General features: G+C 46.0%; 53 protein-coding genes (2 of these 53 only partly in view). 40 read left to right on the top strand and 13 right to left on the bottom strand.

Annotated features, from left to right (window positions below):
- On the top strand, nt 1–83 hold the 3' end of the coding sequence (locus tag AC6EJC_RS03250; RefSeq protein ID WP_444952716.1) for a PHP domain-containing protein. The gene continues 787 nt to the left of window position 1, outside the view; 83 of the gene's 870 nt are visible here — the last part of the coding sequence; its start codon lies beyond the left edge, outside the window; its stop codon occupies nt 81–83.
- Between the two features lie 93 nt (nt 84–176).
- On the opposite strand, the gene AC6EJC_RS03245 is transcribed toward AC6EJC_RS03250, so the two are convergent.
- On the bottom strand, nt 177–1,922 hold the full coding sequence (locus AC6EJC_RS03245) for an Rqc2 family fibronectin-binding protein (protein ID WP_444952715.1): 1,746 nt from the start codon (nt 1,920–1,922) through the stop codon (nt 177–179).
- A 229-nt stretch (nt 1,923–2,151) separates the two neighbouring features.
- Between AC6EJC_RS03245 and AC6EJC_RS03240 the strand changes: the two genes are divergently transcribed.
- The 19 genes from AC6EJC_RS03240 (at nt 2,152) to spoVM (ending at nt 24,765) form a co-directional block, all read left to right on the top strand.
- Nucleotides 2,152–4,950 carry a calcium-translocating P-type ATPase, SERCA-type gene (locus tag AC6EJC_RS03240; protein ID WP_444952714.1) on the top strand — a complete coding sequence of 933 codons (2,799 nt, stop codon included), beginning with the start codon at nt 2,152–2,154 and terminating at the stop codon, nt 4,948–4,950.
- A 109-nt stretch (nt 4,951–5,059) separates the two neighbouring features.
- The gene (dapF, locus tag AC6EJC_RS03235) at nt 5,060–5,893 is read left to right on the top strand and encodes a diaminopimelate epimerase (protein WP_444952713.1); all 834 of its coding nucleotides are present in this window, start codon (nt 5,060–5,062) and stop codon (nt 5,891–5,893) included.
- Nucleotides 5,894–6,099: 206 nt separating this feature from the next.
- Nucleotides 6,100–7,122, top strand: coding sequence for a hypothetical protein (locus tag AC6EJC_RS03230; RefSeq protein ID WP_444952712.1), 1,023 nt, complete (start codon nt 6,100–6,102; stop codon nt 7,120–7,122).
- Between the two features lie 158 nt (nt 7,123–7,280).
- Complete coding sequence (locus tag AC6EJC_RS03225) at nt 7,281–9,167, top strand: bifunctional homocysteine S-methyltransferase/methylenetetrahydrofolate reductase (protein ID WP_444952711.1); 1,887 nt, start codon at nt 7,281–7,283, stop codon at nt 9,165–9,167.
- Nucleotides 9,168–9,202: 35 nt separating this feature from the next.
- A complete protein-coding gene (locus tag AC6EJC_RS03220; RefSeq protein ID WP_444952710.1) occupies nt 9,203–10,090 on the top strand; it encodes a YicC/YloC family endoribonuclease in 888 nt (295 codons plus the stop codon).
- 56 nt (nt 10,091–10,146) lie between these two features.
- Complete coding sequence (remA, locus tag AC6EJC_RS03215; protein ID WP_005548256.1) at nt 10,147–10,407, top strand: extracellular matrix/biofilm regulator RemA; 261 nt, start codon at nt 10,147–10,149, stop codon at nt 10,405–10,407.
- A 14-nt stretch (nt 10,408–10,421) separates the two neighbouring features.
- The gene (gmk, locus tag AC6EJC_RS03210; RefSeq protein WP_444952709.1) at nt 10,422–10,994 is read left to right on the top strand and encodes a guanylate kinase; all 573 of its coding nucleotides are present in this window, start codon (nt 10,422–10,424) and stop codon (nt 10,992–10,994) included.
- Between the two features lie 122 nt (nt 10,995–11,116).
- Nucleotides 11,117–11,320 (top strand): DNA-directed RNA polymerase subunit omega, encoded by a 204-nt coding sequence (gene rpoZ / locus AC6EJC_RS03205; RefSeq protein ID WP_013310893.1) that lies wholly within the window; start codon nt 11,117–11,119, stop codon nt 11,318–11,320.
- Between the two features lie 90 nt (nt 11,321–11,410).
- Nucleotides 11,411–12,715 carry a bifunctional phosphopantothenoylcysteine decarboxylase/phosphopantothenate--cysteine ligase CoaBC gene (gene coaBC / locus AC6EJC_RS03200; RefSeq protein ID WP_444952708.1) on the top strand — a complete coding sequence of 435 codons (1,305 nt, stop codon included), beginning with the start codon at nt 11,411–11,413 and terminating at the stop codon, nt 12,713–12,715.
- The gene (gene priA, locus AC6EJC_RS03195) at nt 12,715–15,336 is read left to right on the top strand and encodes a primosomal protein N' (protein ID WP_444952707.1); all 2,622 of its coding nucleotides are present in this window, start codon (nt 12,715–12,717) and stop codon (nt 15,334–15,336) included. Before coaBC ends, priA begins: the two co-directional genes overlap by 1 nt.
- A 132-nt stretch (nt 15,337–15,468) precedes the next feature.
- A complete protein-coding gene (gene def / locus AC6EJC_RS03190) occupies nt 15,469–15,966 on the top strand; it encodes a peptide deformylase (RefSeq protein WP_444952706.1) in 498 nt (165 codons plus the stop codon).
- A 6-nt stretch (nt 15,967–15,972) separates the two neighbouring features.
- Nucleotides 15,973–16,932, top strand: coding sequence for a methionyl-tRNA formyltransferase (fmt, locus tag AC6EJC_RS03185; protein ID WP_444952705.1), 960 nt, complete (start codon nt 15,973–15,975; stop codon nt 16,930–16,932).
- On the top strand, nt 16,929–18,344 hold the full coding sequence (gene rsmB / locus AC6EJC_RS03180; RefSeq protein ID WP_444952704.1) for a 16S rRNA (cytosine(967)-C(5))-methyltransferase RsmB: 1,416 nt from the start codon (nt 16,929–16,931) through the stop codon (nt 18,342–18,344). Before fmt ends, rsmB begins: the two co-directional genes overlap by 4 nt.
- 186 nt (nt 18,345–18,530) lie before the next feature.
- Nucleotides 18,531–19,571, top strand: a complete 1,041-nt coding sequence (gene rlmN, locus AC6EJC_RS03175; protein ID WP_444952703.1) for a dual-specificity RNA methyltransferase RlmN — start codon at nt 18,531–18,533, stop codon at nt 19,569–19,571.
- Nucleotides 19,572–19,577: 6 nt separating this feature from the next.
- Complete coding sequence (locus AC6EJC_RS03170) at nt 19,578–20,354, top strand: Stp1/IreP family PP2C-type Ser/Thr phosphatase (RefSeq protein WP_444952702.1); 777 nt, start codon at nt 19,578–19,580, stop codon at nt 20,352–20,354.
- The gene (pknB, locus tag AC6EJC_RS03165; RefSeq protein WP_444952701.1) at nt 20,351–22,630 is read left to right on the top strand and encodes a Stk1 family PASTA domain-containing Ser/Thr kinase; all 2,280 of its coding nucleotides are present in this window, start codon (nt 20,351–20,353) and stop codon (nt 22,628–22,630) included. Before AC6EJC_RS03170 ends, pknB begins: the two co-directional genes overlap by 4 nt.
- Nucleotides 22,631–22,703: 73 nt before the next feature.
- Nucleotides 22,704–23,621 (top strand): ribosome small subunit-dependent GTPase A, encoded by a 918-nt coding sequence (rsgA, locus tag AC6EJC_RS03160; RefSeq protein ID WP_444952700.1) that lies wholly within the window; start codon nt 22,704–22,706, stop codon nt 23,619–23,621.
- Between the two features lie 4 nt (nt 23,622–23,625).
- Nucleotides 23,626–24,294: a ribulose-phosphate 3-epimerase gene (gene rpe / locus AC6EJC_RS03155; protein ID WP_444952699.1), complete on the top strand. Its 669-nt coding sequence runs from the start codon at nt 23,626–23,628 to the stop codon at nt 24,292–24,294.
- A gap of 390 nt (nt 24,295–24,684) precedes the next feature.
- On the top strand, nt 24,685–24,765 hold the full coding sequence (gene spoVM / locus AC6EJC_RS03150) for a stage V sporulation protein SpoVM (RefSeq protein WP_010345573.1): 81 nt from the start codon (nt 24,685–24,687) through the stop codon (nt 24,763–24,765).
- Between the two features lie 225 nt (nt 24,766–24,990).
- Here the strand turns inward: spoVM and rpmB are convergent, their stop codons facing one another.
- Complete coding sequence (gene rpmB, locus AC6EJC_RS03145; protein ID WP_013310881.1) at nt 24,991–25,179, bottom strand: 50S ribosomal protein L28; 189 nt, start codon at nt 25,177–25,179, stop codon at nt 24,991–24,993.
- A gap of 508 nt (nt 25,180–25,687) precedes the next feature.
- Between rpmB and AC6EJC_RS03140 the strand changes: the two genes are divergently transcribed.
- The 4 genes from AC6EJC_RS03140 to AC6EJC_RS03125 all read left to right on the top strand — a co-directional run bounded on the left by AC6EJC_RS03140 (nt 25,688) and on the right by AC6EJC_RS03125 (nt 30,838).
- The gene (locus tag AC6EJC_RS03140; protein ID WP_444952698.1) at nt 25,688–27,472 is read left to right on the top strand and encodes a DAK2 domain-containing protein; all 1,785 of its coding nucleotides are present in this window, start codon (nt 25,688–25,690) and stop codon (nt 27,470–27,472) included.
- Nucleotides 27,473–27,521: 49 nt separating this feature from the next.
- Nucleotides 27,522–28,391, top strand: a complete 870-nt coding sequence (locus AC6EJC_RS03135; protein WP_444952697.1) for a DegV family protein — start codon at nt 27,522–27,524, stop codon at nt 28,389–28,391.
- Nucleotide 28,392: 1 nt separating this feature from the next.
- A complete protein-coding gene (gene recG / locus AC6EJC_RS03130; RefSeq protein ID WP_444952696.1) occupies nt 28,393–30,441 on the top strand; it encodes an ATP-dependent DNA helicase RecG in 2,049 nt (682 codons plus the stop codon).
- 109 nt (nt 30,442–30,550) lie between these two features.
- Nucleotides 30,551–30,838 carry a stage VI sporulation protein F gene (locus AC6EJC_RS03125; protein WP_444952695.1) on the top strand — a complete coding sequence of 96 codons (288 nt, stop codon included), beginning with the start codon at nt 30,551–30,553 and terminating at the stop codon, nt 30,836–30,838.
- A gap of 278 nt (nt 30,839–31,116) precedes the next feature.
- Here AC6EJC_RS03125 and AC6EJC_RS03120 read toward each other — a convergent pair whose 3' ends face one another.
- Nucleotides 31,117–31,929, bottom strand: a complete 813-nt coding sequence (locus AC6EJC_RS03120) for a PucR family transcriptional regulator (RefSeq protein WP_444952694.1) — start codon at nt 31,927–31,929, stop codon at nt 31,117–31,119.
- Between the two features lie 17 nt (nt 31,930–31,946).
- On the opposite strand from AC6EJC_RS03120, the gene AC6EJC_RS03115 reads away from it, so the two are divergent.
- The 5 genes from AC6EJC_RS03115 to AC6EJC_RS03095 all read left to right on the top strand — a co-directional run bounded on the left by AC6EJC_RS03115 (nt 31,947) and on the right by AC6EJC_RS03095 (nt 38,388).
- Complete coding sequence (locus AC6EJC_RS03115) at nt 31,947–33,242, top strand: uracil/xanthine transporter (protein ID WP_444952693.1); 1,296 nt, start codon at nt 31,947–31,949, stop codon at nt 33,240–33,242.
- A 31-nt stretch (nt 33,243–33,273) separates the two neighbouring features.
- Entirely contained in the window at nt 33,274–34,449 is a 1,176-nt protein-coding gene (locus AC6EJC_RS03110) for an amidase (RefSeq protein ID WP_444952875.1), read from the top strand.
- 30 nt (nt 34,450–34,479) lie between these two features.
- Nucleotides 34,480–35,337, top strand: coding sequence for a fumarylacetoacetate hydrolase family protein (locus AC6EJC_RS03105; protein WP_444952692.1), 858 nt, complete (start codon nt 34,480–34,482; stop codon nt 35,335–35,337).
- Nucleotides 35,338–35,661: 324 nt separating this feature from the next.
- Nucleotides 35,662–37,059: an NCS1 family transporter gene (locus tag AC6EJC_RS03100; RefSeq protein ID WP_444952691.1), complete on the top strand. Its 1,398-nt coding sequence runs from the start codon at nt 35,662–35,664 to the stop codon at nt 37,057–37,059.
- Between the two features lie 39 nt (nt 37,060–37,098).
- On the top strand, nt 37,099–38,388 hold the full coding sequence (locus AC6EJC_RS03095) for an allantoinase (RefSeq protein WP_444952690.1): 1,290 nt from the start codon (nt 37,099–37,101) through the stop codon (nt 38,386–38,388).
- 1,081 nt (nt 38,389–39,469) lie between these two features.
- Here AC6EJC_RS03095 and AC6EJC_RS03090 read toward each other — a convergent pair.
- From AC6EJC_RS03090 to AC6EJC_RS03075, 4 genes are all read right to left on the bottom strand, one after another.
- Nucleotides 39,470–40,330, bottom strand: a complete 861-nt coding sequence (locus AC6EJC_RS03090; RefSeq protein WP_444952689.1) for a Tat pathway signal protein — start codon at nt 40,328–40,330, stop codon at nt 39,470–39,472.
- 52 nt (nt 40,331–40,382) lie between these two features.
- Nucleotides 40,383–41,831 (bottom strand): S8 family serine peptidase, encoded by a 1,449-nt coding sequence (locus AC6EJC_RS03085; protein ID WP_444952688.1) that lies wholly within the window; start codon nt 41,829–41,831, stop codon nt 40,383–40,385.
- Between the two features lie 27 nt (nt 41,832–41,858).
- On the bottom strand, nt 41,859–42,281 hold the full coding sequence (locus AC6EJC_RS03080; RefSeq protein ID WP_444952687.1) for a hypothetical protein: 423 nt from the start codon (nt 42,279–42,281) through the stop codon (nt 41,859–41,861).
- A 424-nt stretch (nt 42,282–42,705) separates the two neighbouring features.
- Complete coding sequence (locus AC6EJC_RS03075; RefSeq protein WP_444952874.1) at nt 42,706–42,846, bottom strand: IS3 family transposase; 141 nt, start codon at nt 42,844–42,846, stop codon at nt 42,706–42,708.
- A gap of 337 nt (nt 42,847–43,183) precedes the next feature.
- On the opposite strand from AC6EJC_RS03075, the gene AC6EJC_RS03070 reads away from it, so the two are divergent.
- On the top strand, nt 43,184–43,435 hold the full coding sequence (locus AC6EJC_RS03070) for a recombinase family protein (RefSeq protein ID WP_444952686.1): 252 nt from the start codon (nt 43,184–43,186) through the stop codon (nt 43,433–43,435).
- Nucleotides 43,436–43,612: 177 nt separating this feature from the next.
- Entirely contained in the window at nt 43,613–43,699 is an 87-nt protein-coding gene (locus AC6EJC_RS03065) for a helix-turn-helix domain-containing protein (protein ID WP_444952873.1), read from the top strand.
- A 103-nt stretch (nt 43,700–43,802) separates the two neighbouring features.
- Here AC6EJC_RS03065 and AC6EJC_RS03060 read toward each other — a convergent pair whose 3' ends face one another.
- Entirely contained in the window at nt 43,803–45,071 is a 1,269-nt protein-coding gene (locus AC6EJC_RS03060; RefSeq protein WP_444952685.1) for a DNA polymerase IV, read from the bottom strand.
- A 216-nt stretch (nt 45,072–45,287) separates the two neighbouring features.
- Between AC6EJC_RS03060 and AC6EJC_RS03055 the strand changes: the two genes are divergently transcribed.
- Complete coding sequence (locus AC6EJC_RS03055; RefSeq protein ID WP_444952684.1) at nt 45,288–47,819, top strand: transglycosylase domain-containing protein; 2,532 nt, start codon at nt 45,288–45,290, stop codon at nt 47,817–47,819.
- Nucleotides 47,820–47,899: 80 nt separating this feature from the next.
- Here AC6EJC_RS03055 and AC6EJC_RS03050 read toward each other — a convergent pair whose 3' ends face one another.
- Nucleotides 47,900–48,127, bottom strand: a complete 228-nt coding sequence (locus AC6EJC_RS03050) for a hypothetical protein (RefSeq protein ID WP_444952683.1) — start codon at nt 48,125–48,127, stop codon at nt 47,900–47,902.
- Between the two features lie 124 nt (nt 48,128–48,251).
- The gene (locus tag AC6EJC_RS03045) at nt 48,252–48,665 is read right to left on the bottom strand and encodes a YhjD family protein (RefSeq protein ID WP_444952682.1); all 414 of its coding nucleotides are present in this window, start codon (nt 48,663–48,665) and stop codon (nt 48,252–48,254) included.
- Nucleotides 48,666–48,969: 304 nt separating this feature from the next.
- On the opposite strand from AC6EJC_RS03045, the gene AC6EJC_RS03040 reads away from it, so the two are divergent.
- Both AC6EJC_RS03040 and AC6EJC_RS03035 read left to right on the top strand, forming a co-directional pair.
- Nucleotides 48,970–49,860: a DMT family transporter gene (locus tag AC6EJC_RS03040; RefSeq protein WP_444952681.1), complete on the top strand. Its 891-nt coding sequence runs from the start codon at nt 48,970–48,972 to the stop codon at nt 49,858–49,860.
- A 462-nt stretch (nt 49,861–50,322) separates the two neighbouring features.
- The gene (locus AC6EJC_RS03035; protein ID WP_444952680.1) at nt 50,323–51,027 is read left to right on the top strand and encodes a YitT family protein; all 705 of its coding nucleotides are present in this window, start codon (nt 50,323–50,325) and stop codon (nt 51,025–51,027) included.
- Nucleotides 51,028–51,217: 190 nt separating this feature from the next.
- Here AC6EJC_RS03035 and AC6EJC_RS03030 read toward each other — a convergent pair whose 3' ends face one another.
- The gene (locus AC6EJC_RS03030; RefSeq protein ID WP_444952679.1) at nt 51,218–51,409 is read right to left on the bottom strand and encodes a DUF2188 domain-containing protein; all 192 of its coding nucleotides are present in this window, start codon (nt 51,407–51,409) and stop codon (nt 51,218–51,220) included.
- Between the two features lie 151 nt (nt 51,410–51,560).
- Between AC6EJC_RS03030 and AC6EJC_RS03025 the strand changes: the two genes are divergently transcribed.
- Entirely contained in the window at nt 51,561–52,364 is an 804-nt protein-coding gene (locus AC6EJC_RS03025; protein WP_444952678.1) for a lipid II flippase Amj family protein, read from the top strand.
- 105 nt (nt 52,365–52,469) lie between these two features.
- Here the strand turns inward: AC6EJC_RS03025 and msrA are convergent, their stop codons facing one another.
- Together msrA and AC6EJC_RS03015 are read right to left on the bottom strand one after the other, a co-directional pair.
- On the bottom strand, nt 52,470–53,441 hold the full coding sequence (gene msrA / locus AC6EJC_RS03020; protein ID WP_444952677.1) for a peptide-methionine (S)-S-oxide reductase MsrA: 972 nt from the start codon (nt 53,439–53,441) through the stop codon (nt 52,470–52,472).
- A gap of 179 nt (nt 53,442–53,620) precedes the next feature.
- The gene (locus AC6EJC_RS03015) at nt 53,621–54,238 is read right to left on the bottom strand and encodes a TVP38/TMEM64 family protein (RefSeq protein ID WP_444952676.1); all 618 of its coding nucleotides are present in this window, start codon (nt 54,236–54,238) and stop codon (nt 53,621–53,623) included.
- Nucleotides 54,239–54,589: 351 nt separating this feature from the next.
- Here AC6EJC_RS03015 and AC6EJC_RS03010 point away from each other — a divergent pair, with 351 nt between their 5' ends.
- From AC6EJC_RS03010 to AC6EJC_RS02990, 5 genes are all read left to right on the top strand, one after another.
- Complete coding sequence (locus tag AC6EJC_RS03010) at nt 54,590–55,279, top strand: TerC family protein (protein ID WP_444952675.1); 690 nt, start codon at nt 54,590–54,592, stop codon at nt 55,277–55,279.
- A gap of 163 nt (nt 55,280–55,442) precedes the next feature.
- Nucleotides 55,443–56,387: a Gfo/Idh/MocA family protein gene (locus tag AC6EJC_RS03005; protein ID WP_444952674.1), complete on the top strand. Its 945-nt coding sequence runs from the start codon at nt 55,443–55,445 to the stop codon at nt 56,385–56,387.
- A 76-nt stretch (nt 56,388–56,463) separates the two neighbouring features.
- Nucleotides 56,464–56,784, top strand: coding sequence for a protein YxiS (yxiS, locus tag AC6EJC_RS03000; protein ID WP_444952673.1), 321 nt, complete (start codon nt 56,464–56,466; stop codon nt 56,782–56,784).
- Nucleotides 56,785–56,881: 97 nt separating this feature from the next.
- Nucleotides 56,882–57,160: a DUF6171 family protein gene (locus tag AC6EJC_RS02995; RefSeq protein WP_444952872.1), complete on the top strand. Its 279-nt coding sequence runs from the start codon at nt 56,882–56,884 to the stop codon at nt 57,158–57,160.
- A 325-nt stretch (nt 57,161–57,485) separates the two neighbouring features.
- Nucleotides 57,486–57,671: the start of an alpha-N-arabinofuranosidase gene (locus AC6EJC_RS02990; RefSeq protein ID WP_444952672.1), read on the top strand. Its footprint extends 1,299 nt past the window's final position; the window shows 186 of its 1,485 coding nt (coding positions 1–186); its start codon is at nt 57,486–57,488; the stop codon falls past the right edge of the window.

The following is a 57,671-nucleotide window of genomic DNA, read 5'->3' as shown; positions in this document are numbered from 1 at the left end:
TTTTCCACGGTGATCTGGGTAGCCGTAGTGTGGAGGGTCAGGTAGTCGAGGAATTGAGGAAGGCTGCTGCTGCACAAAAGTAAAATGAAAAGCCCCTTGTCTTATGCATGGAACACAGGAAGTGTACCGTACAAAGGACAAGGGGCTTTTTTGTAGATTCAATAGGCTAGTGAAACTTAGCCGTTTTTGATGCGATTCGGCAGCTTTTTGACCAGTTCCTCATCGGGTGTGATGAAGAGCGTACGCTGATGATCGTAGATGACAAAGCCGGGTTTGGCTCCGCTGGGCTTGCGTACATGCCGAATCAGGGTGGCGTCTACAGGCACGCTGCTGGACTGCTTGGCTTGGCTAAAATAGGCAGCGAGTTGAGCTGCTTCCTCCAACGTCGCATCCCCGAATTGCTCAGCACGAATAACGACGTGTGACCCTGGAATATCCTTTGTATGCAGCCACGTGTCATTCGGTCCGGCCAGTCGGTTTGTCACATATTCATTTTGCAAGTTGTTTTTGCCGACCAGTAACTCGATGCCTTCGGATGATGTATAAACGTGCAGGGTCGGACGGTCGTTTTTCTTCTTTTTCTTTCCTTTTTTGATCCGATCTCTGAGATAGCCCTGCTGAACCAGTTCTTCACGTATTTCCTCAATGTCGTTCATAGAGGCATGGGCTAGCTGCTGAAGGAGATTGTCCATATAACGGATTTCTTCGTGCGTCTTCTCCAGTTGTTCGTCAATGACAGCCAGGCTGTTTTTATATTTATTGTACTTTTTAAAATACCGTTGTGCATTATCCGACGGGTTGAGTAGTGGGTCCAGTGGGATGGTTATTGGACGCTGTTCCTCATCATAAAAGTTGATGAGCGTCACTTCTTTGTCACCTTTTTTCACCTCATGCAGCGAAGCGAACAGCAACTCTCCATAAATACGAAATTGATCGGCATCTTCCGCCTCGGCCAAATCCTGATGAAGATAGTCGAGTTTTTTTAGGTTTTTACTCCGCTCGTTTTGCAGAAACCGCAGTAGGTCACTGACCTTTTGCTTAACCGTATCCCTTTCTGCTTTTTCACCGAAGAAGTCCTCCATACACTCACTGATGGTAGCGTACTCCTTACGTTCTTCTTGGATCAACGTCAGTGGAATGGCTGAGAATATCACTTTATCTTGTGCGTTTAGTCCAGATACCGGCTGAAAACGATGATTCCGCACGTCATCCATGATGTGACTGAATGTACTCCATAGTGAACGATCGCTATCATCAGATACTTCATTAGTTACTCGAGTTAGTATCTCCTCAGCAATGAGGGGACTGAGTCCAGTAAAAGTGTTCACGATCCAGCGTTTGGGAGCTTCTTCGGTCTCGATCGCTGTTTGATACGAGGATACGAAGGCTGCCTCTTCCGTTTCGAGTGGATTCAGCTTGTTTTGTTCAGGAGGCTCCGTGTATTGAAAGCCGGGCATAATGACCCGATAGCTGCTGATAGACGGTGTGACATGATGAATGCCATCCAGCATCACGCCTGTTTCCGGGTCAAGCAAAATAATGTTGCTGTGTCTACCCATCAGTTCAATGATAATTCGTTTGAGTGAAATATCTCCCAGCTCATCACGTTGACGTACATCCATGTGAATAATACGCTCCATGCCCACCTGCGTGATTTTCTCAATAACGCCTCCTTCGCAATGCTTGCGAAGAAGCATACAAAACATAGGGGCTTCTGTCGGATTAAGAAAGCTTTGCTCTGTAAAATGTACACGCGGGAAGGTCGGATTAGCCGACAGCAGCAGCTTGACGCTTCCGCCTTGTGCCCGCAGATTCAGCACGATATCGCGATCGTTTGGCTGATGTATTTTATTAATGCGCCCGCCCCGGATGCCTTGCAGTTCGTGTACGATAGCGCGGGTTACGATTCCGTCCAATGCCATAATTATGTTCTCCTTTGAAGCAAATGTATTTTCGCCTTCCTTCTATGATACATAACTTTGGGACAAAACTTAAGCGGCTTTGTGATATTTCAGGCCCTGTCCGAATAGATTGAATCTAGAAAGTCTGTCCAGCTTATAAGCAATCGCGGCACAAAAATATAATAACGGGCAGCCATCCTACGCACAACCGACGGAAACGGACTATCTGACCGGGAGGGAATTGGGGAGAATGGAACAAGCACACTGGCACCAATTAAGCAATGAACAGCTTTCAACAAGTCTGGAAGTCGACCCGAAGCAGGGTCTTTCGGAGGAACAGATTGCGGAACGAAGAGAAAGGTCAGGATGGAATGAGCTGAGCGAGGGGAAGCGTGTTTCGGCAATCTTACTTCTGCTCAACCAGTTCAAGGATTTTATGATGCTCGTATTGATGGGAGCGACCCTGATATCCGGCCTGCTTGGCGAATATTTGGACGCGATTACCATTATTGCTATTGTTGTACTGAATGGAATTCTCGGTTTTGTACAGGAATTCAGAGCTGAACGTTCATTGCGAGCTTTGAGACAGCTTTCTGCTCCAACCGCCAAGGTGTTGCGAGGCGGCAAACGAATACAAATTCAGGCCAGAGAGCTGGTGCCGGGCGATATCGTTCTGCTGGAAAGTGGTGATCGCATTCCCGCAGATGTAAGGTGGTTGAGTACGAACGGCTGTGATGTGGAGGAATCTGCCCTGACAGGTGAATCGGTTCCGGTGAGTAAGCATTGCCGCCCTATTCATGCCGCCGAAGTACCACTCGGGGATCAAAAAAACATCGGTTTCATGGGCACGATGATGACCAGAGGAACCGCACAAGGAATGGTCATTCGTACAGGCATGAGTACCGAAATGGGGAAGATCGCAGATCTGATTGAAAATACGGAGTCGCAGGAGACACCGTTGCAGCACAGATTGGAGCAATTGGGCAAAATTTTGATTATCGTAGCGTTGGCGCTAACGGTGCTCGTTGTCGTAGCGGGCATATTACATGGACAGCCAGCCATGAGCATGTTCTTGGCCGGAGTAAGCTTGGCTGTGGCAGCCATACCGGAAGGGTTGCCAGCTATTGTGACTATTGCACTCGCATTGGGTGTGCAGCGCATGATCAAACGAAAGGCGATTGTGCGTAAGCTGCCTTCCGTTGAAACGCTCGGCTGTGCATCTGTTATTTGCTCCGACAAAACGGGCACGCTAACCCAAAACAAAATGACAGTCACTAAGGTATGGCTGGACGGTCGTTTCTGGGGAGTTACGGGAGAAGGCTATGACCCACACGGGCATATTATGGACAGAGACCTTCCTGCCGATCTTAAAAACGAACAATCTCTGCGTAGACTGCTGCAAGCCAGTGTACTTTGTAACAATGCGGAAATTGTTCAAGCCGACACAGATGAGCTGCGTTCGAAGAAGAAAAGCAAAGAGCCGACGCCGTCCGCCGTTTGGGAGCTGAAGGGTGATCCGACGGAAGGAGCGCTGGTCACGTTAGCTGCCAAGGGCGGAGTCACACGACAAGGGCTGTATGAGCTGTACACACGGGAGCGCGAATTTCCTTTTGACTCGGACCGGAAGCGAATGTCGGTACTCGTACGCCACCAGGGAGGGCACATCGTCTTTGCCAAAGGTGCGCCGGATGTGCTACTGGGTCAGTGCTCCTACATTTTGTGGGAAGGCAATGTCGTTCCGTTAACGGGCACGCTGCGCCAAAAGGTACTGGCAGCCAACGAAGGAATGGCCTCGGAGGCGCTGCGTGTACTTGGCGTAGCTTACCGAGATATCCGCTCGCATGAGCGTGTCTCCACGGTTGAGGAGGCTGAAGCACAGCTGATCTTTATCGGCCTGACAGGCATGATTGATCCGCCACGCCGCGAGGTTCGCGAAGCCATTGGCAAGTGCCGTCGTGCTGGCATTCGCACCGTGATGATTACAGGGGATCACGGCACAACTGCGGAGGCCATTGCACAGCAGCTGGGCATTCTCCAGCGCGGCTCCCATGTGCTGACGGGACAGCAATTGTCTGTGATGGATGATGCTGCGCTGGACAAAGCCGTTGATAACGTCTCTGTGTATGCGCGGGTGTCGCCGGAGCACAAGCTACGGATCGTCAAGTCGCTGCAAAGACGCGGACATGTCGTAGCCATGACCGGAGATGGTGTAAATGACGCGCCAGCGATCAAGGCGTCCGACATTGGAATTGCAATGGGTATTACGGGAACAGACGTGACCAAAGAAGCGGCTGCGCTTGTACTGAGTGACGATAATTTCTCAACGATTGTAGCGGCAATTGAGGAAGGAAGGAATATTTACGAGAATATCCGTAAATTTATCCGCTATCTACTCGCCTCCAATGTTGGTGAAATTTTGACGATGTTTTTTGCCATGATGGCCGGGCTGCCGTTGCCTTTGTTACCAATTCAGATTTTATGGGTAAATCTGGTGACTGACGGCCTACCAGCGATGGCTCTGGGTGTGGACCAGCCAGAAAAGGATCTCATGGAGCACAAGCCTCGTGGCGCAAAGGAAAATATTTTTGCCCGTCGACTGGGCTGGAAAATCATTAGTCGCGGCTTGTTGATCGGCTCATGTACGCTTGCGGCCTTCTGGCTGACATTACGTATTGCACCGGATGACGCAGGACAACTGATCAAAGCACAGTCAGTTGCCTTTGCTACGCTAGTGCTGGCGCAGTTAATTCATGTATTTGATTGCCGCAGTTCCCGTTCTGTTTTCCATCGTAATCCGTTTCAAAACGGTTATCTCGTGCTTGCCGTGCTGTCCTCCGTAGTGCTGATGCTATTGGTTATGTACGTGCCTGTGCTGCAACCTATTTTCAAAACGGTGCCACTCAGTTTGCGGGAGTGGGCGCTATCCATTGTCGCAGCCGGGATTCCGACGTTCTTGATGGGAGCGGGAAGCGTATGGGGCGGTCGACGCAACCGTCGTCGCGGCGGAAATACACACTTTTCAACGGGACGTACGAAGTTTTCAGCTTAAAATTCGGGTCATGCATATCACATCGCTTTCCCGCTCTTGCCCTGTATGATATTATGGGATCAAAGCTTCATGAGGAGCATGAGATCAGCAGCAACGGCGGAGGGAAGCTATGGAATTCACAAAAATGAACGGTCTGGGTAATGATTTTATCGTTTGGTTTGGGCATCAGGAATTGCCGTCTGACGCTTCGGAATTAGCTGTTCGGCTATGTGATCGACATTTTGGTGTTGGCGCCGATGGACTGGTATATATATTGCCGTCAGAAAAAGCGGATTTCTGCATGCGCATTATCAATTCGGACGGCTCGGAGGCTGAGCAATGCGGTAATGCTATCCGTTGTGCTGCCAAATACGTATACGACCGTAAGCATATCAACCGTGAACAGATTACGATCGAGACGCTGGGTGCAGGTGTGCAGCAGGTTGAACTGACTGTAGAGAACGGACTTGTACGTATGGTGAAGGTAGATATGGGAGAGCCGATTCTGGAGGGTTTGAAAATTCCAACTACACTGGATCTGACTAGTGTAATTAACGAGTCCATTGAAGCTGGTGGAAGTGGTTTTCGCTTTACGGCTGTATCTATGGGGAATCCGCACTGTGTCATTTATGTTGAGGATGCACCAAGTTTTGATCTGGAAGCTTGGGGGCCGAAGCTGGAATGCCATCCGTTGTTCCCTAAAAAAACAAATGTTGAGTTCGCCACGGTACGAAGCCGGCAGCATATAGATATGAGAGTATGGGAGAGGGGAGCTGGACCTACGCTGGCTTGTGGAACTGGAGCCTGTGCTACGCTTGTTGCTTCTGTACTAAACGGATACAGCGACCGCCGCGCGGTTGTAAGCCTGAAGGGCGGCGATCTGGATATCGAATGGAGCGAGGACGATAATCACATATATATGACGGGCCCGGCTGAGATCGTGTACGAAGGTCGTCTATCCTGAATCATGTGAACTATAAAGATAGTGTGCAACTGGCCTATAATCGTATAGAAGTGAGTGGAAAGAAGACCTTGGTGGGTCTTCTTTTTTTGGCCTTTTATGCCGCTGTATACAAGGAATACGGGGAACAAAGCAACATTATGTCTTTTTTTGACGTCTGAACGATGTATAATATAGAAAATGAGAAAACGATAAGGAGGTCGTTCATAGTGCGGAAATTTCGTTGGATTTCAGCAGTTGCAGCCCTCATATTTGTAGCCACCGCGCTTCCGGTTCAGGCGGCGACCATTCCTGCTACCACGGAAACGACGGACAAGCAGGTTGGCTCGCTAACTCCGACTGTCGTAAGCCGTTTAGAAAAAGCAGTACAAGAACTCATCGGTTCAAAGAAAGCATTTCAATTTGACGATGTGACGGATATGGGGAAAACCTGGATTGTCGAGGGCGGACTGGAAGACGGAACAGCTACGTTTCAGACAGAATATAATAAAGAAAAAAACAGAGTCGATTCTACAACCATACGATATAAAATAAGCAGCTTGGGAAAGGCGATGAACGCGCCACTCAAGACAAAAGTGCTAAACAGCGCCAAAGCGTTTGACAGCAAGCGTCCCTTGCAATTTGAGGCATTCTGGCGGGTCAAATCCCCTTATCAGACCAACAAGCCTTCAAATTACTGGGTATTTTGGGGCGCAGGAGAAAAAGCTTCCTCATTGTATGTTGATGTAGATCGAGGTAACGGTATTACCATCAATGCGGACTATCCGCTGAAGCAGGTGGACCCTGTATTACTGAATCGTGCAATGAACACGTTTAAGCGTGTTAGTGGACAGCGTATCATGGTGCAGCATGCTTCACGGTACAAGGACGAGGCGAAGGGGCTTTATTATTGGTCGTTCGAGGATGCAAACGAGGCGAGTGAGGTCAAAATTGGCGCGGTAACCGGCAAGGTGCTGGCTGTATCCACCTATGGGGTGGATTGGAATGATGGCGCAGATTTCAAAAAAACGTTTGCAAGCCCGAAATATACCGCCTCAGAAGCTTTGCAGCTGGTCAAACCCAAGGTGCAGCAGTTGTTTAACATCAATTTGTCCGGCTATGGAGTGAAAATTCAAGGGAATCAATATACATTCTCCAAACAGCAAAAGGGAACGGATTCTATTGTGGCTAAGGTGAATAAAAAAGGGACTTTTTACGAGTTCTCTCTCCATTCTTCCGATGGGAAAATGTAATGAAAATTTAGTAGGAAATAGAAATGATAAATTAAGTTGCTTCACTCCTGATATCATAATGTTGGGGAGTGAGGCGGCTTTTTTTGTTTTTGGCTTATGTTTGTAGTCTCTTTATGTTACATTAGTATGAAAATAAAGAGCGGGGTGGAGCAGAGGACATGAAACCGGATTTACGTACTGTGCTGAATCGTGAAATTATTGTCGGAGACGGCGCAATGGGGACTTTTTTATACCAGCTAGGCTTTCCAGTAAATACGTCTTACGAAGAACTGAATATCACTTCACCTGACGTTATATCAGACGTGCATGGTCAATATTTAAATGCAGGAGCACGATTGCTGGAGACTAATACATTCTCTGCAAATGATTATAAGTTGGCCCGGTTTGGACTGGAATCTAAGGTAGAAGAGATCAATCGTGCCGGTGTGAGAATTGCCAGAGCTGCGGCCGGACCTGAACATTATGTAGTAGGTGCGGTAGGTTCCATATGCGGAGGCAAACGGCTTAACATATCAAAGCTGGAACTGGCCCGAAACTACGAGCAGCAGATTGATGCCCTTCTTTCCGAAGGAGTCGACGGCATTTTGTGCGAAACGTTTTATTCACTGGATGAAATACGCATTGCGCTTCACAGTGTACGTAAATACAGTGACATTCCGGTAATTTGTCAGTTTGCGGTCGATCAGGTTGGTCGTACCCAGGATGGTTTTTTAGTGGCGGAAGCTTTTTCGATGCTGCGTAATGAGGGAGCAGACATCCTTGGATTTAACTGTCACTCCGGTCCGCAGGGAATTATGAGTGTAATGGAGCAGCTGGACGGGCCCTTGTCTGTACCGCTGTCCGTATATCCGAATGCGGGACTGGCAGATTATGTGGACGGTCACTATGTATACGGTGCATCACCTGAATATTTTGGAGAATGTGCCACGTCCTTTGTAGATCTGGGTACGAGGCTTCTCGGTGGTTGCTGCGGAACTACACCAGACCATATTGCTGCTATTTCCAAAGCTTTGAACGATTTGCAACCGCCCCCGCTGGCTCCAAAAGAAGCTTTGTCCAAAGAGTCCATTCATGTGGCGGAGCAGATTGCAGATGAAGGGGGACGAGGAAATGGCAGACATGCCAGCGAGCCCAATATTGTGGATCTGGTTAAGGAACGGCATACGGTCATCGTAGAACTCGATCCACCGCGCGATCTGGACATTACACGGTTTATGCAAGGTGCGCATGCGTTGAAGAAAGCTGGGGCCGACGCGCTTACACTGGCTGATAATTCGCTTGCGGTCACTCGCATGAGCAACATGGCGCTTGGACATCTGGTCAGTATTGAAACAGGCTTGCGCCCATTAATTCATATAGCATGCCGTGACCGTAATCTGATTGGTACTCAATCCCACATGATGGGTTTTGACGCGCTGGGTATTGACCATGTACTGGCAGTCACTGGAGATCCGGCGCGGTTCGGTGATTTGCCTGGCGCCAGTTCGGTGTATGATATGACCTCTTTTGAAATCATCCGCATGATCAAGCAATTAAATGATGGTGTCGCATTTTCTGGTAAGCCACTGAAGCAGAAAGCTAATTTTGTGGTAGGTGCCGCATTTAATCCCAACGTCAAGCATTTGGGTAAAGCCGTACAGCGGTTGGAAAAGAAAATTGCCTCCGGAGCCGATTATATTATGACCCAGCCCGTTTACGACCACGAGTTGATTGCAGCCATCGCGGAAGAGACACGGCATTTGGAGGTGCCGATTTTTATCGGTATTATGCCGCTAGCTAGTGGGCGCAATGCAGAATACTTGCACAATGAAGTGCCAGGCATTCAGTTATCCGATGAGGTGCGTGCGCGTATGTCTGGTCTGGAGGGCCCGGAAGGACGAGCAATGGGCGTTTCTATTGCCAAGGAGTTACTTGATACGGCAATGGAACATTTTAATGGTATCTATTTTATGACTCCATTTATGTTCTATGAAATGACGGCTGAGCTGACTTCTTATGTATGGCAAAAATCAGGCCGCGTACAGGCCCCCTTGTTTCGACTATAATAATCAATTACAATAGTATAATGGATGTGATGCCGATGTCATTGAGTATGACCGGATACGGTCAAGCCATCCTTCATTATGAGGGCTATAAAGTGCGCTTGGAATTGAAATCGGTGAATCACCGCTATTGCGAAGTGATGATGAGAATTCCGCGCGAATGGGCTCGTTATGAGGATGGCTTGAGAAGAACGGTTCAACAGCAGATTAAACGCGGTCGTATCGATGTCTTCATCCACAGGGAACGTGATGAAGAACAGATACCCGCCGCACGGTTGAATGACACTGTGGTGCAGGCTTACCTGCATGCAGCGGAGCAGCTGGCGGATCGTTATGGCGTGAAAGGAACGTTAGGTATAAGCGATATTCTTGCTTTGCCTGACGTTCTGGGTGAGCCTGGAGAAGCTTGCGATGGAGATGAAGAGGACTGGGAAGAGCAGCTACAGCGAGCTTTGAACGAAGCTTTGCAAGGTTTGCTGGAGATGAGAAGACGAGAAGGCGGGCATTTGGCGCAAGATGTGGAATCCCGTATTTTACGTCTGGAATCCCTGCATCATGAAATGACGGTGCTGGCTCCTCATGTTGTGAGCGACTACCGTAACAGGCTGAGACACAGGCTTAAAGAGCTTCAGGACGGTTCATTTACGCTTGATGAACATAAGTTCGGAATGGAGATTGCGTTATTCGCGGATCGCAGCAATATTGATGAGGAGCTTACCCGGCTTCAAAGTCACTTTGGGCAGTGCAAGGGGTTGCTGCGCTCGGACGAGCCGGCCGGCCGCAAATTAGATTTTTTAATCCAGGAAATGAACAGGGAAGTCAACACGATTGGCTCCAAGGCTAATCATCTCACATTGGTTAATTTGGTCGTCGAGATGAAAGCAGAGCTAGAGAAAATTCGTGAGCAGGCTGCAAATATTGAGTAGCTACCTGGTAGCGGCACGGCTGCAATAGTCACATGTATAGGGGGAAAGACCTGAATATGGCAATCAAATTGATCAATATTGGCTTCGGCAATATCGTGTCGGCCAACCGAATTATCTCTATCGTCAGTCCGGAGTCTGCTCCGATCAAGCGGATTATACAGGAAGCCAGGGACCGTCATATGTTAATTGATGCTACCTATGGTCGCCGGACACGGGCTGTTATTATTACGGACAGTGATCATGTAATCCTGTCTGCGGTGCAGCCGGAGACGGTCGCTCATCGCCTATCCACTAAAGATGATGACAATGACGAATAAAAATGGAGTGTACTATGGCTAAGGGATTACTATTTGTAATATCCGGACCTTCGGGTGTCGGTAAAGGGACGGTAGGCAATGCATTGCGTGAAAAGCTACCTGAGATAACGTACTCCGTTTCTGCTACAACTCGAACACCTCGTTCGGGCGAACAGGATGGAGTGACCTATTTTTTCAAAACGCGTGAAGAGTTTTTGGGTATGATTGAACGGGATGAAATGCTGGAGTATGCAGAGTATGTAGGGAACTATTATGGCACTCCACGTGATTTTGTAGATCAGACGCTTGCGCAGGGTAAAGATATTTTCCTGGAAATTGAAGTTCAGGGAGCGCTAAAGGTAAAAGAAAAGTTTCCAGAAGGCATATTTATTTTCCTGCTTCCACCTTCGTTGGATGAATTAAAGGATAGAATTCGGGGACGGGGCACGGAAACTCAAGCAACCATTGACCACCGTATGTCGGTAGCTGTGGATGAAATGAATCTGTTGCGTCACTATAATTATGCGGTTGTCAATGATGAGATTGATTTGGCTTGTAAACGAATAGAATCCATTATTATCGCCGAACATTGTAAGGTTCATCCTTAAGCGAGGGCTTTACATATGCCAAGCGTACCTAAAGAGAAATAATACTGTATAAGCTGAGCTTGAAGGTGTACACTGGAGTTCAGCTTATACAGTCCCAAAACTACATGAAGAGGTGTCTATTCGTGCTGTATCCTTCCATTGATGAAATGATGAAAAAGGCAGATAGTAAGTATTCGTTGGTTGTAGCGGCTTCACGCCGTGCCAGACAGTTGCGCGAGGGTGAAAAGACGACTCTCAAGAATCCTAAATCCCACAAGCAAGTTGGAGTGGCGTTGGAAGAGATTTACGCGGATCATCTGCGTCTTGAAAGCGGCGAAGACGAGTAAGAATTATAGACAATTATTATAACCGGGCGCAATGCCAATTTCTTTGACAACCGCAAGGTTGTTATTTTTTTCGGTCAGGGGGAGTTAACGATGTTGAAGGGGAAAGTCATTATTCTTGGCATTACCGGCGGAATTGCCGCTTATAAAGGGGCTGCACTGTGTAGTAAGCTAACGCAAAAGGGAGCCGAGGTTCATGTGATTATGACGGCCTCCGCCAAGGAGTTTATTACTGAACTTACGCTGCAGTCGCTCTCTCGTAATCCGGTATACAGTGATACGTTTGATGAAAGAGAACCGTCCGTCGTATCCCATATTCATCTGGCGGATGCGGCTGATTTGGTGCTGGTTGCTCCTGCAACCGCGAATATCATCGGGAAAATGGCGCATGGTCTTGCTGATGATATGCTGTCTACAACGTTGCTGGCTACGACAGCTCCCATTATGGTGGCGCCTGCGATGAACGTGCATATGTACACTCATCCGGCAGTCATGCAAAACATGGAGACGCTCGTATCACGCGGTGTGATGATGATTGAGCCTGGTGAAGGATTACTGGCTTGTGGTTATGTTGGCAAAGGGCGCTTGGAAGAGCCGGAAACGATCGTGCAGACCATAGAGCGCTTTTTTGAACAGCAAGGTCAGGATGATAAAAGCAAAAGCAAGTCTGAGCTACGGTGGTTTGGTGGAGAATCTACGGAAAGTCAAGCGCCCGAATCACTTGTGAACGAGAATGAAAAGCTGCTTTCAGGCAGAAAAATTATTGTGACGGCTGGAGGCACGATCGAGAGAATTGATCCGGTGCGTTATATTACGAACGATTCCTCCGGAAAGATGGGCTTTGCCATTGCAAAAGTTGCTCAGGAGATGGGTGCAGAGGTGCGTTTGATCGCTGCAAATACCAGCGTAGAGCCGCCTTCAGGGATTTCGCTTGAAAGAGTTCAGTCCGCTCAAGACATGTACGACGCTGTGTTAAAACAATGGGAAACGAGCGATATGGTCGTTATGGCTGCTGCGGTTGCAGATTATCGACCACGTGAGGTGGCACAGACCAAGATCAAGAAAAAAGATAGTGTATTTACGCTGGAGTTAGTGAAGAACGTCGATATTCTGGAATCACTTGGACGCAGCAAGAAACATCAATTTTTAATTGGCTTTGCAGCGGAAACCGGAAATTTGGAGACGTATGCAATAGATAAATTAGAACGTAAAAATTGTGATTTGATCGTCGCAAACGATGTCACTGTGGATGGCGCCGGCTTTGGTGTCGATACGAATGCTGTTCAAATTTATGACCGAAGCGGGATGGTAGTGCGTATTCCTGTACAGTCAAAGGAAGAGGTTGCGCGTAAGTTGCTTACTATAGCCGCAGGACGCATGGGTGGGGTGCTGCATTAATGGAGACGGGCAATTTAGTTGCCAAGGTCATTGTCGATGTACCTGCTAAGGATACGGACCGTACCTTCGATTATCTGATACCGGACTCAATGAGGCCTTGGATTGAGCCAGGTAGCCGGGTAGCTGTACCATTTGGTAAACGGACGGTGCAGGCTTTTGTCATCTCGGTAGTCCCAGCTGAGGAGCCGCCGAAATACAGGATGAGAGCGATTCAGGAGTTGCTGGATTTGGTACCGCCCATATCTCCCGATCTGGTCGAACTGGGAAAATGGATGAGCGAACGTTATGCTTGTAATCAAATTATGGCACTGCAAGTGATGATTCCTACCGCGCTCAAGGGCAAGGCAGAACGTTATATCTCAATTGCCGAAAAACATGAGTTTACGCACCCTTCCCCTGTTCAAGCTATGTTGGGCCAAGGTTCAAAAACGCATTCACAGCGTACTATACAACCGAATCAGGACGACGAGCTCGAATGGGCACTTCTGACCGACGACGGTATGAGTGATCCGGCGGAGCGTCAGATTGTCAGCTTCATTCAGGAGAAGGAGCAAGTCCCATTGCAGCAGCTCAGTCGACGTTTCCCCGAGGAGGCAGAGGTTATTAAATCGCTGTTACGCCGGGGAGTGCTTCAGGAAAGTCAGGTTATTAAAGACAAACTTGGCAAAAAGACCATGAAAGCCGTTGATCTGGCTATCAGCATAGATGAGGCATCAACGGCATTGGAGCAATTTTCTGCCAAAGCGCAGCGTCAGCGGGAGGTACTTGCTTTTTTGCTGGAACGTAGCGAGTTTCTGCCTCTGCCGCTGAAGGAAGTCATGACCTCACTGAGTGTATCGGCTGCAACGGTTAAGGCGCTGGAAGATAAGGGCTATGTGTTGCTGGAGGATGTCGAAGTGTTCCGCGACCCCTACCGGGGTAGACACTTTAAGCCTACAGAGCCACTCCCTCTCACAGCAGAGCAGCAGTCGGTGTATGAACGGATTATTCTCCAGCTGGACACGCGTGAGCAAGGAGCTTATTTGTTGCATGGAGTCACGGGGAGCGGTAAGACGGAAATCTATCTACAGACAATTCAGCGTTGTATCGAGCAGAATCGTCAGGCCATTGTGCTGGTACCTGAAATATCGTTAACCCCACAAATGGTAGAGCGTTTCAAAGGCCGCTTTGGCGATCAGGTAGCAGTGATGCACAGTAGGTTATCGGGGGGAGAACGGTACGATGAGTGGCGCAAAATACGTGAAGGCCGTGTGAAAGTGGCGATTGGCGCTCGCTCGGCAGTATTTGCGCCTTTTCGTGAGTTAGGGCTCATTATTATGGATGAGGAGCACGAAACGTCCTATAAGCAGGAAGAGACACCTAAATATCATGCGCGTGATGTAGCCATTCGCAGAGCCCATCAGCATGGGGCTGTCGTTATTCTCGGCTCGGCTACACCGTCGCTGGAAAGTTACTATGCCGCTCGCTCACAAAGCAACGATGAGTTTGCACCGTTGCTGCTTGAAATGCCAACCCGCGCATTGGGGAATACTTTACCCGAAGTTCATATCATGGATATGCGTGAGGAACTGCGTGCTGGCAATCGCTCCATGTTCAGCCGCGCGCTGCATAATGGAATCGCAGAGCGGTTAGAGCGTAAGGAGCAGACGGTATTACTGTTGAACCGGCGTGGGCACTCCACGTTCGTCATGTGCCGTAGCTGCGGCTATGTGGCGGGGTGTCCGCATTGCGATATTTCGCTTACGTATCATCAGCGGTCGAACAATTTACGTTGCCATTACTGTGGCTACTCCGAGCCCGTACCTCAGACTTGCCCGGAATGCGGTAGTGAGCATATTCGCTACTTCGGTACAGGTACCCAGCGAGTGGAAGAAGAGCTGGCGAAGCTATTCCCCGGTATACGTGTTGTCCGAATGGATGTGGATACAACGACAGAAAAAAACGCCCACGAAAAGCTGCTCAAGCAATTTCGTGATAAAAAAGCGGACGTGCTGCTCGGTACTCAAATGGTAGCCAAAGGGCTGGACTTTCCCGATGTGACACTGGTTGGTGTCATTACTGCGGATTCGGCTCTCAATTTACCGGATTTTCGGGCTGCGGAAAAGACATTTCAGCTGTTAACACAAGTAGCTGGACGTGCTGGAAGACATCAATTGCCAGGGGAAGTATTCGTACAATCCTATACTCCAGAGCATTATTCGGTGATTCACGCAAGTCGTCACGATTATGCTTCTTTTGTGAGGGAAGAGTTGAAACACCGCCGCGATCTGCACTATCCACCCTATTGCCGTCTTATTTTGGTGACCTTTTCTCATGAACAGCTTCCGGTGCTAGTCCGACTGGCTGAGAACTATTCAGCAACACTACAGGGACGAGCGAGACAACGAGGGTGGTTCGGGAATATGGATCGGCTTACATCGGATGTGCTCGACATTTTGGGGCCTGTAGCTTCACCCATTTCGAGAATCAAGAATAGATACCGATTTCAATGTATGATAAAATGGCGTGGAAATATCGACGCGATTGGTTTGGCTCAGCAAGTAGCTGATGAAATGGCGGAATCCGCACAAGCACAAAAGTTGCTGATTAGTCTGGATGTCGATCCGCAAATGCTTATGTAGAGTGTTGCCACAAAAGTTGTTAGCACAATTAATGCGGACAAGCCGTCCGTACATAGGATAATGTAGCAGTCGCGTTTGTGATGAATACAGTTAAACCTAAATGAAGGATAAAGAGGAAGGTGTTCTGTTGTCATGTCAATTAGAATTATAGTGTTGGAGCCGGATGACGTACTGCACAAAGTAGCAAAGGAAGTAACTAAAATTACGCCTAACGTGCAAAAGCTGCTCGACGATATGGCAGATACGATGTATGAAGCGGAGGGAGTAGGTCTTGCTGCTCCACAAGTAGGTATTTTGAAGCGTCTCATCGTCGTAGATGCTGGAGATGAGCATGGTTTGATTAAAATGATCAATCCAGAAATCGTAGCTGAAGAAGGGGAGGAATTGGGTCCTGAAGGCTGCCTGAGTATTCCTGGGTTGAACGGGGATGTGCGTCGTGCCGAGAAGGTTACAGTCAAGGGACTGGACCGCGAGGGCAAGGCCATTACGGTTACAGCGACAGGATTACTTTCTCGTGCTTTTCAGCATGAAATTGACCATTTAAATGGAATTTTGTTCACGGATATTGCAGAAAAAGTATATGAGGTTGCGCTGGAACAGCCAGGACCGACCCGTCAGATAGGGGAGTGAGGCTCGATGAGTCAAGACATTCGCATTATCTTTATGGGTACACCTGAGTTTGCAGTGCCATCGCTGAACATGTTGCTGGACAACGGTTATAACGTGGTCGGTGTGATTACACAGCCGGATAAGCCACAGGGACGCAAAAAAATATTGACGCCTACACCAGTCAAGGAAGCGGCAGAGAAACGCGGATTGCCTGTGCTGCAACCAACTCGTCTGCGCCAGCCGGAAGCGGTGGCTCAGGTAGCGGAGCTGCGTCCTGATCTGATCGTAACCGCAGCTTATGGGCAAATTTTGCCTAAGTCCGTATTAGACCTGCCTCGTTTCGGCTGTCTGAATGTGCATGGTTCGCTACTTCCCCGTTATCGGGGAGGTGCACCGATCCAGCGTGCGATTATTAACGGTGAAACTGTGACGGGCGTGACGTTGATGTATATGGCGGAAGGACTGGATACCGGCGATATGATATCGCGGGTTGAGGTTGCTATTGAGCCGGAGGATACGTCTGGTACAATTTTTGAGAAGCTAAGCGTAGCTGGAGCAAGTCTTTTGCAGGACGAGCTGCCCAAGTTGCTGGCAGGGCAATCAGACCGTACGCCGCAAAACGAGGACGAGGCAACCTACGCCCCGAACCTGAACCGCGATGATGAGCGTATTTCGTGGAGTGACAATGCGCAGCAAATATACAACCGGATTCGCGGGCTTGTTCCTTTTTCCGGCGCGTTTACGCTCTGGGAGGAAAATATTTTCAAAATATGGGCCGCTGAGCAGCCTTCCATAAATAATGAAGCGAGTGGATCAAATGCTCCAGCACCCGGAACGGTTCTTCAATTGACCGCTCGTGGCATTGAGGTGCAGACAGGTGAAGGCACCCTCTGGCTGACTCAGGTTCAACCGGCAGGCAAGAAGGTTATGGAAGCCGGAACCTTTGCACGCGGCGGACAGATGAAGCCAGGCACGGTGCTCCGGTGAGCGGGGGTCACTCCCGTCAGGGAGGCCAAGGCAAGGGAGCGGGTGCCAGATCCGGCAAGACTCGCAATCAGACGGCGCGTGAAGTTGCACTTGATGTGTTGACCGGTGTGGAGCAGGAAGGCGCATATAGCAATCTTGAGCTAAATCGTCGGCTTCAGCAGGCAGGTTTATCTGCAAGTGACGCTGGCTTGACGACGGAACTTGTATACGGTACAGTCGCACGTCGAAATACATTGGATTATTTTTTGAATAAATTTGTTCAAAAAGGAACGGCCAAGCTTCAGGCCTGGGTACGTTCGTTGCTGCGGATGAGTGTGTATCAGATGGTGTATCTGGATCGAGTACCGGATCATGCAGTCGTTAGTGAAGCAGTGACCATTGCCAAGCGGCGCGGGCATCAGGGGATTTCCGGGATGGTCAACGGCGTGCTGCGCAGCATGCTGCGTGAGCCGGACAAGCTGCGTATTCCTGACGGTTTGTCAGTAGAGGAACGGATTTCGTTAGAACATTCCCATCCACAGTGGCTGGTTAAGCGATGGATTAAGCAATACGGTACAGATACAGCTGAGGCTATCTGTCAGGCTAATAATGAGCCCCCTGCGGTCAGCGTACGGGTGAATACGACAATGACCAGCCGTGATCAGCTGCTGGACGAGATGCGTGCAAAAGGGGTTGATGCTGTTCCTTCAGCAGTTAGCCCCTACGGGATTGTTGTTCGTAGCGGCGGAAATATGGCACTTACCTCGTGGTATACGGACGGCTTGCTATCCGTACAGGATGAGAGCTCCATGCTCGTTGCCGAAGCAGTCGCTCCTGAGCCCGGAATGCTGGTACTGGATTGCTGTGCCGCTCCAGGTGGCAAAACGGCCCATATGGCTGAGCTGATGAAGGATCGAGGCCGAATTGTTGCGAATGATCTGCATGCCCATAAGCATCAATTAATCCGTGAACAGGCTAATCGACTTGGCCTGGAGGCCGTAGAAACGGTTACCGGTGATGCGTTAGAACTGAAGGAACGATATGCTCCGGCCTCTTTTGACCGTATTTTGCTGGATGCTCCATGCTCCGGCTTTGGAGTAATTCGCCGTAAACCGGACCTGCGTTGGAGCAAAACTGCGCAGGATGTTCGCGACATTACGCAGCTTCAGCATGAGTTGCTGGATAGTGTGGCGGGACTGTTGAAGCCAGGTGGTATTCTGGTATACAGCACATGCACGATTGAGCCGGACGAAAATGAAGGACAATTGACTCGGTTTTTAAGCGAACATCCAGAGTATGAGTTGGCAGAGGGCCATTCCTTCCCAGACGTGAGTCACCAAAAGGATGGTATACAGCGAGGCTCGGTACAGCTGTTACCGCAGCATTTCCACAGCGACGGATTTTATATCGCACGTCTGCGCCGGGTGAAGTAGCTCGGAAGAGAATTCGAGGTAGCTGCCCACCAGCATTTCCACATTCCGCCGGACATCTCCGGCGGTTTTTTGCATGAAGACGAAAAATTTTTACCCTCTCAGGGATTTGTGCTAAAATAGGAAGAATGAAAAATACTATCTGCGATCAAACAGAACTTAACGAAGAAGGAACGGGTGCAAACATTCATGAAACCTTTTATATATGATTTAACTCTGGAGGAGCTTCAGGACTGGGCCAAGAACAATGGCGAGCCTGCTTTTCGTGGAGGACAAATTTTTGACTGGCTGTATGTGAAGCGGGTCAATGATTTCAGCGAGATGACGAATTTGTCCAAGGCGCTGAGAGAGAAGCTTGAGGAGCAATTTAGTTTTGTGACGCTTCATGAAATTACAAAGTTGGAATCGAAGGACGGTACAGTAAAATTCCTGTTCGGTTTGCATGATGATCATGCCATTGAAACGGTCATTATGAGACACAATTACGGAAACAGTATTTGTGTAACGACTCAAGTGGGGTGCCGGATTGGTTGTACTTTCTGCGCTTCGACGCTTGGAGGCCTCAAACGGAATCTGACGGCTGGTGAAATTACTGCACAGGTGGTGCAGGCTCAGAAAATTTTGGATAAAACCAATGAACGAGTGAGCAGCATCGTCATTATGGGCTCGGGCGAGCCTTTTGAAAACTATGAAGCGACCATGACGTTTTTACGTACAATGATTCATGAAAAGGGCCTGAATATTGGTCAACGTCATATCACAGTGTCGACCAGCGGCATTGTACCGAATATTTATAAATTTGCCGACGAGGATACCCAGATTAATCTGGCAATATCCATCCATGCGCCTAATGATGCGCTTCGTTCGAAGCTGATGCCTGTAAATCGGCGTTATCCTTTTAATGATGTTATGGATTCTCTTCGTTACTATCTTGCCAAAACGGGTCGAAGAATTTCGTTCGAATATGCCCTGATTGGTGGGGTAAATGACCAGGCAGAACACGCTGAAGAGCTGGCGGATGTGTTGAAGGACATGCTGTGCCACGTCAATTTGATTCCAGTCAACCATGTACCTGAGCGCAAGTATGTACGCACATCGCGCAGCGATATTTTTAATTTCCAACGTATTCTTGCCGAAAAAGGCGTCAATGTGACGATCCGGCGTGAACAGGGTCACGATATCGCCGCAGCCTGCGGTCAGTTGCGTGCAAAGCATATGGAGTTGGGGTGAAACCATTTGATCAAAACAGTTCATGTCAGCCATGTCGGACGTGTACGTTCGGTAAATGAGGATTCTGCCTGGATCAGGCACTTGGAGCAAGGCTATATTCTTGGAATTGTTGCCGATGGTATGGGGGGGCATTTGGCCGGTGATACGGCCAGCCGCCTTGCGGTAGAGACACTTGCCGCTGATTTGGCGACGCTGGAGAGCGGATTATCCGCTCATTCTTTGACGGCGGCGCTCAGCGACGCTATTTTGCATGCCAATGAAGTCATCTTCCAAACGGCTGCTCGAGATGAAAAGTATCATAATATGGGAACGACAGTAGTTGCGGTATTGCTAAACGACGCATCCGGAATTATCGGACATATCGGTGACAGTCGCGCCTATGTCATATCTAAAGGAGCGGTACGTCAGCTTACAGAAGACCATACTTTGGTTAATGAGCTGTTTAAAAACGGTCAAATCAGTAAGGAAGAGCGGGAGAACCATCCCCGTCGCAATGTGCTGACACGGGCGCTGGGCACTGATTCCGAGGTAAAAGTGGATATTGACTCCATTACACTGGAAAAAGGCGATGTACTATTACTGTGCAGCGACGGATTAAGCAATTTGGTAACGGAAGAACAAATCAGTAAAGTGGTAGGTGCTGCAGAGAATCCTTTGGAGGAACGTGCGGATCGTCTGCTACATTTGGCGCTGCTTGCCGGAGGAGACGATAACATTACTGTCGCTTTGTTTGAATTGCCCGACGACACGGTTTCATTGAGTGAAAAGGGGTGTGACGCATGATCGGGCACCTGCTAGGGGGAAGATACGAAATTATTGAGCGTATCGGTGGCGGCGGTATGGCGCTGGTGTATAAGGCTCAAGACATTTTGCTGAATCGCAATGTTGCAGTTAAAGTGTTGCGTCAGCAATTTGTTCATGATGAGGAATTTATTCGCCGGTTTCGGCGTGAGGCGCAGTCTGCGGCCTCGCTTTCTCATTCGAACGTGGTCAGTATTTATGATGTCGGCCAAGAGGATGAAATCCATTATATTGTAATGGAGTGCGTCGAAGGTAAAAATTTGAATGAGATTATTAAAGAACGTGCGCCATTGCAAGTGGATGAAGCAGTACGGATCGCTTCCCAGATTTGTGATGCGCTGGAGCATGCCCACCAAAATCAGATTATTCACCGGGACATTAAGCCTCATAATATATTAATTGGACGTAATGGACGGGTTAAGGTAACCGATTTTGGGATTGCTAGAGCTGTTACGTCAACGACAATTACCCAGACGGGATCTGTTGTGGGTTCTGTCCATTATTTTTCACCTGAGCATGCAAAGGGTGTCGTCACCGGCGAAAAATCGGACTTATATTCTTTAGGTATTGTCTTATATCAAATGCTGACGGCGCAGCTCCCTTTTCTGGGAGAAAGCCCAATTAGTGTAGCACTCAAGCATTTGCAAGAGGAATTTGAGGAACCGCGTAAAATTAATCCGTTGATTCCGCAAAGTGTGGAAAATGTGATTCTAAAATCCATGCGCAAAAATCCGGAGGAGCGTTATCAATCGGCAGACGAAATGCTAAAAGATTTAGAAACCTGTTTGCTGCCGGGGCGGCGCAATGAATCCAAGCTGGAGTTTACACATTTGGATGATGAGGATCAAACGCGGGTTATTCCAGCTATTAAACCTCAACAATTGGGTATGTCTTCCAGTGGGGATGATGTGCCTGTCCAACCGCGTGAGTCTGAACAGCTTCCAAGCAAGCAATCGTCCAAGAAAAGTAGAAAAAAGCCGATCTTGTGGGTGACGCTAGTGTTGGTGCTACTTTTGTGCATGGGCGGAGTGGTGTACTATGTGCAAAGTGTACTTGTCGTGCCTGAGGTAAAAGTACCCAGTGTACTGACACAAACAGAAGACCAAGCGAAGGTTAATCTGAGTAAAGCAGGATTGCTCATTGAGGAGCCGATTCAGCATGAATACAAAGAGGGAATCGCGCCTGGAGTTGTATTTTATCAAAGCTATCCTGAAGATTCTCTAGTCAAGGAAGGAACCAAGATTAGTCTGAAAGTCGGGATTGCCAAGCCGCTCACCCCGATGCCGGATGTCAAAGGCCAAAGCTACGAGAATGCTGTTAAGCTGCTGACCGCCCAGCAAATTAAGGAGACGCAGATTCAGCAAAATGAGCAGTTCAGTGATCAGGCCGCAGGGACCGTCCTTAGTCAGACACCCGCTGCAAATGAGCCATTTGATAAGGATTCAGTCCAGGTTGTGCTCACAGTCAGCAAGGGCGCTGACACTGTAAAAATGCCGAGTCTGGTAGGGAAGACGCAGAACCAAGCGGAAAATGACGTCAAAAAGGCGGGGTTGAAGGTTGGCTCGATTAAAGAGGAATTCAGCTATGAGCAGGAAAAAGGAAGAGTAACCAAACAATGGCCGTCAGAGGCAGGCAGTGAATTGCCACTCAATACGGAAATTACGATTTATGTAAGCACCGGTTACCCGCCAGAAGCGATTACGTTACCATTTAATGTGCCTGTTGCGCCGAAGGAAGAGGGTAAAAACAGCAAAATTCGTATCACTTATACGGATGCACGTGGAGAAAATCAGGAATGGGGAAGCCGTACGATTAATACGACACAGGTGTTCACTATCAACCTGTTGATGGCTCCGAACAAAGACAGTGTCGTCTCAGTATTTAGAGATGGTGCCTTTGTTGATACGTATCCCGTCTCTTATATTGATGCGAAAAATGGAACGGTGACGATGCCTCAAATTGCTCCGCCTGCCGGAACATCACCAACGGATACATCTAATGGTACTTCTTCGCAAAATGGAAATGAAAACGACGAGGAAGGTAATAGCGGGGAATCTTCTAATGATAGTGGTAATAGTGGAGGCGACTCGAACAATCAGGAGGGGACGGGAGGTAATGGTGATCCTTCCGCCTATGCTCCTGGAACGGATTCTACGGGGGTTACGCGCAGCGAGTTGGCTGTTAGCTATAAAAACAACCCAGGCCACAGTTCCCAGAATAAGAAGGGTAAAGTGATTGAGGCTGTGCAGCATCAGTAAACTTGCTCGAATAAGATACTCAACCTATTACACGCAATGAAACTTGAACATTATGAAGGAGGACATCTTACACATGCCTGAAGGTCTGATCGTCAAGGCGCTTAGCGGATATTATTATGTCTCCAGCCTGGATCAGGATGGGCGTCCGGTATCCGGCGAAGCTACGGTACAATGCAGAGCACGCGGCATTTTCAAGAAAAAAGAGATTACGCCCCTTGTCGGTGATCGGGTCGTTTACGAACTGACTGAAAATGGGGAAGGTATGGTCAAGGAGATTAGAAAGCGTACGACGGAGCTAATCCGCCCTCCTGTGGCTAATACCACGCTTGCTGTGCTGCTATTTTCCCTGCGTGAGCCGGATTTAAACCTGCCTTTACTGGACAAATTTTTAGTCCATATTGAGCACGCCGGGCTAGATACGATTATCTGTCTGACCAAGCGCGATTTGTATGAAGGCAGCCCTTCAGAGGATGATACCGTGCTGGCCGTTCAGGAAATTTACCGGAAGATCGGTTATGAGGTGCTGGTAACCAGTGCCCGTACCGGGGAAGGTACGGCTGAGCTCAAGAAGCTGTTGGCTGGTCAAATCAGCGTATTTTCCGGGCAGTCAGGTGTAGGAAAGTCTTCCATGCTTAATGCTCTGGAGCCTGGGTTAACGCTGGAGACGAGCGCCATAAGCAATAAGCTGGGACGAGGAAGACATACCACTCGTCATGTGGAGCTGATTCCTCTTGACAACGGCGGGTTTGTAGCAGATACACCGGGGTTTAGCCAGCTGGATTTTTTGGAGCTGGGTGTAGATGAGTTATCTCCCTGTTTTCGTGAATTCCAGCAGTATGCGGAAGGATGCAAATTTCGAGGTTGCACCCATATTCACGAACCTGGCTGTAAAGTAAGAGAGGCCCTGGAAGAAGGACATATTTCACAGGGACGGTATGATAGCTATTTGCAGTTCTATCAGGAATTAAAAGAAAAAAAGCGGAGGTACTGAGCATATGTTAAAAATAGCACCGTCGATTTTATCCGCTGATTTTGCTCGCTTGGGCAGTGAAGTTGCGGAAGCCGAGGCAGGAGGGGCAGACTGGATTCATGTGGATGTAATGGATGGACATTTTGTATCCAATATTACACTGGGCCCACCTATCGTTCAGGCTATTCGTCCGCATACGACTCTTCCCCTGGACGTTCATCTGATGATTGAGCATCCTGAACGTTATATCGGCGATTTCGTAAAGGCAGGAGCCAATATCATCACTGTACATGCTGAGGCCTGTGTTCATTTGCATGGTGTCATACACTTGATCAAGCAGCAAGGCGCTCTGGCTGGAGTGGCTCTCAATCCGGGTACTTCACCATACGCGATCAAGGAAGTGCTGCCAAATGTGGATATGATTCTAGTGATGACGGTCAATCCTGGTTTTGGGGGTCAGTCCTTCATTCCAGAGACGTTGAATAAAATCAGACAAATCCGTGCTTGGTTGAACGAACTGGGTCGTCCAGACGTACATATCGAGGTAGACGGAGGTATTGCGGAGGAGACGGCACCTGCCGTATTTGAAGCGGGTGCTGACGTTTTGGTGGCAGGCAGTGCGGTATTCGGCAGAGCAGACCGCGCAGCGGCTATTGCTGCTATTCGGGACAGTGCAGCTCGTTTGTCCAAGTGAAGCTAACCGAAGCATTGTGGATGACCGTAGCGAGCATGGCGACGGGCTGGACCCTTAGCTGTTTCTCGCTAGTGAAGGCTCCTTGGAATGCCTTTCTTTCACTTTTGGCTGTTCTAATTGTACTGTTTTATTTTCGTAAAAATGAACGGCGTGGTTTGCGAATAGGTTTTGTGGTGTGCAGCGTGCTTTATTATATCCTGTTTATTTTCATACTCTCAGCATATCTCTATGTCCGCGGACTTGTCTGATGGTATAGCCTGGGATGGTTGTGCATAAATATGGTTACATGAGCGGGATTCTCATGTAGCCTTTTTTTGTGGGGCAACAACCCTTGACAGGTTGCATAAACTACAGAGAACGGATGCAGGAGGATGATGGGGAGGGTGAGGCATGAAGTTTTATACAATCAAGCTGCCAAAATTTCTGGGTGGATTCGTCAAAGCCATTTTGAATACATTCCAGAAAAACTGAATTCAACGTAACGTAAACACAGGATGTAGGATGAAAGCCAAGAGGTACACAGGGCACGCTTCCCGGGCACAGCAGATAGGTAGCTCGGCAGTAAACGACAGGAGCGCGCGGGAAGGTGCCTGACATTTTGTTCTTCTGAGCCAGATGGATATTACATTTCGAATAACCAAAAAAGCACCCGTTTAAAACGAGGTGCCTTTTGTTTATAACGATATTTTTTTACGACTACACGCGAGTCACTTTACCGGCTTTCAATGCACGAGTGCTGACATAAACGCGTTTCGGTTTACCGTTAACGAGAATGCGAACTTTTTGTACGTTGACGCCCCAAGTACGGCGATTACGGTTGTTAGCGTGAGATACGTGGTTACCGCTGCCAGGCTTTTTGCCTGTTACAGAACATTTACGAGACATGATTCCACCTCCTATTCTGAAAATAACCAAATTCCATAAGGAACGGATCGCTCTTCAGGCCGACTGGGTCAGCCGGACTTTGTAAGTCACTAACCTGAACAAAACAATACTTAAATATAATATCATAGTCAAAAAAGCTCCGTCAACTGATTCAAAAACTTTATTTATTTCTCTTTCGCATTATAGTACAATATGGGATAGTTATTGCTGCGATTATTTTGTATTTAATGGAATGTGAATTCTTATTCCAGTCAGGCCGGCGTTCAGAGGCGGGACCATAGTTATCATTCCGGCCAATGATTTATTGTTGGGCAGTTGACTGGTTTTTCATATTATATGACCTGTGGAAGGACGACCAGATCGTGAGTACGAAAGCTTACGAATGTGTGATATTCGTATTCGTCGTCTGGCTTTAGTATAATTCAATTGAACCTGTACGCATAGTTGAATAAGGTGTTGTGAAGGTTGATTGTAAAACAAGTGTATTAAGCTAGGAAGGGGAATTCTCTTGAGTAATCGTTCTTTGAATGGAACAGACTTTTCCGCAATGGTTTTAGCCGGGGCGGAACAATTACAGCAGCATGCGGAACATGTCAATTCACTAAATGTATTCCCGGTGCCAGACGGTGATACGGGAACTAACATGAATTTGACGATGAGCGCGGGCGTAACGGAATTAAAGAGGGGGGATTCTTCCTCCATCGGTGTCATGTCCGGCATATTATCCAAAGGTTTGCTGATGGGAGCCCGCGGCAATTCAGGGGTTATCCTGTCTCAGTTGTTCCGTGGCTTCAGCCGTTACGCTGCCCCATACGAGGAATTGAATACCCTTCAGTTCGCATCGGCATTGCAGAGCGGGGTGGATGCGGCCTACAAGGCGGTGGTTAAGCCGGTGGAGGGTACAATTCTTACCGTGGCGAAGGAAGCGGCCAGGCATGCTGTGTTTTTCTCGCGTCGGACGAACGACATCACGGAACTGATGGAAGAAGTGCTTGCCAAAGCGAAGGAAACGCTTGCCATGACGCAGGACATGCTCCCTGTACTGAAGCAAGTAGGCGTTGTAGATTCGGGTGGACAAGGGCTTGTGTATATTTATGAAGGGTTTATGCAGCATCTTGGAAGCGGCTTGGTGACATCTCCAACTGCAAAAGGTGATAATGTACGCCCGGTTTTTGCTCCTCACGTATCGGAGAGACCTACTGCGGCGGCGGTTGCTCCTTCCCCGGATGCGCCGATTTCTGCGCAAGCGAAGCTCGAAACGGATAATATTGAATTTTTGTATGATATGGAGTTTTTTATTAATCGACAATTGGGCGAAGCGCAAGGTACGGATTTTGATGAGGAAGCCTTCCGGAAAGCGTTATCAGTAGATGGTGATTCTATTATCGTTATTTCAGACGATGATGTCATCAAGGTTCACGTGCATTCTAAGGCTCCGGGTGAAGTATTGAATCTGGCGCTGCGTTACGGAGAAATTACGCAGATTCGTATTTTGAATATGCGCGAGCAGCATCGTGATTTGTTGTCTGCGGGTATGGATGGTGCTCCTGAGCCTGAGTGGTTTGCTGAAATACCAACAGAGCCCGTACGTGAGGAGGAGCCATCTGAGCCTCCGGCTCATGAACTGGCATCCTTTGGTTTTATAGCTGTGGCTTCTGGCGAAGGGATTGCTGATATTTTCAGAAGCTTGGGCGTCGATGTTGTCCTTTCTGGCGGTCAGACAATGAATCCGAGCACAGAGGACTTCGTTAATGCCGCACGCTCGATTGCGGCTCAACACATTTTTATTCTGCCGAATAATTCCAATATTATTTTAGCGGCAGAACAAGCGCGCGAATTGCTAGAGATGGAACGGTTAGTGTCGGTTATTCCGAGCAAAACAATTCCTCAGGGTATTGCGGCAGCATTTGCCTTCCAAGAGGAAGAGGCTTTTGAGGTGAATCAGGACAATATGCGTGACGCGGTCACCCGGGTGAAGTCTGGGCAAGTGACCTATGCGGTACGGGATACGACGCTTGATGACCTGCATATTACGGCGGGCCACTACATTGGTATTCAGGATTCCAAAATTGTGGCGACCGAGGAACAGTTGATGGCAACGTCCCGTCTTTTGCTGGCGAAAATGCTGGTGAATGGCGATGAAATTGTTACAATTCTCACAGGTTCCGACGCGAAGCAAGAAGACACAGATCGGCTTGTTGCGTGGCTTGAAGAAAATTATTCGGATGCTGAAGTGGAAGTTCATGATGGTGGTCAGCCGATTTATCCTTATCTGTTCTCAGTGGAAACCTGATGTGCTTGAGCACGCCCATGGAAATCCACTACAAAAGGAGGTCTGACTGATGAGCAGTACCATCATTTTGACGGATAGCACGGCTGATATTCCACAGGAATTAGTAGACCGTCTCGGTATAGTCGTTGTACCACTGACGGTGATGTTCGGCAGCACAACTTACCTGGACGGCATTGAGATGTCAGCGGCGCAGTTTTACAGCGAACTGGTAGGGGCTGATAAGCTGCCTACGACGTCACAGCCTTCACCTGCCCGTTTTTTAGAGACATACACGACGCTTTTGGAGCAATACCCCGAGAGCCAGATCGTTTCTATCCATTTATCCTCGGGTGTGAGCGGAACGTATCAGTCCGCTCTGCTGGGCAAATCCATGCTGGAGAAGCATGAACATAGAGTGACCGTGGTGGATTCCAAATCAGCTTCATACGGCTACGGCATGCTAGTGGTTTATGCGGCAGAGCTGGCGGCAGCCGGGCAACCCCCGGCTGATATTGTTCGGGCTGTGGAACGTCGTGGGGAGCGCCGTTGTTTGTATTTCCTGGTGGATACCCTGGAATACTTGCAAAAAGGCGGACGTATTGGCAAGGCAACGGCAATGGTTGGTACGTTGCTTAACATTAAGCCGATTCTTTCGATTGACAAAGAAGGCATTATTTATTCGGTTGATAAGGCGAGAGGGCATAAAAAAGCGACAGCACGAATTATTGAACTACTGGAGCGGGATTTAAAAGGCAAAAAAATTAATATTGCTGTGGGTCATACGGCAGATCGCTCAGCGGCAGAAGCGTTCGTGGCTCAACTGGCAGAGCATTTTGAGCTGGGAGATCGAATATATACTGAACTTGGCGCTGTGATTGGGACCCATGTAGGGCCAGGAACGATTGGCATTTTTGTATGGCCGGCCGGAGATGAGAGGTAATATGCTGCAATTGGATCAAATACCTTTAAAACAAATACATGGCGTGAGTGCTCTCAAAGAGGGAGAGCTTCACGCTTTTGGCATTTCTGACGTGCAGGACATGCTGGAATATTATCCGTTTCGGTATGAAGATTACCGACTGCGCTCGCTAAGCGAAGTGAAGGACGGAGATAAGATTACGGTACAGGCCAAAATTATGGGCATTCCGGTGCTTCAGCGTTACGGGCGCAAATCAAGGTTGACTTGCAAATTGATGGCCGAGGATTGGATGTTTACCGCAACGTGGTTTAATCGGCATTTCATGAAGGAGCAGCTAACCTCAGGTCGTGAAATTGTGGTGACTGGTAAATGGGACCTCAAACGGATGCAGATGACGGTTGCGGATTCTGAGTTTCCTGATAAAGGAGTAGCCCGCTCGGGGACACTTCAACCGGTGTACTCTATAGGCGGCAAGATTACGCAAAGCTGGATGCGAAAAACAATGAACCAGACGCTCCAGCAGTTTGGTGAAATGATTCCCGAAATATTGCCTGAGTTGCTTGTACGCAAATATAGTATGATGCCGCGCAAGCAGGCTATTGCCGGTATACACCAGCCTCAGGACAACCGTGAAGGGCAAGAGGCTCGTCGACGGATGGTGTATGAAGAGCTATTTTTATTTCAACTGAAAATGCAGGCATTCCGAGCGTTAAATCGTGGTCGAGCGGACGGGGTGGTACATACGGTGGATAACGCCACGATTCGTGAATTTGTAAGGGCTTTGCCTTTTGAATTAACGGATGCACAGAAGAAGGTAGAGCTTGAAATACTGCACGATCTACGCTCACCTTATTGTATGAACCGTCTGCTTCAGGGGGATGTTGGGTCAGGTAAAACAGTTGTTGCTGCCATCGGTTTATTTGCCACAGTACGTTCCGGTTTTCAGGGAGCGCTGATGGTGCCAACCGAAATATTGGCCGAGCAGCATATGCGGTCGCTTCACAAGCTGTTTGAGCCCTTTGGAATCAGCGTTGGTCTACTGACTGGGAGTACAACCGGGAAGAAGCGTAAGGAGCTGCTAGCTGCTCTCCAAATGGGTCTGCTGGACATTGTAGTAGGCACCCATGCTCTCATTCAGGAGGATGTATATTTTCGCCAGCTTGGGCTTGTTGTAACGGATGAGCAGCATAGATTCGGAGTGAACCAGCGTAGTGTACTGCGCCGCAAAGGCTATAATCCCGATGTGCTGACGATGACGGCCACACCGATCCCTCGTACGCTGGCCATCACTGCGTTTGGCGATATGGATGTTTCTACGTTGTCAGAGCGGCCGAAGGGGCGTATTCCAATTTCCACCTATTGGGTGAAGCACGATCTGATGGATCGGGTACTTGGTTTTATTTCCCGCGAGGTAGACCAGGGACGGCAGGCTTATCTGATTTGCCCGTTGATTGAAGAGTCGGAGAAGCTGGACGTACAGAATGCCATCGATTTGCATATTCAAATGCAGCAGGCTTTTCCACATTACCGCGTTGGGCTACTACATGGACGAATGACTCCCGCAGAAAAGGAAGAAGTTATGCGTTCTTTCTATGCGAATGAGGTTCAGTTGCTCGTTTCAACCACGGTTGTGGAGGTGGGGGTAGACGTCCCCAATGCGACGCTAATGATCATTATGGATGCAGATCGTTTTGGGCTATCCCAGTTACATCAATTACGTGGACGTGTCGGACGGGGAGCACATGCCTCGTATTGTGTACTGATCGCTGATCCTAAGTCGGAGGTTGGTCAGGAGCGGATGAAGGTTATGACCGATACGGACGATGGTTTTGAGGTTGCTAGACGCGATCTGGATTTGAGAGGGCCGGGTGACTTTTTTGGCACCAAGCAGAGTGGGCTGCCCGAGTTTCGTTTAGCAGATATGGTAGCGGATTTTGAGGTGCTGGAAAAGGCGCGTGAGGATGCAACTGATCTGATCAAGGATTCGTCCTTTTGGACATCTCCGCAGTATGAAGCACTGCGCGGTTATTTGCAAAAAGAACAGATTTTCCAGGGGGATCTCATCGATTGATCCACCATGAATCATGGTTGTTCTAAACGTTTTAAACAGATAGGCACAATGGACAGGCTGGCCGTCATATATTTGGGAGTGACCGAATGATATGGGAGGTGTAGCAACATTGAGCTATCAGCAATATGGAATTAGTCCGCAACTGGTGGAGCGGATTAAGTTGAAAATGAAAAATCGGGTGCTCAAGGAGCGGGTTAAGCAGCAGATCGAAGGTGTGACCAAAGCGGATCTGCAAAACAAAGCTAAGGTGCGTCATCTTGTGAAGTCCACTTCGGCTATTTTAAACGAGCGGTTGACGGCTGCACAGGAGGAGCAATTGACTGCCTTTGTACTAGCACAAAAAATTGATCCGTCAAACACGTTCCATCTGATCAAGCTGTGGGGAATGTTCCGTTGATTGCATATTCGAAAGGGTGCTCAAAGCGCTCTCCATGTTCTGTGTGAAGCACAGATGGAAAAAGGATTGCCTGATGTCAGGCGATCCTTTTTGGTTTTGTTTTAGGCTTGTAAGGTATAGTCAGCATTAATCTACTCTATCTTATTCTTTTTATAAATTCTTTTAATTCCATATCTATCCTTCACACGCCGGTTCTAGCTTAGTTTGGTTGGTTAAGTTTGAAGATACGCTCTAATTGATATTTAATCCGTTTATTAAAATCTCTTACGACTCAGCAACTACTTACGAGACCACGAATTATTTTCTTGAATTAAAGCTTTAATTCTAAAGGCTAGGCGCAAGCGCAATGTTTCTTCGGGTTCCTTTAAGCTTCTACCAATGATCTCTTCGCATTTTTCCAACCGATAAATTACTGTATTACGATGTACATACAAACGCTTTGCGGTTTCAGCCAGTTGGCAATGCGTTTCCAAGTAAACGGATAAAGTTTGAAGCAGTAATTGATAATCTTTTTTGTACTCATTGGCAAAGGACTGAAAAGTATCAGTGTAAAATTTTTTTAAGTCCTGATAAGGAACCATTCTTAAAATTTCAGGGACCTCCTTAGGTTGATAAATATCAATAAATCCTTTCTTTCCTGACATACTTCCATAATATAAAGTATCCGTTGCTTCTTTATATGAAACCGGTATATAAATTAATTGTTGCGCATAGTTGCTAATGCCGAATGAAAGCTCCGTCTGATAGTTATTAGCAATATTGATCTGGAGTTGTTCTAAAAATGAAATAAACGATTGTTCAATCTCTTTCCATCCCTCTTTCAGCGGTATGAGTAAAATATAAGAGTGATCGGTTGTGAACAGGTGTACTTTTTGATGGAAAAGTTGAAGGTCCGAGTCAATTTTATCATAAATCAAATCGTGTTCCGATTGATGCTGCATAAACGAAATGTTCTTTTCTTTAAGATCTGTTTTACCTACTGCACACACATAACGCTGTTCATTTAATAGTCCAAATTCTTTCCCGCGGCTAATAATCTCTTCGTTAGTAAGATTCCGGAATAGTCGGAATCTTTTTGTACAGTTAAACAAGATATAGAAGGTGACTCATGATAACGCTGTTCAAAATGGAGAGCTGGCTTGCCGGATTACAATGGCTTTTTTTTCTTTTCACAAATACGGTAGTAATTCCTATTACTATAGGAGCAGCATTCCAGCTCCCGCCAGAGAAAATAACTTTCCTCATTCAATCATCCTTTTTCCTTACGGGATTGGCCTGTATTTTACAAGCTGTACTAGGACATAGACGCTCAATTATGGAGGGGCAGTCCGGGCTGTGGTGGGGAGTTATTCTAAGTCTTTGTTATGCAGCTCCTTCTCAAGGCATGTCGATGAAAACGCTTGGAGGAAGCTTGGCGGTTGGTATTATCATCTCTGGTTTCATTACGATCGGCATTGGATTAAGCGGGCTTTCGCAGTACCTTTCCAAGCTGTTCAACTCAGGAGTTATGGCTGTTTTCATGTTTCTATTAGGTTGCAGATTAAATGCGATTTTCCTAAAGGGAATGCTGGGCATTCCTTTCGAGGCTCATAACGAGGCCCCGCATATTGATATACCTATTTTCTTACTATCAAGTGTCGTTTGTATTGTTGTTATTGCTTGCAGTGTTAAGCTCCCTGTTTCAATTCGTAAATATTCAATATTAATAGGGATTATTGCAGGATGGGTATTGTTTGAGTTGTTGTTTAATACAAGGGATTCATTAGATATGACCGAAAAAATAGAATTTATAGTATTCCCTCTGGGGACACCTACTCTGGATGTAGGTGTTATTATAACAGCTGTCATAGCCGGTCTTATAAATATTTCTAATACATTTGGGGCTCTTAAGGGTACGGACGAGATTTACAAAACAAGCTTAAGTCTCAAACAATACAAAGGTTCATTTACGATCAGCGGGTTATTTGTGATGATTTCGGGTTTTTTAGGACAGGTTCCCTATGCCCCGTATGTATCATCCATCGGTTTTCTCAATCAGACGAAAATTTTGGGGAGAATCCCTTTTCTGATTGGCGGTGGGATGTTTATGCTGATGGGGATGATTCCTTTTATAGGCAGCCTAATGGCTAAACTTCCTTTAAGTGTCGGAAGTGCAGTTTTATTTGTTACGTATATGCGTTTGCTTCACTCATCCCTTCTATATTTCACGAAAATTCAATTAACAACAGTTAATATATACCGTTTAGCAGCCCCATTATTCATTGGAATTATTGTAATGACTTTTCCTGTATCCTACTTCGAAACGCTTCCCAGTATTGTGCGTCCGCTGCTAAGTAATGGACTACTAGTAGGTATTCTATTATCTCTTTTACTTGAGAATATCCATCCAAGAAAGCAAAGTTAGAAAAATTCCTATGAGTTTGGAGAGAATGATGATGAATGATATATGGAATGCCTTTGTAGATGGGAATTTAAACATTAAATCAACCGGCTCCGGGGAGTTAGACGGTTTAACGTTTGCAGTAAAAGATGTATATGCCATTGAGAGTTATACAAGTGGTGCAGGAAACCCTGATTGGCTCCGTACACATGAGCCCGCAGTTCAGCATGCGCTTGTCATTGACTATTTGCTAAAGCATGGCGCCGAATTAAAGGGAACAGTACAGACCGACGAATTAATGTACAGCTTAAATGGAGAGAACTTTCATTATGGCACACCTGTAAATCCTAAGGCACCAGATAGAATTCCAGGGGGATCGTCTAGCGGATCAGCTGTTGCGGTTGCAGCGGGCTTGGTAGATTTCGCAATAGGAACAGATACAGGCGGATCAATCCGCATCCCTTCCTCATACTGCGGGATCTATGGATTCAGACCCACCCATGGAACAGTTTCGACTGAAGGTGTAATTCCATTAGCTCCAAGCTTTGATACTGTTGGATGGATGAGCCGAAATCCTCAATTGCTGCTAAAGATTGGTAGAATCCTGATCGATGGTCAAAGCCAGGAAGGCAATTTTAAGAACTTATTTTTAGCAGAAGAGTCATGGGAGCTAATGAATGAAAAGGACAAAGCGGCTCTAATGGACGTTCTTCCTTCGGTAGAGGCTATAACAAATAAGGGTAAGATGATCAAAATATCAGAACAAAATTTGACTGAGTGGTCGAGTGCGTTTCGAATCCTTCAGGGATTGGAGATTTGGAGTGAGCATGGTCCTTGGATTCAAAAGGAGAAACCGAATTTCGGACCAGGCATTGCCGAAAGATTCCAGTGGGCGAGTACTTTGAAAAAGAGTGAAAGTAGACATCAATATCAATTAAGGGAAACTGTTCGCCATTTCATTTCAAATCTTTTAGGAGAAGATGGGTTGTTAATCATTCCAACTGCTCCTGGAGCAGCTCCCTTGCTCAACTTGCGTGGTGAAAAAGCAGAGCAATATCGAACGAAGACCATGCAATTATCCTGTATTGCAGGCTTAGCCGGTTTACCTCAAATCACTCTTCCTGTAGCCGAAGTGAACGGACTGCCGTTAGGCTTATCTTTTATCGCCAATTGTTATCAAGACTTGAAGCTATTAAATTGGACGGCTAACCATTTGCAAGTAAAGCAATAGTGCAAGAACGATTGTATAAGGAGAGTTAATATGAAGCTAGCAACAGTCAGCGTTAATGGTGAAGAGACTGCAGCGGTCATCTCTATGGATAACATTATAATGGTCAAAACGATCAATGAGATGGAGAATAAAGCCTGGAATACGGACCTTTTTCGGTTGATACAGAGCGGCCAATTAGAAGAAATGAACGATTGGTACACAAGTGGGGGAAGAAACAAATTGTATAGGTACCCTTCTATTGAGGCAAAAGAAACATACTTTGGCCCGCTATATCGTAACCCTCGAAAAATACTTGGCGTGGGCATGAACTATAAAGAGAAGGCGATCGAGTTATCAGGGAAACTGCCAGAAGAAGAGCCGGTTATTTTCATGAAACCAGATACCAGTTTAATTGGCATGGGAGAGACGATTCAACTGCCAATTCAGTCCAGTGTCGTAACTGCAGAGGCAGAACTGGGGATCATTATTGGAAAAACGTGCAAAGACATTAAAGAAGAGGATGCACTCAGTGTTGTGGCCGGATTTACGACTACCTTAGATATGACGGCAAAGGATATACACTCTAAAAATTCCCGTTATATGCAGAGGGCAAAAAGTTTTGATACATTCTTTAGTTTTGGCCCCTATTTCATCACTGCCGATGAATTTACTGAGATCAAGGATATTGCAGTAGAAACCGTTTTGAATGGAAAAGTAGAGCACCGAAACGTCGTTGCGAACATGATGTATCAGCCTGGCTATATCGTTTCTTTTTTTTCACACATTATGACCTTATATCCCGGGGATGTTATTATGACTGGTACACCAGGATCTGTTGTGATCCGTAAAGGAGACATGGTCGGGTGTAGTATTAAACCGTTTAAACCGCTCTTAAATTCTGTAATCTAATACGGTGGGAGAAGTTAGTTTCATTTTATTCAAAGGTTGCATCTTTGATTACCTGGCCGAAGGCCGGGTTTTTTCTTGTTTTAAAAGGAATGAATAAGGTCGCTTTTTTATGAGATTTCTATATTATATAACGCGACATGTTATGTTTTGTTATTTTTTTAGTTAAACAGTACAATGAAAAAAACAAAAATCCATAATTCTTCTAATGATTCGTCAAAAGATACACGATAAACTGTGATTATAAAAAGCCGTTTGGTTATGTTTCATAACATGATGTGACACATAACTCTGGGTTTTGATCGTAAAAGGAGGACTGAATTCACCATGTCTACAAGTTTAGCAAGTCACGTAATGGAAGATGTAAAGCTCCCGAATGATGCAACTGTAGTTGAATCACTAAAGCCGAAGAGTAAAAATGGCAGGACAGTAGGTGCAATATCTTACATGTTTATGTGGATTGGTGACGGTGTTAATCTAGGAAATATGACATTGGGAGCCAGTTTGGTTGTTGCAGGAACTGCGACATTAAACATTTTCCAAACTTTTGTAGCCGCCTTGATAGCGATTGGGATCATTACAATTGTGTTTGTTTTAAATGACAGGCTCGGTTACAGAACTGGAATACCATACGTTGTACAGCTTAGAATGTCCTTTGGAATAAAAGGTTCTATTATCTCCTCATTCTTGCGAGGAATACCCGGCATTATTTGGTATGGTTTTCAAAGCTGGATTGGTGGTACGGCCTTAAATGAAATTGTTAAAGTCATTTCCGGTGGATCTTTTGATAATATTGTTATTTGTTTTTTAGCGATTCAATTGATGCAGATTGTACTTTCGATGTATGGATTTCATGCTATAAAATGGGTAGAAATTTTAGCTTCAGTTGTGATTATGCTGGCCCTCATTTATGTATTTGGCGTTCTTATGCAATCTCACAGTGATGTTATTGTTGAGAAGTGGGTTCATTCAGAAGGATCATGGGGCTTGCCGTTCTTTGCGTTCATCATGATGTTTTTGGGGAATTATGCTGCTATCTTTTTAAGTGCAGCAGACTACTCAAGGGAGCTCAAATCTGGTATCAGCGATGTAAAACGCGGTTTTTTATATTTTTCCCCTATTTTAATTGCATACGGCTTTGTACTGACCATTGGCGCAATGCTTGCTTCTGCGACAGGAATCTCTAATCCTGTAAAGGCGTTTGCAATCGTGGTAGATAACCCTTATATAACCGTGGGTGTATCTGTATTTATTGTATTAGGTGCGATTGCGGTTAACGTGGTTGCTAATATTGTGCCACCAGCCTATGTTATTACATTAGTTACGAAGCTAAAATATAAAGCTTCGGTTACTGTAGTAGGCTTGCTGGCGCTTTGCTCATTCCCGTGGATACTTGTGAAGGATTCTTCAGCAAAAGGACTTGGGATATTCATTTTAATCTACTCCGCATTTTTAGGACCGATTGTTTCAATCTTATTGGTAGAATACTATGTTTTAAGAAAACAGAAGATACATGTTGCAGACCTGTATAAGGAGGATGGTCCGTTTGCCGGTTATAATCCATGTGCAATTATTGCGATGCTAATTGGTGCAGGCGCCGCCTTTGTAAAAGTGGAAATCGGATGGTTTTTAGGCTTTATTGCGGCGGGTATTGCGTATATCCTTTTGATGAAGTTTGCATTTAAAGATTCAAACTTCAAAAAAGGTACGGTATTTGAAAAATAATTACACATAAACATATATAACCAAGGAGAAAAAATAAATATGGAGCATTTAGATCTGATTATTTCGAATGGCAAAGTAGTCCTGCCGACAGGAGTCGAAGAAACGGATATAGGCATCAAAGATGGGAAAATAGTACAAATAAAAAAGGGGATAACGAATAAAGCGGATCGGGTTTGGGATGCTGAGCATCAACACATTTTTCCAGGCATGATTGATGTGCATGTTCATTTCAGCGAACCAGGGAGAGATCATTGGGAAGGCTTCCAAACCGGTTCAATGATGATGGCAGCAGGCGGGTGTACTACTTATTTTGATATGCCGTTAAACGGAATTCCTTCAACAGTAACCCAAGAGGCCCTTTATGACAAAGCAAGACTTGGGAATGATAAGTCTTTTGTTGATTTTAGCTTATGGGGCGGACTTGTACCTGGAAACGAAAGGGACTTAGAGCTTCTTGCTGAATCCGGTGTAATCGGATTTAAGGCCTTTCTCTCCACAACAGGAAACAAGGAGTTTGAAGCTGTAGATGATATAACCTTGCTGAACGGGATGAAAACGATCCCTAAATTAAACAAAGTGTTAGCTCTTCATTCAGAAAGTGCAGCCATTACGAATTGGCTAAAAGCAGAGAAGGAAAGAAAAGGAAAATATAGCGCAGATGATTATTTAGAGACACGTCCTATTATAGCAGAAGTTGAAGCAGTAGAACGTGCCATTTATTACGCAGAGATCACCGGATGCCCGCTTCATTTCGTACACATCAGTTCAGCTCAAGCAATAGATAAAATCGAGCAGGCAAAGCAAAAAGGAATGAATATAACGGTTGAAACATGTCCGCACTATTTATTATTTAATCATGAGCAGCTAAGAGAATTGGGAGCCATCGCGAAATGCGCTCCGCCTTTACGCAAAAAAGAGGAGCAACAAAAATTAATTGCTTTATTAATCGAGAATAAATTCGATATGATCTCTTCGGATCATTCACCATGTCCTTATGAATTGAAGAATCCTAAACATCATAATTTATTCGAGGCATGGGGTGGAATCAGCGGTGGTCAATTTACGTTGCTTTCCATGATTCAGCTTGCTTTAAAGCATAACATTCCGTTTGAAAACGTAGCACATTGGACAGCATCAGCACCGGCGAAAAGATTTAGAATTTCAGATCGGAAGGGTAAAATTGCTGAAGGAGCGGATGCTGATTTAGCCATTGTTACTTTAAATGAATCACATTTAGTTACGGAAGAAAACTATTATGCGAAGCATAAGCAAAGCCTGTATATCGGCCATACCTTTCCGTGCAAGATATTCTTAGAGGAAAAGTTGTAGTTAACGATGGTATATTTGCAGCTAACCCCGCTGAAGGCCGCTGGCAGAAGCCTGCAGGACAACAGCTAAAATAATTTTACAATTTTCCTGAGCGGTTTAAAGCAAACATGTGACTGCTCATCACTTGTATTTCATGTCATTATGGATAAACTGACGCTGGTAAAGTACCGCGTCAGTTTTTTTGAGTACGCCCAGCATGGGCGTTATCTTTAGGGTGAAAGTCCCGAACGAGGGCTGACGAGCGCCTACCGTTAGCCAAAGACAAGGGTGTCCACCGTGAGGTGGAATCTGAAGGAAGCCGGACGCAAAAGCACTGGTCAAGGTGCGCGAATTGGATTTGAGCTGTTCCAGTCGGATGAGTCACCTTAACATGACAAAACAAAAGCTGCCAAGAGATGGCGCGGTAAACTCCAGTAGTCGCGGGCAGAAAGATAGTGTTCTGACCGCAACAGCATAGAAATTTGAAGGATAGGTTAACCCATTTTATGCGCGATCACTTTCCATACTTCACTTAAGCAGAGTATCAACGGTGAAATGATAATCAACTAACGGGAAACAGTAATGTACATTCCATAAATATGATTCAACTAACGTGTCCTGTTAGTTGATTAAAACAGCGGGAGTCTAGGACATTATTTTCCTGTCCAGGGCCATCAACCGAGATTATTTTTCCAAAGCATAAATTTCCCTTTCTAAAATCCATTTCTAATACCTTCAAATCAAGTATAGTTAAATAGAACTAGTTCAAATGAACTACAACACTTGCTTGATTCGATATAGATAAGGGAATTCCTACTTTATTTATGTGTCAATAGAAAAAAATCTATTTGGGGTACTGCCGACAAAACGCGGAAAACGTACGCTAAGGAATTTTATCACCCCTAATACGTGGAAAAAAGGTTACCTTGACAACAGACAGCCTTTTAGATTTTTGTTTTTAAACAGTTGCTTTTTTAAGCTGTAACGCTTTCTTTATAGTGGCAGACTTCACTTCATTACGTGTCGTCTGGTTCGGTAGTTCAAAAAAGTGATCTATTTGGCAACTCGGTTATATATCGTGTTTGTTTTTAAGGAGCGGTACTCACAGATTGATTGGTTTTGTCGGGAATTCCGGAAGCAGTTCATTCTCTCCCAATATACTTACTGCCCGGTTAAGATACTCCTGCGCCTCTGCAAGATGATGATGATGAGTGGGGCCTTCCCATGTTCCGATCCATTGTATATCTAAAACTTCATTTGCGTTTTTCCAATCTTCAATTCTATTATCTACCCAACCATGCAGCTTCCAAAATATTGGATTTACATGGCTGGAATAAGTATCCCCTAAATAGTCATACTGAGGATTATCCCATCTCGGGTCAATAGCTTCTATAGCTTCTGGATTCTCGGCAGCCACAGGAGGTCTTTGTTGACCGGGATTCGACGCAAACCGCATATGAAGATCATTATGAATAGAAAACTCGATGCGCGCTCCCATCTCGCCCAAGCTCATATTTCTTAATTGTTCCGGATCTTTAAATTGATTTTCTAACGGCACTAGAACCGTCGAATAATAGGAATCTGATTTTACTTGATTCAAATCGGAATTCCAAGGCGGAGGAACCGGATAATCCTGATCACTAGGCGCAGGGACGTTTGTCCACCCTTCGACTTTAAGGTAATCAGGTTGGCCGATTATTTCCAGTTCCCTGTTAACGGATGCGATCATCTGCCGATGCATAAACAAAAAATCTTCACCTGAAGCATTGTTTAAAATAGGATCCCTGTTTTGATTCAGAGCGGGCCGGGGGGGTTCCCACCCCAAGTTTCTCAAACTCTGCTGTGTCGAGCTAGACAGGCGAAGCCAATTGTTTCGCACAGTATGCCAAATATAGTGATGCATTCGCATGTCACGACTAGCCATCATTAGGATAATTTCATTCGGTAATTGAGGGACAGCCATTAGTTGATCCTCCTTCGTGCGGTAGTTACGAACTTTGACAGTTGGCGACTTGCTATCCCATACGTTTTGCTTCATCGATCGCGCGTGATGCATCGACTAGACCAAATCCAGTGGCAAGGTCGGGACCCGGCATAGCCGGATTTTGAGCAGATCGGCCCTCTGTGACGTCTCGAGCTGTTCGCTGCAATATTTCTCGAATTTGAAATGGATTTAAGTTACGATTTGCCTGCTTCATAAGTGCACAAATACCTGCGATTTGAGGAGCTGCTGCCGAGGTTCCGCTGAAAGCCGCCCACCCATCGCTAGAAGAAGTTTCGTCGCCGCGAGGATGTATACCTCCGGATAAATCATTGTCAATTTCGTCCCCTGGTTCAACTGGAAGCATAATATAGGCTGCTCGTGGAGGCAAGCCAACTAATCCACAGATATCCGGACTCTGACGGTTTGGATATACTCTGCTCTTAAATCCGCTAGCATAAGGTGTTGCCTGCATGGTACCGTCTTCTCGTACAAATACGCCGCCTACTGAAATCACGTCCGGATGCATGCCAGGGAAAGATAAGTGACCATTGCCTGCAGAAAACACCACTGTAATACCATGACTCACCGCATTAGCTACAGCAGCTTCAAGCACCTTGTCAAAGCTGGATAAAACACTGCCTCTGATATCACTTCCCCAACTGCAGGTGATAATGTCAGGATTCAGTGCTACAGCAGCATTGAAAGCGCCGACGCTATTGAAGAAGTTCATCTTCACCATAGTGAAATCAACGTTCGGTGCCAACGAGAAAACGTTGACTGACTCGCCAACACCATGTCCGATTTCATCATGATCAGGATCAGACGCACCAGGTCCGAGCACGACCTGATTTGAACGGAAATTATGTTTAGCGAAAAACGGATGTTTATAAAACCCGCTATCCGCCATAACCACTTTTATGCCGCGTCCGGTAATTCCGCTCTGATGCACGCCCTCAGCACGCAAAAGTTTGACTAGATCGTGAGGCGGCTCCAGATGATAATAATCTTCCTGAGGAGGGGACGCGGAAGGACGTTCCGCCGTCATAACGGCCGGAGCATAATAGAAGACCCGTTCGCCAATTGCCACGCCTTCCAAGACGTCAGCGAGCGGACTGTTATCGGTGTTAATCAAGCCTAGCATCCCCGAGTTTGTCGAGTCGAGTATCGTGGTAGATGACTTTCCGGGTATTCCTCTAACCTCTCGCTCCTTTGGTACAATTGAAGTATTAAATACTTTCTCGTATGTCTGCGGCGAAGCGGCAATTGAAATGGATACATCACCTACATTTAGAACTTCGAAACCGTTATCCTTTAACTTAGAGACCGCCTTTAGCACCAAATCCTCTTTTGAATGATAGTGCTGAACCGTTTCACTTGTAATTTTACTTGTCTCGGCAAATACGGACTGGCCCCCAATAGAGTGAACGGAAGCCTCTGCAAATATAACATTTGGCAGTTCGGATGAAATGGAATTCGCCATGTGAACAATACTCCTCTCTTGATACATTTAAGGTTTTATTGAAATAGGTTTTGGAAAGACGATCGCATCTACAAAGGGTTGCAATGCTTCCGGAATAACAGGATCTTTATTAGGAATAAGATATTGCGGTCCTTCACTATCGGCTTTCGAAGCTATCATTTTTACATCCAACAAGGCTTCAAATTTTTCAGGTAGCCCCATTAAAGTTAATGTCATTCCTGCTTGTACGACCTCAATCTCGGATTGTCTGAATAGCTCCTTTGCCTTTTTTACTGTTTCATTAGAAACTTTGAACTGATTTATATTTTCTGATGAAACAGGCTCACTTGAATGAAGAAACGATTTTCCCTGCTTTGGCTTTAAAACCGCTTCCGCCATCATATGTCCATTTGGATTTAAGATATTGGCTATCCCCCTATGATCTTTTTGTTCGTATTGGTTTTGGAACACATATAGATTGTTCCAAATACAGTTTTAAAATACATGGCCATACTAACCCCATCCGTTCCAGTTGAAAATAAAGCTAAAAAACGGAGGGTTTTCTTATGAAATTGAATGAATTTTGGTTTTTGTATGAAGTTGATAAGCGTATTTTGGGAGTTCAGTTCTCACACATTAAATGCGTAAGCTCTGCAACTCAAGATTTTAATCGGTGGAATGGGCGAGGTTGTCAATCGCATATTCAACAGTTTAGCCCTAAAATTACGCCGAACCAACTCCGCATTTTTTTGTACCAATGCTACGGAGAAAGGCTAAGCATTCATGAGTTAGCTAATCAAGCTGGATATTTCAATATCAATTCGACCCTACACAAATTCGGATAAGGTCAAGCTGGTCATACCCCTGTCAAGTAGACAGAACTAAAAAGACATCTTTAAGCAGCAACCGTTTCTCGGTATTTAATCGGGGAACGGCTGTTTAATTTTTTCTGAAATCTATTTTCGTTATAAAACGAAATGTACTCCCGCACGTGTTGTTCTACCTCCGCTAGGGTTCCGGGTTTCGTTAAATAAATCTTCCTGTTTTAAGATGGGAAAAGAAGGATTCTATACAGGCATTGTCTAGGCAATTTCCACGCCTTGAATGGCTCCCAAGCATTCCAAGCCGCTTAAGTTTGCGATTAAACGGCTTGGAGATATACTGAAACCCCTGGTCTGAATGGAGAATGACACCCTCCATGTTCACGTTCTTACTCAGAACGTCTAGCGTCTCGCTAACTAGAGCAAGGTCATTTCAGCTGAGGCCCTTTTGGAATATGAGTCTCTCCGTCTAAAAAATGCACGTCAAATTGTGCAATCTAGACAATCTTTCAGTCGATCTTTTGGACGATGAACGTAGATTAAATCGGTTATATGAGGCCTTTTCAGGACGATATAAATTGTACAAATCAGCTGGAAGTGTTAAAGGAAGTGCCGTGTGACTCACTTCACGCAGAGGAGCATTCTTCTCCCAAAAAAAGGGCAGTGCTGCAAAAAATGCTGAACCAGCTTCAGCCAGGTGACACAGTGGTTGTAACCAGACTGTTCTCTTTCGCAGACTCAACAAAGCATCTTGCAGAATTACTGGACCAGCTGCATGGGCAGCAGGCATTCACGAAGGAATAGATAAAAGGGAGCCGGAAGGCTGGCTATTTCACGAAAACGTTAAGCATCTTTTAAATTTTCAGATCGATATTGTTAGTGAGTTCACAAAAAGAGGCTTATATGAAGCGAAGGAAAAAGGGATGAAGCTGGGGCGTCCACGAAAGCTTGATGATAATGTGAAAAAGGCTATCCAAATGTATGAAAGTAAAAAATATAGCCTTGCGACAGATCCGTGAGGAGACGGGAATCAGCAAAGCAACATTATATCGCTATCTCCAGAGTTAATACTCGCTTATTTGGAACTAATCATATCTCTTACAGAAAGATGAACAAACAGCAGCCGCATGATCAGCAGCCGCATGATCGGCTGCTGTTTATATTCTGCATTTCACTTATAGTGACCCCCGATTTTCAAAGATCTCTCCAAAGCCTGCCCAGCGTGGGTGAGGGAAGAGGCTCTGACGATCGCCGAGCTGCCATAACGATCCTTAATGCTGTCCGTGGCTTTCTCCAGAGAACGGGCCCACTCCTCGTCTTCAAAGAAGGAGAGCTGGTACATCTCTGCGTCCGTCAGACCGCTCAAGCTGACGCCCAGTCGCCGTACCGGCATGTGATTCCAGAATTTATAGAAAATCTCCTTTACGGCTTTGTAGACTTTATTCGTATTGTTGGTCGGATCGGTCAGCTTCATCTGTCGTGAAAATCCGGTCGGCGCCTCGTACGGGCTGCACATGCAGTCGACGGTCACGACAGATCCCATATATCCCTTGCGCCGACTGTCCCGGCATACTTCCTCGGTGAGCTCCAGCAGGATGGTTTCCACCTCGTGCGGCTCCTGATAGTCCTTGGGCAGGGTCATCATATGGCCGATAGACTTCTGAGGAGTACTGAACGTATACGGAGCGACGGGGCTGTCGTCCAGGCCGTTGGCGGTTTTCCACATCACTTCAGCCTGAATGTCCGACTGCTTGCCGAAATGGGCGCGGAATTTGCGCTTTAGTTCCGGCAACGGTGTTCTGGCGATATCTCCGATGGTGGTCATGCCAAGCCGTGCGAAATGGGCCGTCATGCGCGAGCCCACGCCGAACATTTTGTTCACCGGCTGCGGCCATAGCAATTGTTCTACATCTGGCTTGGGAAGCGTAAAAATGCCGCTCTTGCTTTTTTTGGCCCAAATATCAGTGGCGATTTTGGCCAGAATTTTGTTTGAACTAATCCCAATCCTGACCCAAACTCCGGTCTGTAAAAGAACCTTTTCTTGAATTTCCTTTGCAATAATTAAAGGATTACCAAATATTCCTAAACTCCCGGAAACATCTAAAAATTGCTCGTCTATACTAAAAACTTCCACTAGATCGGTATATTCTTTGTATATGTTAGTAATGGCCAAAGAAACATCAATATAATATTTCATGCGGGGACGGACAATTACGAGCTCAGGACACTTCTTAAGCGCTTCGCCGAGGCGCTCGGCTGTAGATACGCCGGATTGTTTGGCGATAGGACATGCGGCTAAAATAATGCCTGATCTGCGAGCAGGATCACCGGCTACCGCAAGCGGCTTGTTTTTATATTCAGGGTGATCTGCTTTCTCTACGCTGGCATAAAAGCTCTGGCAGTCCGCTAAAAATATGGTTCTATTTCCACGTTCCTTCAAAAATCCAACCTCCTCTCCTGATATGTGTTGATCGTCCTTCCAAAATATTCTTGAATGTATACTCTTATAGTAGTATTATATACAGAACACGTGTTCCTAATACAAATGTATTTTTTGGAACATTACAGTTTACGGGAAACCTAACATGGCGTATCATATTATCTTGAACAAAAACAAGTGGAAATGAATGAATATTGAGGGGAGAAAACCATTTTTATGAACCCAAAACGTCGACCATCATCTCAAAAACGCAGTAGGTGGCGTATTTTTGGCAGAGTATTGCTGATTAATATCAAGTGGTTCTCGTTTGCGGGTGTACTTGGGGTGCTGTTTGCCGGAGGTCTTATATCCGGTTATGTAGCGGCACTGGTTCATGATGAACCTGTACGATCACGTCAGTTGATATATGAAAAGGTAAATGAGAACGCTCTGACTAGCTTTGTATTTTTTAATGATCAGGTAACTCCGGTTGGAAGAATGCGCATGGAAGAGGACCGACAGCTCGTTGATCTAAAGGATGTCCCTCAGTCCATTGTGGATGCTCTCATTTCAACGGAAGACAGCCAATTTTATGAGCATCGTGGTGTGGATCTAAAGGGGACGGCTCGTGCTGTCAAACAGAAGCTTTTGAATGAAAACCGCCAAACAGGCGGCAGCACACTGACGCAGCAGGTAGCCCGGAGGGTTTTTCTCAGTCTGGATAAGACGGACAGCCGCAAGGTGAAGGAAATGCTGCTGGCATTGCGTATGGAGCGTTTTATGGGCAAGGATAAAATATTAACGGCTTACTTAAACAAAATGCCTTTTGGTAATGGTTCCGCTGGTTACAACTTGTATGGAATCAAGTCTGCTTCGCTAGGGATTTTCAATGTAAGTGATTTACATAAGCTTCATATTGCTCAAGCGGCTTATTTGGCAGGTCTTCCGCAACTGCCATCTGTTTATTCCGCCTTTGATGGAAAAGGGAACTTTGATGAAGAAGGCTTCAACAAAGCGATGGAGCGCCAACGTTTCGTGTTGGGAAGAATGCTGGCAACAGGTAAACTCACGCTATCCGAATATAACGAGGCGCTTCAATTTGATGTGAAAGCCACTCTTGCGCCACATCGCGAAAAAAGCTATAACACATTCCCTTATTTGATGTTGGAGACAGAGCGGGAGGCCGCCCAGTTGTTAGCGCTCCAGCAAAATCCGGATCTCACGGCAGCCGAGATTTCCAAGCCTGAGTATGCTGAGCTTCTTCGAAATACGAGAGAAGAGTTGCAACGGTCCGGCTATCGAATTTATACAACGATAAATAAGAAAATTTATAACAATATGCGGCAGATTGCAGCCAATCCACAAAACTTTTCTCCATACAGTAAGAAGAAGGGATTAGAGCAGATTGCAGCAATCATGATTGACCATAAAACGGGGGCTATACTCGGTATGATCGAGGGTAGGGATTTTAATACCGAGCAAATGAACTATGCAACTCAAATGACACGTCAGCCTGGTTCTGCTATGAAGCCTATCGCTGCTTATTTACCTGCATTGGAAAAGGGCTACACTCAGCCCGCCGGTCTTATTGATGATTCGCAAATCATATTGAAAGATGGACGTAAAGGTTATCATATTCCTAAAAATTATAACAGACGGTACGAGGGGCTTATGACAGCCCGTGAAGCACTCAATCGGTCAATCAATATCCCTGCACTGAGGCTGTTTTTATATGAAGTTAAAATTCCAAACGCTTGGAATTTTGTGCGTTCTCTTGGAATTACGACGATTCAGCCGCAGGATGAACAAGCTCAGACAGGGGTTCTGGGTGGACTTAGCAAAGGGGTATCCGTCGAGGAACTGACCGCAGCATATGGAACGATTCCTAATATGGGTGTATATAATACACCCCATCTGATCAGCAAAATTACGGATGCCAACGGCAAGATCGTATATGAATTTAAACCGCAGACGAAGCGTGTATATTCGCAGCAAACCGCCTTTTTGATGACGGATATGCTCAAAACCGTTATATCAGATCCGAGAGGAACTGGAAAACGTCTGAAAAATGCTTTTAAAAGCTACGGTACCATTGATATCGCTGGTAAAACCGGTACGACACAAAACTTTGGTGATGTATGGTTTATGGGATACACCCCTGACGTTACATTAGGCGTCTGGGCTGGTTACCGCCAACAGGTTAATACATTATCTCAAGAAGGCCATACCAGAGCACAGTCGGTGTGGGCACTGATCATGAATGAGACGGTCAAGGACCAGCCTGAGCTTTTTAAGAATAAGCATTTTATACAGCCGGAAGGTGTTGTGAAAGTTACGGTTTCTAGCCTTACAGGTAAGCTGCCAGGACGTTATTCCCGCCAATCGGGTCAACTCGTGACCGATTGGTTTAATCAAAAATACGTGCCGACCGAAGTTGGGAGAGAACAGCTTCCGCGTTCTCGTTCTGCTAGACCAGTGGTTCCGTCCGAACCAGATATCAAAGAAAAAGAAATCCCAGAGGATGAAGTGCCTGCAAAAGATCAAGAGAAGATTCCACCAGAGGAAACGGCTCCTATTGTTCCTGACACAGACACAGAGATAGATATGCCTGATGAGAATAAAGATTTGCCATCAACAGATACTTCGCAACCTTCTGTTGAAAACAAGCAGGAGACTCCTTCTGAATCAGAAAGCCAGAGTGAGACTCCAAAAACCAAATCTGACGAAGTTATTCATCCTGAAACAATACCTGATCAACCTAAAAGCTAAACGGCCTAGTTTAAAATGCTGTTCCCGACAATGTCTACAGTGACCTGCGGATGAAAACGGACATTGGGGTACTCTTTATTTCATTCCACACTTTTCCATACACTTTGTCGAATGGAATGGCCAGTGCCTGAATGAATTTCATTGGTACTTTTCCCTTGATTGTTTTGAGAATCGTCTACAACTTTTAGGGTTTGCCACAACACGCCTTTAGGAGTGAATCGGGCATCCTTCAAATTTCCTAATCCCAGCAGCCTGTTATAAAAATGAGTAGAGTCAGCATTCCAAGCGCTCTGCTCTTTTTTTTTCATATTTCAGGTCCCTCCTTTTTTGAAGAGATACGATAGGCTCTGCAGCAGATCCCTGAATAAGCGAATCAGCAGCATTTTGAAGGTTGGTGTCCTTTTGACTGCTCAAGGTGGTGAACATTTGATACTACAAGGGGGCATAATCTTGCGTCAGATCAATTCCCAGATAGTGTCCCAGTTTACGCCGGACTTCGCTGCGGGCAAAGGACGAAAGCATGAAAAATCGCCTTTGATAGCCGCGGCATACATACAAAACCTCTACGCCTTCATGATTTCGGATTTCGCTGTATATTTTAATCCCCTGTCTTTTCATTCGCGTCTTTGTCTCTGCTAATTGAACAGCTACGCGCTGTTGCACTCCAGTCAGGCTACGAATATACAAATCAGGCATTTTTAGAGGAGAAGTATTCAAAATACGAATGTCTCGTTCCAGCACATCCAGCACAAGAGTTAGAAGTACACAAATCTTGATCAGCCCTGCGTCTTCTTCAGAAGGCAAAGGAGCTTTATTCTTGTGGTCCAGTATCTTTTTGTTTGTCATAAAAATCTCCTTTACTCGGAGTAAAAATACAATATATAATCAGTATATAGAACATACGTTCTATTTATACCTCATCATAGGGATTTTTCTGTTGCCAAAGCAATCATCAATTATTGGAAAAGTGGTAGGGAGCGCTATCCCGATGTACCATTGTGTAAAGAATTTTTGCGTATATCGCCGATGACAGTCAAACAGAGTTTATGTTAAGCTAATGGATAAAAACTTACATAAAAGGGGAGATCGTTTTGATTGCGGTCAGCCTCTACTATTTAACTTAAGAAAGTGGAGAAAGAAGGTATACATATTGTCACGTTCGTTATATGCAGCTTTATTATTATTGAGCCTCATTTGGGGCGGTTCGTTTATGTTTATCAAGGTGTTGTTGCTACATCAAGTAGGGCCGTGGACCATTGTATTTCTCCGATCCAGCTTTGGACTTATTTTTATCGTCTTATTAATGCTGCTTATGCGCAGACCGTTTAAAATCAAAAGTATTCCGTGGAAATCGGTTATTCTGGTAGCTTTGGTCAACATGGTTTTACCATGGACATTGATCGGTTTTAGCGAGACCAGAATAGCTAGCAGCATGGCTTCTGTATTGAATGCCACCACACCAATATGGACCATGTTGGTGGGGCTTGTCTTTTTCGGGGCTATATTTCATCGAATGCAGTGGTTAGGAATGGGTCTCGCTTTTGTAGGGATCATTATTTTATTGGGTATTAATCCTGCATCCATAATTTCTGTTGATCCTGTGGGTTTTGGATGCATGTTGCTTGCGACTCTCTGCTACGGATTTGGAACGCAGCTTTCCAAACGTTTTCTCTCCAATCTTTCCATGTATCAGGCTACCTTTGCGACACTGTTTGGTGCGGCGACAGGGGGTGGCATTATGATGGCAATTGTGGAGAGACCTGATTTGTCGATTGTTTCTGTTCCAGGTGTATTGGGTTCCCTTATAGGACTGGGAGTTTTGGGATCAGGAGTAGCATATATTTTGTTCAACTATATGATTTTGCGGGGAAGTGCGGAATTTGCTTCTTCGGTGACGTATTTTGTACCGGTAAGTGCCATCGTATGGGGCTTTTTGCTTCTGAATGAGCATATCGGCTGGAACGTTCTGACCGGGCTTGTTCTTATACTTGGAGGCGTGTTTATGGCCAACCAGCGTAGAACCGCCAAATTAAGTGGATAAATAGATCTAAACGGAAATAAAATACGCTTTGGTTATATTAAATGTGCATTCGCCAAACCTTCGGTATAATACGTTAATTCGCACATACAATAAAGCATGCTCACACATAAAATAAAATATGGTGCAGCAAAAAAAGTAAGCTGTTTAGCAAGTGGCAAGGTGTGGTATAATAAATTATAGATTTATATGCACCACAGAAATGTCGGAGTTTTATTCCACAAAAGAAAGGATCAGGATACCATGTGTCCCCGAAGGATACTTCCCCAAAGGACGATTTGGAAACGATTTGATCTGTCTTATACTTAGCTTTTCCGCGGAGTAACGTCAAGTTGCGAAAGCCAACTCTGCGGAAGAGGGGATTGTACATGCGAAGGACCAAGTCCTCCAGGCACATCTTACCCGGTAGCTTCCGTAAGAGTGGGTTCATCCACATCAAACTTACGAGAAACCGAGGGAGCCTGTATGAGGAAAACTTACGAATCTATCGTGAACAATGGAGCACTGAGACAGATTGCTGTCATGTTGCTCGGAACATGCATTTTAGCTTTTACGTACTATCACATTAATGCTCAAAATCATTTGTCAGAAGGCGGATTTGCAGGCTTAGCTCTGCTGGGACATTACGCGTTTGGCATATCTCCAGCATGGAGTATGCTGCTGCTTGATATTCCCGTCATATTGCTGGCATGGGTACTGAAGGGCAAAAGATTTATGATGCTTGCGTTAATCGGAGCTGTCGCCTTTTCACTGTTTTATGCAGGATTTGAGAAGTATTCAACTCTGGTTATAGATCTGCATGGAAATCTGCTGATAGCAGCTCTACTTTGTGGGGTGCTTACAGGTTTGGGAGCCGGAATCGTACTGCGATTCGGTGGAGCAACCGGGGGCGATGATATTTTGTCTCTTCTGATCAGTGAGTGGCGCGGATGGAAAATCGGCAACGTGTTTATCGTCAGTGACATCATCGTACTGGGATTATCGCTATTGTATCTGCCTGTGAAGGAAACAATGTTTACAATACTGGCTGTGTGGCTTGCCGGAAAAATAATTACATGGACGACCACGTTCCAACTGCACCGACCTGTGAAAAAGGTACTGCCTACGGCTATTCCCGCTAAAAAGGTAGTTGCCAAAACAGTGCCGGTCGTCCACAGCCTTCGTCAATAAGGAAAGGGTGTTACGTCAGGAGAGAAATCTTCTTACGTGACACCCTTTCGCTGTATCGAGGCTCTGTCAGGAAGGCTTTAAAGTAGAATGAATGCGCCGTTCCGGTCATGAATAATGGCAGAAATCTGTTGGCGTTCTATGCGGAATGATGGTCGTGCCCATTTTTGCTTGAATACTGCTTTTCATGTTCTTACTGCTTCTCATCTTGTTCGGCTGGATGATTAACGTTCCATTCCTCAGCTTGAGAAGTGGCAATCGCAATAGAGCGTCCTTCTTCATAGCCGTCACGGAGTAGAGCGTTAGCAATATCAACGGCTTTTTCTCGCACACGAGGTTCCAGATTTTTCATGGATGGGGGGTAATCATGTTTGTTCCAAGGCATAGTTGCACACTCCTTATAGCAAATGATGTATTATGTATTACCCGTTATCGGCTTAAACAAACGGAAATCAAAGAAATGAATATATTGTAAAATATATCTTGAGAAAAAGCGTATAATGGTGTGCAGAATACCAGAAAAAGGAGTGAAGCATTTGCTTGCCTGGGGTTTCGTTTTTTTGCTAACCATCATCATTCATACTACAGATAGCTTGTCCTATGCTCTCCGGCTTGGTGGTTTGCGAGCGCGTCGGATTGGATTGGCGTTAACCGTTGCGGGAATGCTGCTGTTGGTTTCACGCACCTCCAACATGGCGCAGGGACCTTTACTCGGAGGGATGGTCGATCAGGCTAAAGCTGCAGTACAAGTGGGCGGAACGGATATTAGACTGGAGCTGTATATGCATGGGGTACTGCTGGCCGCAACCGTTGGAACCATGCTTGCTATATTACTGTATCCAACAGTGGTACGCATGTCAGCCAGATGGATTGTCCATTTGGAGCATACCGGATCTATTCCGGCTTTGATGCGTCATTTAATGATGCGAAATCGCTGGAAGCATGCAGGCTACTACATAAAGCGCCCTACCTGGTCCATGCTTACCTCATTGGTTAGCGGGGCGATACCCAAGCGTCTGATTATCCTGAATATAACTGTTACCGCAATTTATACAACAGGAGTGGTATCTGCCTTATATGCATCATTCCTGTGGCCCGCTCAAGGTACGGCAATGTCAATGTCGTCAGGTCTAATCAATGGCGTCGCAACGGTATTATTGACCTTGTTAATTGATCCAAGATTAGCGGTTCTGTCGGAAAAAACGCTACGAGGGGAGCTACCCTTAACCCGGATGAACAGCATGTACGGCTGGATGATCATCTCGCGTTTGGCAGGTACTTTATTAGCTCAGCTATTGCTGGTACCCTTAGCAATTTGGCTTGGATGGGTTATGAGTTAAATTGTAAGCCTCAGTAATGATGTGCTGCCATATCAAAAAAAGGCTGGTCCGTGGTCATCTATTAAAGATAGACTCCGGGCCAGCCCCAAATGATACTGTAGCTACTTATTTTTCAAATAATGACTTATATGCTCCATATCCTTCACGTTCCAAGTCTTCTTGAGGCACAAAGCGGAGCGCGGCGGAATTGATGCAATAACGCAGACCATCTGGACCTGGACCGTCATCGAATACATGCCCTAAATGGGAGTCTGCTTCACGACTTCGCACCTCGGTACGGATCATAAAATGGCTGAGATCGGTTTTTTCTTTAACATTGTAGCTGCGCAACGGACGGGTAAAGCTGGGCCAACCGCAACCCGCATCATATTTGTCGAGTGAACTGAACAAAGGCTCTCCTGATACGATATCTACGTAAATGCCTTCACCCTCATGATCCCAAAACTCATTTTGAAAAGGGCGCTCGGTCGCATTTTTTTGTGTTACTTCGTATTGAATAGGCGTCAGCCGATCCTTAAGATCGGATTTATCAATCTTGCCGGACCAATTTTGCTCGATAAAATCTTCACGTCCCGAGCCTTTGCGGTAGCGCTTGTAATGAGCGGGGTTCTTCTTATGATAGTCCTGATGATATTCTTCAGCTTCATAAAAAGTTGCCGCAGGCAAGATGGGTGTAGTAATGGGCTTGTCGAAGCGGCCACTTTGAGCCAGAGCTCCTTTGGAAGCTTCTGCCTTGATGCGCTGTTCATCATTATGATAGAAAATAGCCGTTTGGTAGGATGAACCTCTATCGTGGAACTGTCCACCTTCATCCGTCGGATCAATCTGTTGCCAGAATAGCTCCAACAGTTTTTCATACGGGAAAACTTGTGGATCAAATGTAATCTGTACGGCTTCCACATGCCCCGTTGTTTCAGAGCATACCTCCTCATAGGTAGGATTTTCGGTATGTCCCCCTGTATATCCAGATCTAACCTTCAAAATACCGGGTAATTCCTCAAAAGGGGAAACCATGCACCAGAAGCAGCCACCTGCAAAAGTTGCTTTTTCTACCGTGTGCGGATTGTTGGTGCTCATATTTATCACTCCAATCTGAGAATGTTTAATTAGTTGTAATTTAAATAGCTTACAATTAAATTATATACGAGATTTTTGCAAAATCCAACGAAACGTCAGAAAGCAATCGGTAGCGTAATTGCATGTGTCCCAAAAACCGCAATGAAACATCCTATAGAGTCGGGGGCAAACTCATCGCGTTATGTTCTGTTGGCGCGTTGAAGCCTTTTTCGGTAGAGCACAAAGCCGCCAGTCACCAGCGCAGTATATAGCAGCAAAATGAGCAAGCCAGTGATTGGATGTTCTGCAAAGGTGCCGCCTGCATACGCATACACTGCAATTGCGGGAAGCTTGCCAATAGCTGTAGCTAGCATAAAGCTCCAGAACGGAAACCCCGCTACTCCAGCATATACATTTACAGCTGCCTGGGGGATGACCGGAATCAGGCGAGCCAGCAGCACAGCAGCAAAAGGCTCCTGCTCCATGATCCGATTGAAGCGCTCCATTGCGGGAACACGCTTCAAATAGGCTCGTCCTTTGTCACGTAACAGGGTACGTACCGCACCGTAAACGACCAACGCAGCCAAGGTAGTCCCAAGCCAGCAAATCAGAGCACCTTGCCAGGCGCCTGCAGCATAAGCAATGGAAGCGATAATCAGCTTGTAAGGCACAAACGGAATTAACGCGAATAAAAATGCGAGCAGTAGCAGAACTGGGAAGGAGGTTTGCTTGTCCGCCCAGGCGAGCCAATCATATCTGTAGATAAACGCGATGCAGAGCAGCGAAACATAAGCCGCGGCCAGTAGCCATTTCTTCATTTACATACCTCTTTCAATATCCCTGTTCGGCTTATCGCTTATACAGAAAAAAATAGGGTTCACATTCCCAATAATGTGTGCTATACTGCCACTAACAGAATAGTTCCCAAAGGGGAGTAGCTCAACGAGTAAAGTCGTCATTACGGGATTTTTAATCCCCGGCTTTATTGGCAACGTAATGTTGTAAGCGAGACCTTTGCCAGGATTTTAGGAATCCGGGTAAATGGTCTTTTTTTGATGCCAAATTTGGGTCAAGCGCCGTTTTCCGGATTCCGGAAATGGCGCTTTTTTAGTATAAAGCGCTGAACTATGTACAGTATAACAAATAAATAAAAAAGGTGGGAGAAACGTATGGATTTTTTGTCAATTGAGTTTTTAACCGCATTATTGTCCATCATTGTCATTGATCTGGTGCTAGCTGGTGATAATGCGATCGTAATCGGTTTGGCGGCTCGCAATGTCGATAAGGCCAATCAAAAGAAAGTCATTATTTGGGGGACGGTCGGAGCGGTCGTCATTCGTGTGATTGCTACAGTGCTGGTCACGTATTTACTGCAAATTTATGGATTACGTTTGATTGGGGGACTCGCGCTTATCTATATCGCCTATAAGCTGCTGGTCGAAGAGAAAAAACATGAAATTTCAGCCACGAATCAAATGTGGGCAGCGATTCGCACCATTATAATTGCGGATACGATGATGGGCCTCGACAATGTACTTGCTGTTGCGGGAGCAGCTCATGGGAATATGCTACTCGTTATTCTCGGTCTGGCAATCTCCGTTCCGATCATGGTGTGGGGAAGTACGATTATCTTGAAGCTGACTGAACGTTACCCGATAGTGATTACGATTGGAGCCGCTGTATTAGCTTATACCGCTGCTAAAATGGTGGTGGCCGAGCCGTTAATTGCACACTGGTTCACGAATGCAGTCGTTAAATACGGCTTTGAAGTTCTGGTTGTGGTTCTGGTTGTAGCTATTGGGATGCGTGTTAAGAAAATAAAAAGTGAAAAAACAAAAAAGCAAGCGCTGCACGCCTAAGCTAACTTACATTGAAGTAATCTTGGCTGAAGCTGGACGCTCATGTCATAGAGGCTGTTCCGCAGGTCCAATTGGACCGGGAGCAGTCTCTTTTCTTTACTTGTCAGCGGACTTCCATGTAAACTAGACAACAGATGAACTGAGTAATTAAGGTGGGAACGACATGGACAAGCAAACGAAGACAAGAGTAGCCATTATAGGACTGGGTGGTATTGCTCGTAAAGTGTATTTGCCGTTACTGGCTGCACACGAAGGTGTAGACATCGTAGGTGTCATGAACCGTTCACAGGAGCCGGTTAGTTCTATTATGGAGCAATATAGGTTGCCAAGAGGAACGACGGATGTAAAGGAGATGCTGGCATGGGAACCGGAAGCTGTATTTATACATGCCGCGACCGAAGCCCATTTTGATCTGGTCATGGCGTGTATTGAAAAGGGAATTGCGGTATATGTGGATAAACCGTTGTCCTATGACGTTCGTCAGAATCTGGAAATGACCGCTTTTGCAGAAGCGCAGGCCGTACTGCTGGCGGTAGGCTTTAATCGACGTTTTGCCCCGCATTATGTAGCTGCTAAAGCATGGTTAGAGGAAGCGGGCGGTTTCAGTCAATGTGCGGCGATTAAACACCGAACTGGATATGATCGAAGACCAGCGGCACAGACGGTTTATGATGATTTAATTCACATGCTTGATTTGCTATTGTGGCTGGGTGGCGATGATTATGAGCTGCTGCATAGTAGTCTGGATACGACGAGTGAAGGATATATGGACGCTGCGTTCGGGTCCGTACGTTTGGGTAATGCTACCGGTAGCTACAGTATGAGCAGACAGGCAGGGGCTGACATAGAGAAGCTGGAGCTTCACGGGGGAGGACGGTCTGTTGAAGTAACTAATATGGAACAGGCTGTTTTTATGCAAAAAGATAATTTACCACTAACGCAAGCTTTTGGAAGTTGGGATACGATTTTGGAAAGACGGGGATTCACCGGGGTCGTAAATCATTTTCTGGAGCATATTCATCGTCCGGAGGAATGTGCTGTACGAGCTGGAAAAGTATTGGAAAGCCATATGCTGGCGGACGAACTGATTAGCCGTTTGAGTGATTAAGATGGAACGTCCGAACGGACGATAGTGATCATAACAGTTCAGACATCAAGAAATAGGTTGAAGGAGAAATGAATGAATGGAAGAAGACAATCGTGGTAAACAGCTAGAAGAAGCCATCATCGAAAATTATAAGCAAGAAGAAGATATGATGATCCTTGTGTTTGCGCAATGGTGCATCAACCACGGATTGGAACCAGAGGATTTATATCGTGTAGCGTATCCGCAGCAGGATAGCAACGAGCGTCTGCTACGAGTACGCAAGCTGACCGTATCGCGTGAAGAAGCGGGTGATATTCCGCTGGATACGGTATTAGGGGTACTGTCCATGTTCGGAAATGAGGACTTGGCGATGGTCGTATCCGAGGCGGCTGCCCAGCTTCCGTCGGAACGGAAATAAAGCCAGCCATAATAAAAGATATGCTGTAATCATTCATGGCATCATGGAATCCACTGCATTTACTTAGGACATTGTTGATAGGGAGGGTAAGCTGATGATGGAAGATATACCTGTGCCAAGTACCTGTAAGGGCTGCGAAAGAGATATCACTATATCGGAAGAGCAAATTGCCAGAATTCTAAACAACATGAGACCCAAAATGGAATGTGTAAACGATGAAGTGTACGAAGCCAGACTGTTGGCCTGCTCACAATGCGAAGAGTTAATGTCCGGGCATACATGTGGCATCAGCGGAAGTATTGTTCGTGTACGTGCCTTGGCGGCAACTCAAAACTGTCCCAGTTACCGTGGTTCACGCTGGCAAGGAACGACTTGAAAAGATACAATGCTCAAGCTCGGCTGAACCTGGATTACGGGTTAAAGCAGTCATACCTTAGTCTGCCTTAATGGCAGGCTTTTTGGTTTGATTGGACCTTTTCTTAACGATTGACAAAAAGTAGACAATAAAATATATTAAACACGTGAAATATTTTCATTTAATTATTAATATGTATATTAATCAAATGCTTGCTAGATGTGATGATGCGTAAAAGTTGAGATCGAAAAGAGATCGGTGGTATGAGGAAATTTACATCATTATGAAAGCGTGATCATTCGCGTGAATGCTCCAACAATCTTAATATTTTTGGGGAGGGTTTGTTGTGAAGGGTTCTATTATTGTAAATACCGATTGGGAACAAGGCGTTATTAATAAGAATATTTATGGGCAATTTGCCGAGCATCTTGGCCGATGTATTTATGAAGGCTTATGGGTTGGGCAGGACTCTCCGATTCCGAACACAAACGGAATTCGTAATGATGTGGTGGAAGCGCTGAAAAAGCTGAAC

Source organism: Paenibacillus sp. TY11, from assembly GCF_059772165.1.
The sequence above is the reverse complement of the archived record's forward strand: the minus strand, read 5'-3'. Positions and strand labels throughout refer to the sequence as shown.

What these genes read in the sequence shown, in the direction of transcription:
- AC6EJC_RS03070 (WP_444952686.1), top strand. Translation starts at nt 43,184, where the DNA reads ATGAGGCCTTTTCAGGACGATATAAATTGTACAAATCAGCTGGAAGTG.
- AC6EJC_RS03005 (WP_444952674.1), top strand. Translation starts at nt 55,443, where the DNA reads ATGGACAAGCAAACGAAGACAAGAGTAGCCATTATAGGACTGGGTGGT.
- msrA (WP_444952677.1), bottom strand. Translation starts at nt 53,441, where the DNA reads ATGAGCACCAACAATCCGCACACGGTAGAAAAAGCAACTTTTGCAGGT.
- AC6EJC_RS03135 (WP_444952697.1), top strand. Translation starts at nt 27,522, where the DNA reads ATGAGCAGTACCATCATTTTGACGGATAGCACGGCTGATATTCCACAG.
- remA (WP_005548256.1), top strand. Translation starts at nt 10,147, where the DNA reads ATGGCAATCAAATTGATCAATATTGGCTTCGGCAATATCGTGTCGGCC.
- fmt (WP_444952705.1), top strand. Translation starts at nt 15,973, where the DNA reads ATGAGTCAAGACATTCGCATTATCTTTATGGGTACACCTGAGTTTGCA.
- rlmN (WP_444952703.1), top strand. Translation starts at nt 18,531, where the DNA reads ATGAAACCTTTTATATATGATTTAACTCTGGAGGAGCTTCAGGACTGG.
- coaBC (WP_444952708.1), top strand. Translation starts at nt 11,411, where the DNA reads ATGTTGAAGGGGAAAGTCATTATTCTTGGCATTACCGGCGGAATTGCC.
- spoVM (WP_010345573.1), top strand. Translation starts at nt 24,685, where the DNA reads ATGAAGTTTTATACAATCAAGCTGCCAAAATTTCTGGGTGGATTCGTC.
- AC6EJC_RS03115 (WP_444952693.1), top strand. Translation starts at nt 31,947, where the DNA reads ATGATAACGCTGTTCAAAATGGAGAGCTGGCTTGCCGGATTACAATGG.
- yxiS (WP_444952673.1), top strand. Translation starts at nt 56,464, where the DNA reads ATGGAAGAAGACAATCGTGGTAAACAGCTAGAAGAAGCCATCATCGAA.
- AC6EJC_RS03085 (WP_444952688.1), bottom strand. Translation starts at nt 41,831, where the DNA reads ATGGCGAATTCCATTTCATCCGAACTGCCAAATGTTATATTTGCAGAG.
- AC6EJC_RS03050 (WP_444952683.1), bottom strand. Translation starts at nt 48,127, where the DNA reads ATGAAAAAAAAAGAGCAGAGCGCTTGGAATGCTGACTCTACTCATTTT.
- AC6EJC_RS03045 (WP_444952682.1), bottom strand. Translation starts at nt 48,665, where the DNA reads ATGACAAACAAAAAGATACTGGACCACAAGAATAAAGCTCCTTTGCCT.
- rsgA (WP_444952700.1), top strand. Translation starts at nt 22,704, where the DNA reads ATGCCTGAAGGTCTGATCGTCAAGGCGCTTAGCGGATATTATTATGTC.
- AC6EJC_RS03065 (WP_444952873.1), top strand. Translation starts at nt 43,613, where the DNA reads ATGAAAGTAAAAAATATAGCCTTGCGACAGATCCGTGAGGAGACGGGA.
- AC6EJC_RS03240 (WP_444952714.1), top strand. Translation starts at nt 2,152, where the DNA reads ATGGAACAAGCACACTGGCACCAATTAAGCAATGAACAGCTTTCAACA.
- AC6EJC_RS03095 (WP_444952690.1), top strand. Translation starts at nt 37,099, where the DNA reads ATGGAGCATTTAGATCTGATTATTTCGAATGGCAAAGTAGTCCTGCCG.
- AC6EJC_RS03090 (WP_444952689.1), bottom strand. Translation starts at nt 40,330, where the DNA reads ATGGCTGTCCCTCAATTACCGAATGAAATTATCCTAATGATGGCTAGT.
- AC6EJC_RS03105 (WP_444952692.1), top strand. Translation starts at nt 34,480, where the DNA reads ATGAAGCTAGCAACAGTCAGCGTTAATGGTGAAGAGACTGCAGCGGTC.
- AC6EJC_RS03110 (WP_444952875.1), top strand. Translation starts at nt 33,274, where the DNA reads ATGAATGATATATGGAATGCCTTTGTAGATGGGAATTTAAACATTAAA.
- priA (WP_444952707.1), top strand. Translation starts at nt 12,715, where the DNA reads ATGGAGACGGGCAATTTAGTTGCCAAGGTCATTGTCGATGTACCTGCT.
- AC6EJC_RS03225 (WP_444952711.1), top strand. Translation starts at nt 7,281, where the DNA reads ATGAAACCGGATTTACGTACTGTGCTGAATCGTGAAATTATTGTCGGA.
- AC6EJC_RS03010 (WP_444952675.1), top strand. Translation starts at nt 54,590, where the DNA reads ATGGATTTTTTGTCAATTGAGTTTTTAACCGCATTATTGTCCATCATT.
- def (WP_444952706.1), top strand. Translation starts at nt 15,469, where the DNA reads ATGTCAATTAGAATTATAGTGTTGGAGCCGGATGACGTACTGCACAAA.
- AC6EJC_RS03030 (WP_444952679.1), bottom strand. Translation starts at nt 51,409, where the DNA reads ATGCCTTGGAACAAACATGATTACCCCCCATCCATGAAAAATCTGGAA.
- AC6EJC_RS03015 (WP_444952676.1), bottom strand. Translation starts at nt 54,238, where the DNA reads ATGAAGAAATGGCTACTGGCCGCGGCTTATGTTTCGCTGCTCTGCATC.
- AC6EJC_RS03035 (WP_444952680.1), top strand. Translation starts at nt 50,323, where the DNA reads ATGAGGAAAACTTACGAATCTATCGTGAACAATGGAGCACTGAGACAG.
- gmk (WP_444952709.1), top strand. Translation starts at nt 10,422, where the DNA reads ATGGCTAAGGGATTACTATTTGTAATATCCGGACCTTCGGGTGTCGGT.
- dapF (WP_444952713.1), top strand. Translation starts at nt 5,060, where the DNA reads ATGGAATTCACAAAAATGAACGGTCTGGGTAATGATTTTATCGTTTGG.
- AC6EJC_RS02995 (WP_444952872.1), top strand. Translation starts at nt 56,882, where the DNA reads ATGGAAGATATACCTGTGCCAAGTACCTGTAAGGGCTGCGAAAGAGAT.
- pknB (WP_444952701.1), top strand. Translation starts at nt 20,351, where the DNA reads ATGATCGGGCACCTGCTAGGGGGAAGATACGAAATTATTGAGCGTATC.
- recG (WP_444952696.1), top strand. Translation starts at nt 28,393, where the DNA reads ATGCTGCAATTGGATCAAATACCTTTAAAACAAATACATGGCGTGAGT.
- rpe (WP_444952699.1), top strand. Translation starts at nt 23,626, where the DNA reads ATGTTAAAAATAGCACCGTCGATTTTATCCGCTGATTTTGCTCGCTTG.
- AC6EJC_RS03245 (WP_444952715.1), bottom strand. Translation starts at nt 1,922, where the DNA reads ATGGCATTGGACGGAATCGTAACCCGCGCTATCGTACACGAACTGCAA.
- AC6EJC_RS03220 (WP_444952710.1), top strand. Translation starts at nt 9,203, where the DNA reads ATGTCATTGAGTATGACCGGATACGGTCAAGCCATCCTTCATTATGAG.
- AC6EJC_RS03055 (WP_444952684.1), top strand. Translation starts at nt 45,288, where the DNA reads ATGAACCCAAAACGTCGACCATCATCTCAAAAACGCAGTAGGTGGCGT.
- AC6EJC_RS03100 (WP_444952691.1), top strand. Translation starts at nt 35,662, where the DNA reads ATGTCTACAAGTTTAGCAAGTCACGTAATGGAAGATGTAAAGCTCCCG.
- rpmB (WP_013310881.1), bottom strand. Translation starts at nt 25,179, where the DNA reads ATGTCTCGTAAATGTTCTGTAACAGGCAAAAAGCCTGGCAGCGGTAAC.